This is a genomic window from Castellaniella defragrans (assembly GCF_014203015.1).
Taxonomy (GTDB): Bacteria; Pseudomonadota; Gammaproteobacteria; order Burkholderiales; family Burkholderiaceae_B; genus Castellaniella; species Castellaniella defragrans.
Genome location: NZ_JACHIB010000011.1, coordinates 53,868 through 111,538, shown reverse-complemented (window position 1 = coordinate 111,538; position 57,671 = coordinate 53,868). Strand labels below are relative to the sequence as shown.

Annotated in this window: 44 protein-coding genes (2 of these 44 cut by a window edge); 27 read left to right on the top strand and 17 right to left on the bottom strand. The window is 71.4% G+C overall.

The window, feature by feature from the left end; genetic code table 11:
• Positions 1 to 924 carry the 5' portion of a dTDP-glucose 4,6-dehydratase gene (gene rfbB / locus HNR28_RS10585; RefSeq protein WP_151024518.1) on the bottom strand. 162 nt of this gene lie to the left of the window's left edge, so only the first 924 of its 1,086 coding nucleotides appear in the window; the start codon lies at positions 922 to 924; the stop codon falls past the left edge of the window.
• A 198-nt stretch (positions 925 to 1,122) separates the two neighbouring features.
• On the opposite strand from rfbB, the gene HNR28_RS10580 reads away from it, so the two are divergent.
• Positions 1,123 to 2,316: an O-antigen ligase family protein gene (locus tag HNR28_RS10580; protein ID WP_170288456.1), complete on the top strand. Its 1,194-nt coding sequence runs from the start codon at positions 1,123 to 1,125 to the stop codon at positions 2,314 to 2,316.
• Here HNR28_RS10580 and wbaP read toward each other — a convergent pair.
• Complete coding sequence (gene wbaP / locus HNR28_RS10575) at positions 2,313 to 3,680, bottom strand: undecaprenyl-phosphate galactose phosphotransferase WbaP (protein ID WP_084330782.1); 1,368 nt, start codon at positions 3,678 to 3,680, stop codon at positions 2,313 to 2,315. The genes HNR28_RS10580 and wbaP overlap by 4 nt on opposite strands.
• Positions 3,681 to 3,929: 249 nt before the next feature.
• Between wbaP and HNR28_RS10570 the strand changes: the two genes are divergently transcribed.
• Positions 3,930 to 4,895 (top strand): glycosyltransferase family 2 protein, encoded by a 966-nt coding sequence (locus HNR28_RS10570; protein WP_151024516.1) that lies wholly within the window; start codon positions 3,930 to 3,932, stop codon positions 4,893 to 4,895.
• Here the strand turns inward: HNR28_RS10570 and galE are convergent.
• The 5 genes from galE to HNR28_RS10545 form a co-directional block, all read right to left on the bottom strand.
• Positions 4,859 to 5,875 carry a UDP-glucose 4-epimerase GalE gene (gene galE, locus HNR28_RS10565; RefSeq protein ID WP_151024515.1) on the bottom strand — a complete coding sequence of 339 codons (1,017 nt, stop codon included), beginning with the start codon at positions 5,873 to 5,875 and terminating at the stop codon, positions 4,859 to 4,861. The genes HNR28_RS10570 and galE overlap by 37 nt on opposite strands.
• Positions 5,876 to 6,040: 165 nt before the next feature.
• Positions 6,041 to 7,525 carry a nucleobase:cation symporter-2 family protein gene (locus HNR28_RS10560; RefSeq protein ID WP_151024514.1) on the bottom strand — a complete coding sequence of 495 codons (1,485 nt, stop codon included), beginning with the start codon at positions 7,523 to 7,525 and terminating at the stop codon, positions 6,041 to 6,043.
• Between the two features lie 476 nt (positions 7,526 to 8,001).
• Positions 8,002 to 9,588 (bottom strand): glucose-6-phosphate isomerase, encoded by a 1,587-nt coding sequence (gene pgi, locus HNR28_RS10555; protein WP_151024513.1) that lies wholly within the window; start codon positions 9,586 to 9,588, stop codon positions 8,002 to 8,004.
• 245 nt (positions 9,589 to 9,833) lie between these two features.
• The gene (locus HNR28_RS10550; RefSeq protein WP_043678823.1) at positions 9,834 to 11,030 is read right to left on the bottom strand and encodes an acetyl-CoA C-acyltransferase; all 1,197 of its coding nucleotides are present in this window, start codon (positions 11,028 to 11,030) and stop codon (positions 9,834 to 9,836) included.
• Between the two features lie 61 nt (positions 11,031 to 11,091).
• Positions 11,092 to 13,515: a 3-hydroxyacyl-CoA dehydrogenase/enoyl-CoA hydratase family protein gene (locus tag HNR28_RS10545; RefSeq protein ID WP_151024512.1), complete on the bottom strand. Its 2,424-nt coding sequence runs from the start codon at positions 13,513 to 13,515 to the stop codon at positions 11,092 to 11,094.
• A 186-nt stretch (positions 13,516 to 13,701) separates the two neighbouring features.
• Between HNR28_RS10545 and HNR28_RS10540 the strand changes: the two genes are divergently transcribed.
• Positions 13,702 to 14,457, top strand: coding sequence for a hypothetical protein (locus tag HNR28_RS10540; RefSeq protein ID WP_043678829.1), 756 nt, complete (start codon positions 13,702 to 13,704; stop codon positions 14,455 to 14,457).
• Between the two features lie 3 nt (positions 14,458 to 14,460).
• Here the strand turns inward: HNR28_RS10540 and HNR28_RS10535 are convergent, their stop codons facing one another.
• From HNR28_RS10535 to HNR28_RS10490, 10 genes are all read right to left on the bottom strand, one after another.
• The gene (locus HNR28_RS10535) at positions 14,461 to 14,787 is read right to left on the bottom strand and encodes a type II toxin-antitoxin system PemK/MazF family toxin (protein ID WP_043678832.1); all 327 of its coding nucleotides are present in this window, start codon (positions 14,785 to 14,787) and stop codon (positions 14,461 to 14,463) included.
• Positions 14,774 to 15,028, bottom strand: a complete 255-nt coding sequence (locus tag HNR28_RS10530; RefSeq protein ID WP_242404235.1) for an addiction module antitoxin — start codon at positions 15,026 to 15,028, stop codon at positions 14,774 to 14,776. Before HNR28_RS10530 ends, HNR28_RS10535 begins: the two co-directional genes overlap by 14 nt.
• Positions 15,029 to 15,286: 258 nt before the next feature.
• A complete protein-coding gene (locus tag HNR28_RS10525) occupies positions 15,287 to 17,575 on the bottom strand; it encodes a TonB-dependent siderophore receptor (RefSeq protein WP_151024511.1) in 2,289 nt (762 codons plus the stop codon).
• A 219-nt stretch (positions 17,576 to 17,794) separates the two neighbouring features.
• Positions 17,795 to 19,864, bottom strand: a complete 2,070-nt coding sequence (locus HNR28_RS10520; RefSeq protein ID WP_151024510.1) for an ABC transporter permease — start codon at positions 19,862 to 19,864, stop codon at positions 17,795 to 17,797.
• Positions 19,861 to 21,075, bottom strand: coding sequence for an efflux RND transporter periplasmic adaptor subunit (locus tag HNR28_RS10515; protein WP_322789935.1), 1,215 nt, complete (start codon positions 21,073 to 21,075; stop codon positions 19,861 to 19,863). Before HNR28_RS10515 ends, HNR28_RS10520 begins: the two co-directional genes overlap by 4 nt.
• A gap of 14 nt (positions 21,076 to 21,089) precedes the next feature.
• Positions 21,090 to 22,232 carry a YncE family protein gene (locus tag HNR28_RS10510; RefSeq protein WP_151025485.1) on the bottom strand — a complete coding sequence of 381 codons (1,143 nt, stop codon included), beginning with the start codon at positions 22,230 to 22,232 and terminating at the stop codon, positions 21,090 to 21,092.
• A 42-nt stretch (positions 22,233 to 22,274) separates the two neighbouring features.
• A complete protein-coding gene (locus HNR28_RS10505) occupies positions 22,275 to 24,710 on the bottom strand; it encodes a TonB-dependent siderophore receptor (protein ID WP_151025484.1) in 2,436 nt (811 codons plus the stop codon).
• Positions 24,711 to 24,846: 136 nt separating this feature from the next.
• On the bottom strand, positions 24,847 to 25,689 hold the full coding sequence (locus HNR28_RS10500) for a FecR family protein (RefSeq protein ID WP_151025483.1): 843 nt from the start codon (positions 25,687 to 25,689) through the stop codon (positions 24,847 to 24,849).
• Positions 25,690 to 25,703: 14 nt separating this feature from the next.
• On the bottom strand, positions 25,704 to 26,213 hold the full coding sequence (locus HNR28_RS10495) for an RNA polymerase sigma factor (RefSeq protein ID WP_043678842.1): 510 nt from the start codon (positions 26,211 to 26,213) through the stop codon (positions 25,704 to 25,706).
• A gap of 81 nt (positions 26,214 to 26,294) precedes the next feature.
• The gene (locus HNR28_RS10490; protein ID WP_184142852.1) at positions 26,295 to 27,170 is read right to left on the bottom strand and encodes an alpha/beta hydrolase-fold protein; all 876 of its coding nucleotides are present in this window, start codon (positions 27,168 to 27,170) and stop codon (positions 26,295 to 26,297) included.
• 124 nt (positions 27,171 to 27,294) lie between these two features.
• Here HNR28_RS10490 and HNR28_RS10485 point away from each other — a divergent pair, with 124 nt between their 5' ends.
• From HNR28_RS10485 to hisD, 24 genes are all read left to right on the top strand, one after another.
• Positions 27,295 to 28,350: a FecCD family ABC transporter permease gene (locus HNR28_RS10485; protein ID WP_043678845.1), complete on the top strand. Its 1,056-nt coding sequence runs from the start codon at positions 27,295 to 27,297 to the stop codon at positions 28,348 to 28,350.
• A 16-nt stretch (positions 28,351 to 28,366) separates the two neighbouring features.
• The gene (locus HNR28_RS10480; protein ID WP_151025588.1) at positions 28,367 to 29,152 is read left to right on the top strand and encodes an ABC transporter ATP-binding protein; all 786 of its coding nucleotides are present in this window, start codon (positions 28,367 to 28,369) and stop codon (positions 29,150 to 29,152) included.
• 16 nt (positions 29,153 to 29,168) lie between these two features.
• Complete coding sequence (locus HNR28_RS10475; RefSeq protein ID WP_151025589.1) at positions 29,169 to 30,317, top strand: ABC transporter substrate-binding protein; 1,149 nt, start codon at positions 29,169 to 29,171, stop codon at positions 30,315 to 30,317.
• Positions 30,314 to 31,267, top strand: a complete 954-nt coding sequence (locus HNR28_RS10470) for an alpha/beta hydrolase (RefSeq protein WP_184142849.1) — start codon at positions 30,314 to 30,316, stop codon at positions 31,265 to 31,267. Before HNR28_RS10475 ends, HNR28_RS10470 begins: the two co-directional genes overlap by 4 nt.
• A gap of 37 nt (positions 31,268 to 31,304) precedes the next feature.
• On the top strand, positions 31,305 to 32,228 hold the full coding sequence (locus HNR28_RS10465) for a 4'-phosphopantetheinyl transferase family protein (protein WP_184142846.1): 924 nt from the start codon (positions 31,305 to 31,307) through the stop codon (positions 32,226 to 32,228).
• A 249-nt stretch (positions 32,229 to 32,477) separates the two neighbouring features.
• Positions 32,478 to 34,268 (top strand): (2,3-dihydroxybenzoyl)adenylate synthase, encoded by a 1,791-nt coding sequence (locus HNR28_RS10460; RefSeq protein WP_221291661.1) that lies wholly within the window; start codon positions 32,478 to 32,480, stop codon positions 34,266 to 34,268.
• A 46-nt stretch (positions 34,269 to 34,314) separates the two neighbouring features.
• Entirely contained in the window at positions 34,315 to 34,557 is a 243-nt protein-coding gene (locus tag HNR28_RS10455) for a phosphopantetheine-binding protein (protein WP_043678849.1), read from the top strand.
• A complete protein-coding gene (locus HNR28_RS10450; protein WP_184142843.1) occupies positions 34,554 to 38,594 on the top strand; it encodes a non-ribosomal peptide synthetase in 4,041 nt (1,346 codons plus the stop codon). The genes HNR28_RS10455 and HNR28_RS10450 overlap by 4 nt, the downstream gene beginning before the upstream one ends.
• A 41-nt stretch (positions 38,595 to 38,635) precedes the next feature.
• On the top strand, positions 38,636 to 39,760 hold the full coding sequence (locus tag HNR28_RS10445) for a YncE family protein (RefSeq protein ID WP_151025584.1): 1,125 nt from the start codon (positions 38,636 to 38,638) through the stop codon (positions 39,758 to 39,760).
• Positions 39,761 to 39,770: 10 nt separating this feature from the next.
• Positions 39,771 to 40,970, top strand: a complete 1,200-nt coding sequence (locus tag HNR28_RS10440; protein ID WP_184142840.1) for an isochorismate synthase — start codon at positions 39,771 to 39,773, stop codon at positions 40,968 to 40,970.
• 19 nt (positions 40,971 to 40,989) lie between these two features.
• Complete coding sequence (locus HNR28_RS10435; protein WP_151024744.1) at positions 40,990 to 41,646, top strand: isochorismatase family protein; 657 nt, start codon at positions 40,990 to 40,992, stop codon at positions 41,644 to 41,646.
• Positions 41,647 to 41,965: 319 nt separating this feature from the next.
• Entirely contained in the window at positions 41,966 to 46,705 is a 4,740-nt protein-coding gene (locus HNR28_RS10430) for a glutamate synthase-related protein (RefSeq protein WP_151024745.1), read from the top strand.
• Between the two features lie 14 nt (positions 46,706 to 46,719).
• Positions 46,720 to 48,183 (top strand): glutamate synthase subunit beta, encoded by a 1,464-nt coding sequence (locus tag HNR28_RS10425; RefSeq protein ID WP_043678861.1) that lies wholly within the window; start codon positions 46,720 to 46,722, stop codon positions 48,181 to 48,183.
• Positions 48,184 to 48,348: 165 nt separating this feature from the next.
• Positions 48,349 to 49,170, top strand: a complete 822-nt coding sequence (locus tag HNR28_RS10420; protein ID WP_043678864.1) for an ABC transporter ATP-binding protein — start codon at positions 48,349 to 48,351, stop codon at positions 49,168 to 49,170.
• Complete coding sequence (gene mlaE / locus HNR28_RS10415) at positions 49,167 to 49,955, top strand: lipid asymmetry maintenance ABC transporter permease subunit MlaE (protein ID WP_043678867.1); 789 nt, start codon at positions 49,167 to 49,169, stop codon at positions 49,953 to 49,955. The genes HNR28_RS10420 and mlaE overlap by 4 nt, the downstream gene beginning before the upstream one ends.
• Positions 49,956 to 49,994: 39 nt before the next feature.
• A complete protein-coding gene (mlaD, locus tag HNR28_RS10410) occupies positions 49,995 to 50,522 on the top strand; it encodes an outer membrane lipid asymmetry maintenance protein MlaD (protein WP_151024746.1) in 528 nt (175 codons plus the stop codon).
• Between the two features lie 157 nt (positions 50,523 to 50,679).
• Complete coding sequence (locus HNR28_RS10405; protein WP_151024747.1) at positions 50,680 to 51,519, top strand: MlaA family lipoprotein; 840 nt, start codon at positions 50,680 to 50,682, stop codon at positions 51,517 to 51,519.
• Positions 51,520 to 51,598: 79 nt separating this feature from the next.
• Complete coding sequence (locus tag HNR28_RS10400; RefSeq protein WP_151024748.1) at positions 51,599 to 52,246, top strand: MlaC/ttg2D family ABC transporter substrate-binding protein; 648 nt, start codon at positions 51,599 to 51,601, stop codon at positions 52,244 to 52,246.
• Between the two features lie 253 nt (positions 52,247 to 52,499).
• On the top strand, positions 52,500 to 53,291 hold the full coding sequence (locus tag HNR28_RS10395; RefSeq protein WP_043678873.1) for an ABC transporter ATP-binding protein: 792 nt from the start codon (positions 52,500 to 52,502) through the stop codon (positions 53,289 to 53,291).
• A 29-nt stretch (positions 53,292 to 53,320) separates the two neighbouring features.
• A complete protein-coding gene (locus HNR28_RS10390) occupies positions 53,321 to 54,079 on the top strand; it encodes an ABC transporter permease (protein ID WP_052356006.1) in 759 nt (252 codons plus the stop codon).
• A 3-nt stretch (positions 54,080 to 54,082) separates the two neighbouring features.
• Positions 54,083 to 54,334 (top strand): BolA family protein, encoded by a 252-nt coding sequence (locus HNR28_RS10385; protein WP_043678875.1) that lies wholly within the window; start codon positions 54,083 to 54,085, stop codon positions 54,332 to 54,334.
• The gene (gene murA / locus HNR28_RS10380) at positions 54,327 to 55,580 is read left to right on the top strand and encodes a UDP-N-acetylglucosamine 1-carboxyvinyltransferase (protein ID WP_043678877.1); all 1,254 of its coding nucleotides are present in this window, start codon (positions 54,327 to 54,329) and stop codon (positions 55,578 to 55,580) included. Before HNR28_RS10385 ends, murA begins: the two co-directional genes overlap by 8 nt.
• 30 nt (positions 55,581 to 55,610) lie before the next feature.
• On the top strand, positions 55,611 to 56,276 hold the full coding sequence (gene hisG / locus HNR28_RS10375) for an ATP phosphoribosyltransferase (protein WP_151024749.1): 666 nt from the start codon (positions 55,611 to 55,613) through the stop codon (positions 56,274 to 56,276).
• A 163-nt stretch (positions 56,277 to 56,439) separates the two neighbouring features.
• Positions 56,440 to 57,671 carry the 5' portion of a histidinol dehydrogenase gene (gene hisD / locus HNR28_RS10370; protein ID WP_151024750.1) on the top strand. It continues 76 nt past the right edge of the window, so only the first 1,232 of its 1,308 coding nucleotides appear in the window; its start codon is at positions 56,440 to 56,442; the stop codon falls past the right edge of the window.

The window sequence follows — 57,671 nt, the reverse complement described above, 5'->3', positions numbered from 1 at the left end:
TTCGCGCTGGATCTTGCGGGCGTCGATGGCGTAGCGGCGGTCATGCCCCGGGCGGTCGGCGACGTAGGTGATCTGATCGGCATAGCCGCCGCCCGAGGCGCGCGGCCGCAGCTCGTCGAGCAGGCCGCAGATGGTGGCGACGATCCGGAGATTGCTCATTTCGTTCCAGCCGCCGATGTTGTAGGTCTCGCCCGGGGTGCCGGCCTCCAGCACCCGCTCGATCGCCTGGCAGTGGTCGCCCACGTACAGCCAGTCGCGCACCTGCAGGCCGTCGCCGTAGATCGGCAGGGGCTTGCCCGCCAGGGCGTTGACGATGACCAGGGGGATGAGCTTTTCGGGGAACTGGTAGGGGCCGTAGTTGTTGCTGCAGTTGGTGGTGAGCACCGGCAGGCCGTAGGTGTGGTGCCAGGCGCGCACCAGGTGGTCGCTGGCCGCCTTGCTGGCGGAATACGGGCTGTTGGGCAGGTGGGGATTGGTCTCGGCGAAGGGAGGATCCTCGGGCGCGAGGGTGCCGTAGACTTCGTCGGTGCTGACGTGCAGGAAGCGGAAATCGGCCTTCTGCCGGGCGTCCAGTCCGTCCCAGTGGGCGCGGGCGGCTTCGAGCAGGCGGAAGGTGCCCACGATGTTGGTCTGGATGAAGTCTTCCGGGCCGTGGATGGAACGATCGACGTGGCTTTCGGCGGCGAAATGGATCACGGCGCGCGGCCGGTACTGGGCGAACAGCCGATCCAGCAAGGGGCGGTCGCACAGGTCGCCATGCACGAAGACGTGGCCGGGATCGCCCTGCAGCGAGGCGAGGTTGTCGAGATTGCCGGCGTAGGTGAGGTTGTCGAGATTGACCACGGTTTCGGAGGAACGCGCCAGCCGGTCGAGGACGAAATTGCTTCCGATGAAACCGGCGCCGCCGGTGACGAGTACAGTCATGATTCCATTCCGTGTGAAGTCTGCCGGCCGATTTTACCCTGTCCGCCCCGGCGCCCAGCGGGGCAACCGCCTACAATACCAGCGTCGCCAGCGGCCCGGATGCCCATGCCCCAATCCCCTCAGCCTTCCCTCCCGATCCCGACGCCCTCCCGTCCCCAGGTCCTCGCGGAGGCGGGAATATTCCTCTCTTTCGCGGCCATGTTCGCCCTGCCTTCGGGGTATTCCTACGGCGCCGCGCTGCTGCTGCTGGCCAGCCTGATCTGGCTGGCGCGGCGTCCGCCCCTTGCCGCGCTGCAGCGCCCGGACCGCCGGCTGATCGCCGTCCTGCTGGCCTATTTCCTGGTGCCCTCGGCCATGACGCTGGCGCTGGGCAATTCGCCCTCCGAGCTCGACCAGTACGTGCGCGCGCTGCTGGCCATCCCGGTGCTGCTGCTCCTGCTGCATACGCCCGTGCGCCTGGCCGTCCTGTGGACGGCCATCGTCATCGGCGTGGCGCTGTCGGCGCCGCTGGCCTGGTGGCAGGTGCACGTCGAGCACCTGGAGCGCGCCGCGGGGTTCCTGAACATCATCCACTTCAGCAACTTCAGCCTGGTGTTCACGATGTACTGCGCCGCGGGGCTGTGCTGGGCGGGCACCCAGGGCTCCCGGGCGAACCCGTGGCGGGCGGCTTTCCTGCTGGGCGCGGCCTGCGGGCTCTACAGCGCGATCGTCGGCGGCAGCCGCGGCAGCTGGGTGGCCATGCCCCCGACGCTGCTGCTCTTTCTCTTCACCTTCACGACCCGGAACAACTGGGCGCGTCTGGCGGCGGCCTGTACCCTGTGCGCGCTGCTGCTGGCGGGGCTGTTCGCCTGGCCCGGCAGCCCGCTGCAGCAGCGCTACGAACGGGCCGTGGAAGACATCACCCTGTACCAGAGCGAACAGACCGACACCTCGATCGGCGCGCGCTTCGAGATGTGGCGCGGCGCCTTGGGCAATCTGCAGCGGCGCCCCGTCGCGGGCTGGAACCTGCAGGCCTACACCGAGGCCCTGCGCGGACAAGTGGCCGAAGGCCGCGTGACCCCCGTGGTCCTGCAGTACAGCAACAACCTGCACAACAACTACCTGCAGGCCTGGGTCTTCACGGGGCTGCCGGGCCTGCTGGCCCTGCTGGCGCTGTACGGCCTGCCGCTGTGGCATTTCGGCCGGCGGCTGCGGGCGCCCGACACGACGGCGCGCACGCTGGCCTTCTGCGGCGCCGGCACGGTGCTGTCCTACGCCTGCTTCAGCATGTCTCAAGTGATGCTGCACCGAAACAATGGCATCATGTTCTATCTGTTGGCGGTGGTCGCGCTGTGGGCCCTGATGCGCCAGGCCGAAGACCGCGAGGCGCCGCGGCCCGCACGGCCCGCCTAGTACGCGCCGTCGCGCCGGAACACCACGGCCACGGTCTTGACCAGGATCACCAGGTCGTGCCACAGCGACCAGTTGCGCGCGTACCAGGCATCGAAATAGACCCGGGTGTCGTAGTCCACGTCGCTGCGGCCGCTGACCTGCCACAGGCCGGTGATGCCGGGCTTGGCCATCAGGTAATAGGCGACGTTCTTGCCGTAGAAGGCCAGTTCTTCCTCGACGACGGGCCGGGGGCCCACCAGGCTCATCTCGCCTCGCAGGACGTTCCAGAGCTGCGGCAGTTCGTCCAGGCTGGTGCGCCGGAGAAAGCGCCCCAGCGGCGTGATCCGGGGATCGTTCTTGAGCTTGAAGGACGCCTCCCATTCGGCGCGCGCCTCCGGGTCGCGGGCCAGCAGGTCGGCCAGCACCTGGTCGGCCTGCGGCACCATGGAGCGGAATTTCAGGCACAGGAACGGGCGACCGCCCTGCCCTATCCGCCGGTGGCCGTAGATGGGCTCCCCGCCATCCTGGCGGATCTTCCACCAGAGCACGGCCAGCAGCGGCGACAGCACCACCAGCAGCGCCGCGGCCCCCGCCACGTCGAAGGCGCGCTTGATGATGCGCGACCAGCGCTTCTGCAGGTTTTCGCGGATCTGCAGGATCATGAGGTCGTGGCTGAAGATGAACGACACGTCGGTGCTGTTGAGCGGCACCCCGCGGATGGACGGGATCACCGAGACCGCCCTGCAGCCGCGCACCGCCATCTCGCGCAGCCAGTCGTCGCGCAGGTCTTCCTCGCCATATTCCATGGCGATCACGTACTGGGTGTCGTCCGGATCGGTCAGTTCCCAGAGCTGCTCGGGCCGGTGCAGCACGGGCACGCCTTCGACCGGCGAGGGCCGCGTCCCCAGGGGGCACTGGAAATACTGCACGTCGAAGCCCATGCCGCGGTCGGACACCAGGGCCCCGTAGGCCTCGGCGGCGTTGCTGCCGGTGCCGATGATGACGCACTGCTTCTGCCAGAGCTTGAGCTTGAGCAGCGCCGCCTTGATGGCCAGGCGTTCGAGCACGAGCGACAGGAAGATGAAGCCCCAGCTCAGCACCCAGAAATAGCGCGAGATGGGCCATTTCAGGAACGCCATGATGACCAGCTGACCCAGGGCGCCGACCAGCAGCGCCATGCAGACGTCGCGCGCCACCGACCAGATGGGCTTGCGGTAGGTGTAGTGCCCGCGCCAGGCCCAGAACCACAGCAGGGTCGCCGCGCCCAGCACCATGTAGGTCAGGACGAAGGCGCCCACGTCGGCGACGAGGACGTAGACGGACACCCCGCCGGTGACGACGTAGAGGCACACCGCGGCCAGGAGCGGTCCCAGGAGGAAGGCCATGCCGTCCGCCGCCACACGAATCAGCCGGATCAGATGGCGTATCGCCACCGCCCGGACCTTTGCCGATAATTGCTTGTTCTGAGTCACGGATCCCGCAGCCGTCGGTGAAAGTCGCGCTGTGCGCTCCAGCGCGATATTACATCAGGCCATCGGCGCGGCGGTTTTTGTAAAATACGGTCATCCCCAACCGGCCGGCCGGCCCGGCGCGCGCATGCAGGCGTCCCGCTCCGCACAGCCCGCGCTTCCCCCATGACCCAGACAGACGACGTGAGCGCCCCACCCGCCACCCGGGTGATCGTGCCGACCTACAACGGCGGCAGCACCTGGAACCGCTGCGCGGAGGCCCTGGCCCGGGCCGTGGCGGGCCGCCCGCACCTGTCGGTCCTGGTGGTCGATTCGTCCTCGCACGACGGTACGGCGGAAACAGCCCGGCGGCACGGCTTCGACGTCATCACCATCGATCCCGCGGACTTCAACCACGGCGGCACGCGCAATCTGGCCGCCGGCGCCGCGCAGGCGGAATTCCTGGTCTTCCTGACCCAGGACGCCATCGTCCAGGGGCCGGAATCCATCACGGAGCTGCTGGCGGCCTTCCGCGACCCGAAGGTGGCGGCGGCCTACGGACGCCAGCTGCCGCACCCGGATGCCAACCCCGTCGCGGCGCACGCGCGGTACGCGAACTACGGCACCGCAGGGCACGTGTGCGGGCTGGACGACATTCCCCGCTGCGGCCTGAAGGCGGCCTTCCTGTCCAATTCCTTCGCCGCCTACCGGACGGCGGCGTTCCGCCAGCTGGGCGGCTTTCCGGACCAGACCATCCTGGGCGAGGACATGTATTTCGCCGCGCGCGCGATCCTGGAGGGCTTCCTGATCGCCTACGTCCCGTCCGCCTGCGTGTGGCATTCGCACAATTATTCGGTGGCCGAGGAATTCCGCCGCTATTTCGACATCGGCGTGTTCCAGTCCGAAGAATCCTGGATCGGCGAGCGCTACGGCGGCGCGGGCGGCGAGGGCCTGAAGTTCCTCAAGTCCGAGTTCTCCCATCTGGCCCGGCACGCGCCGCTGTGGCTGCCGCGCGCCTGGCTGGGCGACCTGGCGAAGATCCTGGGCTACCGGCTGGGCAAGCAGCACCGCCGCCTGCCGCCCGGCCTGCTGCGGGCGTGCTCGATGCACCGGCGCTACTGGGAGGAAGGCGCGGCCCCCAGGCCGCGCTGATACCGCCAGGTGCTCAGGCACATGTCCTCCAGCGTGCGGGCGGCCGTCCAGCGCAGGTCCCGGCCGGCCTTGGCGGGGTCGGCGTAGCAGGCCGCGACGTCGCCCGGCCGGCGCGCCTGGATCCGGTAAGGCACCGCGCGACCCGAGGCCCGCTCGAAGGCGCGCACGATCTCCAGCACGCTGTGGCCGCGCCCGGTGCCCAGGTTGAAGGCATGCCAGCCGGCATGGCCGGCCAGGAAGCCCAGGGCGGCGGCGTGGCCCTCGGCCAGGTCCACGACGTGGATGTAGTCGCGCACGCCGGTGCCGTCGGGCGTGGGGTAGTCGCCGCCGAACACGTTCAGCTCGGTGCGCAGGCCGGCGGCGACCTGGGCGACGTAGGGCATGAGGTTGTTCGGCACGCCGCGGGGGTTCTCGCCGATCAGGCCGCTGTCGTGCGCGCCCACGGGGTTGAAGTAGCGCAGACAGGCCACGCGCCAGGACGGGTCCGAGGCGGCCAGGTCGGCCAGGATTTCCTCGACGTGCAGCTTGCTGCGGCCGTAGGGATTGGTGGCGCCCGTGGGGTGGCTTTCGTCCAAGGGCAGGCGGCGCGGCTCGCCGTAGACGGTGGCGCTGCTGCTGAAGACCAGGGTGCGCACGCCGCCGTCGCGCATCGCCCGCAGCAGGCAGAGCGCGCCCTGGACGTTGCTGGAGAAGTACGCCAGGGGCTGCTCGACGGATTCGCTCACGGACTTCAGGCCGGCGAAATGGATCACGGCCTCGATGGCATGGTCGCGCAGCGTCCGGTCCAGCAGGGGGCCGTCGCGCACGTCGCCCTGGACGAAGGCCGGCGGCGCGCCCAGGATGCGGCCCAGCTGGCCGACGACCGCCGCGTCGCTGTTGCTCAGGTTGTCGAACAGCACGACGCGGTGGCCCTGCTGCGCCAGGACGGCCGCGGCGTGGCTGCCGATGTAGCCCGTGCCGCCGGTGAGAAGGATGTTCATGCGCGCGGAGAGTCGATGAGGGGGATGTGGAATGGTACATCGGGCGCCCTCCGCGGAAGGCGCCCGATGCGACGGGCCGAGGGTCCCGCTGGCCGTGGCCGCCGGCCGCCAGTCGCCGGCTGCGGCGGTGGCCGAGGGTCCCCGCGGGCCCGGAGGTGGCCGGGATCAGGCTTCCGCGTGCTTGGCGGCTTCCACGGCGGCATCGGTGTCGTGCGGAGCGCCGTTGAAGAACAGGTTCAGCAGCACGGCCGACAGGGAGGTGAGCAGGATGCCCGATTCGATCAGCGGGTGGATGGCGTGCGGCATCCACTGGCGGAAGTTCGGCGCGACCACGGGGATCATGCCCATGCCGATGGAGATGGCGACGATCATGGCGTTGTTGCGGTTCTTGACGAAGTCCACGCCGCCCAGGATGCGGATGCCGGTGGCGGTGACCATGCCGAACATCACGAGGCCGGCGCCGCCCAGCACGACGGTGGGCAGGGACTCGACCAGCGCCGCCAGCTTGGGCAGCAGGCCCAGGACCAGCAGGATCACGCCGCTGGCCACGCAGACGTAGCGGCTGCGCACTCCCGTGACGGCGACCAGGCCGACGTTCTGCGAGAAGCTGGAATACGGGAAGGTATTGAAGATGCCGCCGATCAGGGTGCCCAGACCGTCGGTGCGCAGGCCGCGCGCCAGGTCTTTCTGGCCGATCTTCTTGCCGGTCATGTCCGCCAGGGCCAGGAACATGCCGGTGGATTCGATCAGGATCACGATCATGACCAGCACCATGGTCAGGATCATCCAGAAGTCGAACTTGGGCATGCCGAAATGGAAGGGCAGGACGATGTCCACCCATTCGGCCTTGCCGACCTTGTCGAAGGTCATGATGCCCAGGGCGGCCGTGATGACGGCGCCGATCACGATGCCCAGCAGCACGGCGATGTTGGCGAGGAAACCCTTGCAGAACTTGGCGATCACCAGGATCGACACCAGCACGATGGCGGCGATGCCCACGCCGGTCGGGTCGGCGTACTTGGGGTTGGGCACCGTGGGCATGATGGCCAGGCCCCGCGGCACGGCCGGCAGGGGCGAGCCCGGCGCGCCCGCCGCCGCCTGGATGTCCTTGAGCCAGCTGACGTAGTTGGGATCGACCAGGGACGGCGCGGTGGGGCCGACGGGGTTGCCGAAGATCCAGTTGATGCCCACGCGCATCAGGGTGATGCCGATGATGGCGATGATGGTGCCGGTCACGACCGGCGGGAAGAAGCGCAGCAGCCGGCTGATCCAGGGGGCGATGAGGATGGTGACGATCCCGGCCGCGATGATGGTGCCGAACAGCAGCTGCGCGCCCTCGTGCCCCGGCGTGGACTGGGCAATGTGGATCATGGGCCCGACGGGCGCGAAGCTGACGCCCATGATGACGGGCAGCTTGATGCCGAACCACTGGGTGGCGCCCAGGGACTGGATGATGGTGGCGATGCCGCAGGCGAACAGGTCGGCGGCGATCAGCAGGGACACTTCATGCGAATCCAGGCCCAGCGCCCGGCCGATGATCAGCGGGACGGCCACGGCGCCGGCATACATCACCAGCACGTGCTGCAGCCCGAGGGCCGTCAGCTGGCCCAACGGCAGGATCTCGTCCACCGGGGCGACGGTTTTGCTCATGTCTTGTCTCCAAGGAGCGGGGCGCGCCCGGAACCGGGGCGTCCCTCATGTCCGAAGTCGGAAATAGGAAGTCTGGAAAGCGCCTTTCCGGCGTCTTGCGGCCACTCTACCGGAGGCCCCTCCGGGCAGCCATGCGCAAAGCACGATAAGGTCTTTTCGGCCCGGCGCATAATCCCGGGTAAACCCTGGGGGTTTTCCGGGAAACGGCACGGGCTGGAGAGGTGGGGCAGGGAAATTCCCTATGCCGCGGCATCCCTCCACCTCCCGGCCTGCAGGCCGGTCGGATTCACTGGGCACACAGCAGTCCGTAGAGGACTGCTGCGTGTCCCAGTTCATCCACCTCGCCGCTTGCAAGCGGCTCGGATTCGGCCGGCACGGTGCATCTTCAGCCGCAGCATCCCTCCACCTCCCGGCCTGCAGGCCGGTCGGATTCGGCCGGCACAGGACAGTCCGCAGGGACTGTCCTGTGTCCGGCCTCATCCCCTCAGGCGGTTGATCCAGTGGCGGGTGGAGGCGTCGTGGCTGGCGGCGGGCGTGTCCCGGGCGGCGGCCGCGGCGGGGTCCAGTTCGGCGATGATGCCGCGCGCCAGGACCTTGCCGTATTCCACGCCCCACTGGTCGAAGGGGTCGATCCCCCAGATCACGCCCTGGGTGAAGACGCGGTGCTCGTACAGGGCCAGCAGGGCGCCCAGGGAATACGGCGAGAGGCGCGGCAGGACGATCAGGTGATTGGGGCGGCCGCCGGGATGGACGCGGTGCGGGGCGAGCCAGTCGGCGCGTTCGGGATCCATGTTCTCGGCCACGCATTCGGCGCGCGCCTGGGCCAGGGTCTTGCCGCGCATCAGGGCCTCGCGCTGGGCCAGGCAGTTGGCCAGCAGCTGGCGGTGGTGCGCCGGCCAGTGGTGGTCGGCCTCGCGGCACAGGATGAAGTCCACCGGCGCGCCGTCGCTGCCCTGGTGCATCCACTGGAAGAAGGTGTGCTGGGCGTCGGTGCCCGGCATGCCCCACACGGCGGGGCCGGTGGGCACGCCCACGGGCTGGCCCGAGACGTCCACCGACTTGCCCAGGGATTCCATGTCCAGCTGCTGGATGTAGGGCACCAGGTTCGCCAGGCGCGAATCGTAGGGCGCGATGTTCAGCGAACCGTGGCCCAGCACGCTGCGGTTGGCGACGCCGGCCAGCGCCATGCGCACCGGGGCGTTGGCCGCCAGGGGCGCCTGGGCGAAATGCGCGTCCATGGCGGCGGCGCCCGCGCGCAGGCCTTCCAGCACGTCCACGCCCACGGCCAGCGCGGTGCTCAGGCTGACCGCGGACCAGAGCGAGAAGCGCCCGCCCACCCAGTCCCACAGCTGGAAGATCTGGCTCTCGGGCACGCCCCAGGCGCGCGCGCGGTCGGGCCGGGCGGTGACCGCGGCCAGGTGCGAGGCCGGGTCCAGCCCGGCGGCGGCCAGCCATTCGCGGGCGCGCGCGCCGTTTTCCAGAGGCTCGGCCGTGGTGAAGGACTTGGAAACCAGCACGACCAGGGTCTCGCGCGGGTCCAGCCCCGCCAGCCCGCCCTCGATCGCATGGCCGTCGATGTTGGCGACGAAGCGCACCTCGCGCCAGGTGCCGGCGTAGCCGAAGGCCGACACCGCCAGGCGCACGCCCCAGTCCGAGCCGCCGATGCCCACGTGCACGACGTGGCGCCAGCGCCGCCCGGCATCGGCGCGCCGCACCCAGGCGTCCATGCGCTCGCGTTCGGCCAGCACCCTGGGCGGCGCGTCCGGCGCGCGCAGCATGGTGTGCCAGGCCGCGCGGTCTTCCGTGACGTTGACGACCTCGCCCGCCAGCAGGCGCGCGCGCTGGGCCTCGAAGTCCCGCGCCCGCAGCAGCGCCTCGCCCGCCGCCATGAGCGCCGGCGAATGGCGCTGGCCGCTGGAATCGAGCGCCAGGCCGGGCGCCTCGATGAGGTCCAGCGCATCGGACTGCGGCGCACAGGTCCGCGCCTCCCGCGCGAAGCGTTCCCATTCGGGAAGCTCGGTGAGGGGAACGAACGTATCGGCGGATGCGGAGCGATCGGGCATGGCAGCGAAAGGGATGTCGGCGAAATCGCCGCTCATTATGTCATGCCGTGAAGAACGAACGCCCCGGCCCTTCCGCCTCGTGGGCGGGGAGCCGGGGCGTTCACACCGCCGGGTCTGCGATTCGGATGGGGGTGGTGCGGGGTGGCGCATGAAGCGCCCGGGCCCGAAGGCCTGGGCGCCGGAACCTCAACCGGGATTTCAACCAGGATTTCAACCGGAACTTCGATACGGGCGCATCGGGCTCGTCAGCAGCGCTCGAAGATCCCCGCGGCGCCCATGCCCGTGCCGACGCACATGGTGACCATGCCGTACTGCAGCTGGCGGCGGCGCAGGGCGTGGACGGTGGTGGCGGAGCGGATCGCGCCGGTGGCGCCCAGCGGGTGGCCCAGGGCGATGGCGCCGCCCAGGGGGTTGACGACGTCCTCGTTCAGGCCCAGGTCGCGGATGACGGCCAGGGACTGCGCGGCGAAGGCTTCGTTCAGCTCGATCCAGCCCATCTGGTCCAGCGTCAGGCCGGCCTTCTTCAGGGCGGCCGGGATGGCTTCCTTCGGGCCGATGCCCATGATCTCGGGCGGCACGCCGCGCACGGCGAAGGACACGAAGCGCGCCAGCGGGGTCAGGTTGTGCTCCTTGAGGGCGCGCTCGGACACGACCAGCAGGGCGCCGGCGCCGTCGGAGGTCTGCGAGCTGTTGCCGGCGGTGACGCTGCCCCTGGCGGCGAACACCGGGCGCAGGCGGGCCAGGGCCTCCAGGCTGGTGTCGGCGCGCGGGCCTTCGTCCAGGGTCACGGTGCGGCGGGTCTCGCGCACTTCGCCGGTCGCCAGGTCGGGGACGCGGCGCACGATTTCCACCGGCAGCATCTCGTCGGCGAACTCGCCGGACTGCTGGGCGGCCAGGGCGCGCTGGTGCGAGCGCAGGGCGAAGGCGTCCTGGTCCTCGCGGGAAATCTTCCAGCGCTGGGCAACCTGCTCGGCGGTGGAGCCCATGCCATAGGCGATGCCGATGTTCTCTTCCTTCAGGTAGACATCGGGGCTGAAGGAGGTGTTGATCCCCATGGTGGGCACCAGGCTCATGGACTCGGTGCCGCAGGCCAGCATGACGTCGGCCTCGCCCACACGGATGCGGTCGGCCGCCATGGCCACCGCGGTCAGGCCGGAAGCGCAGAAGCGGTTGACGGTGACGCCGCCGACCGATTGCGGCAGGCCGGCCAGCAGCGCGCCGACGCGCGCGACGTTCAGGCCCTGCGGGCCTTCGGGGATGGCGCAGCCGACGATGGCGTCCTCGATCGCGGCGGGATCCAGATTGGGCGCCTGGGCCATCACGCCCTGGATGGCCTTGGCCAGCAGCTCGTCGGGCCGGGTGTGGGAATACATGCCGCGCGGGGCCTTGCCGATGGGCGTGCGCGTCGCGGCGACGATGTAGGCTTGTTGAAGGGCAGTCATTGAAAGTCTCCTTGTTCGGGGTTCCGGGCCGCCGGGCGGCCCGGGCATCGTCTGCGACGCGTCAGTTGCGGACGGGCTTGCCGGTTTGCAGGAGACCGGCAATGCGCTCTTGTGTCTTGGGATTGGCGAGCAGGCCGAGGAAGGCCTTGCGTTCCAGCCGCAGCATCCAGGCCTCGTCGACCAGGCTGCCCGGATCGACGTCGCCGCCGCAGATGGCCGTGGCGACCTGCTCGGCGATGTGGAAGTCGTAGTCCGAGATGTAGCCGCCCACGCGCATGTTCACCAGCTGCGCCTTCAGGGTGGCGATGGCGTCGCGGCCGGCCACGGGGAAGCGCGCGGCCAGCGGCGGGCGCCAGCCCTGTTCGGCCAGGTTGGCGGCCTCGCGCACGGCCACGTAGAGCAGCTCGTGGCGGTTCATGACGATGGGGTCGGAATCGCGCAGGAAGCCGATCTGGCGGGCTTCCAGGGCGGACTTGGACACGCGCGCGGTGGCCACGGCGAGGACGAAGTCCTTGACGTAGGCGAGCAGCGGGGCGTCGGGAGCGGACTGGGCCTGAATCTCGGCCGCGCGGCGGGCGCTGAAGGTGATGCCGCCGGCGCCCGGCACCAGGCCGATGCCGACTTCCACCAGGCCGATGTAGCTTTCCAGGTGGGCGACGCGGCGGGCGCAGTGCACGGACAGTTCGCAGCCGCCGCCCAGGGCCAGGCCGGCCACGGCCGCGACCACGGGCACCTGGGCGTAGCGCAGGCGCATGACCATGTCCTGCATTTCCTTCTGGATCGGCTCGACGGCCTTGACGCCGCCGGACATGAAGGCGGGCAGCATGGCCTTCAGGTCGGCGCCGGCGGAGAAGGGATCGTCCAGCTGGGCGACGACCAGGGCCTTGTAGCCCTGCTCGGCCAGGTCCACGGCGTGGACCACGCCGCGCACCACGTCCGGGCTGAGCGTGTGCATCTTGGTCTTGAACGACACCAGCAGCACGTCCTGGGGATGCGGGGCGGGCAGCGTCCAGCACAGCACGGCGTCGTCCTCGTGCACGACGTGCGGCACCAGGGACGGGCCTTCGCCGACCAGGCGCGGGGCGCCGATCTGGCGCTGGTAGACGGGCAGCGCGCTGCGCGGCACGTAGGCGTTGGTCGCCGGGCTGTAGGAGCCTTCCGGCGTGTGCACGGCCTGCTTGTCCCAGACGGGACCGCTGGTGACCCAGGCGGGCAGCGGCGCGTCCGACAGGGCCTTGCCGGCGGCGATGTCCTCGTTGATCCACTCGGCGACCTGGCGCCAGCCGGCGGCCTGCCAGATCTCGAAGGGGCCGAAGCTGTGGCCGAAGCCCCACTTCATGGCCTGGTCCAGTTCGCGCGCGCTGTCGGCGATGTCGCCCAGGTGCACGGCGCTGTAGTGGAAGGTGTCGCGCAGCACGGCCCAGACGAACTGCGCCTGGGGATGCGTGGAATCGTGCAGCGCCTGCAGGCGCTTGGCGGGATCGCGTTCCTTCAGGATGTCCTTGACCTCGTCGTCGGCCTTCTCGCCGGAGGGCACGTACTGGCCGGCCTGCGGGTCCAGGCGCAGGATCTGCTTGCCTTCCTTCTTGAAGAAGCCGGCCTTGGCCTTCTGGCCCAGGGCGCCCTTCTCGATCAGGGCGGCCAGCACGGGCGGCACGCCGAAATGCGCGCGGAAGGGATCGTCGGGCAGCTGGTTCTTCATCGTGTCGATGACGTGCGCCAGCGTGTCCAGGCCGACCACGTCGGCGGTGCGGTAGGTGCCGGACTTGGCGCGGCCCAGGCGCGTACCGGTGAGGTCGTCCACCAGCTCGTAGGGCAGGCCGAAGGCCTGGGTGTGATGGAAGACCGACAGGATGCCGAACACGCCGATGCGGTTGCCGATGAAGTTCGGCGTGTCCTTGGCGCGCACCACGCCCTTGCCCAGCTGCGACACCAGGAAGGTTTCCAGGTGGTCGAGCAGGGCCGGCTCGGTGGCGGCGGTGGGGATCAGCTCGACCAGCGGCATGTAGCGCGGCGGGTTGAAGAAGTGCACGCCGCAGAAGCGGTGGCGCAGGGTTTCGGGCAGCGCCTCGGACAGGGACGTGATGGACAGGCCCGAGGTGTTGCTGGCGACGATGGCGTGCGGGTTCAGGGCCGGCGCGAGCTTGTGGTAGAGGTCGCGCTTCCAGTCCAGGCGCTCGGCGATGGCCTCGATGACGACGTCGCAGTCGGCCAGCAGGGCCAGGTCCTCGTCGTAGTTGGCCGGCGTGATCAGGTCGGCCAGGGCGTCGACGCCCAGGGGCGCGGGGTTGAGCTTCTTCAGCTGGGCGATGGCGCGCTGGACGATGCCGTTCTTGCCTCCCTGGCCGTCATCCTTGGCCAGGTCGAACAGCACCACCGGCACGCCGGCGTTGACGCAGTGGGCGGCGATCTGCGCGCCCATGACCCCGGCGCCGCACACCGCCACGCGGCGGATGAACAGGGGGGCGGACTGGCTGGTTTGCATGATATTGTGTCCTCGCTGGTTTTAATGGGCCGGCCTTGGGGTCTGGATGCGCGCCGGACGGATTCACCCGGTTCCTGCGCGCCGCGGGCGGACTGCTTCAGAGCCTTCCCGGGCCGATTTTTTGATTGTCGCTGATTTGCGATGAAAATTCAAACAATCGTTTGAATTTAAAGATGTCCCCGCACCATGGCTCGATTGCCCCGCCTCTACGCTCCCCGCATCCCTCAGTTGATCCAGGCCCGCTTCGCTCACCCGCTGGCGCCGGCCGACGCGCCCGCCCCGGCGGCGGCGCTGGACCGCATCCGCGACTGGCTGGCGGAGGAGGCCGGACGCGCGGCGGCGGGCGAGGCCGGCGCGGTGGCCCTGCATGCCTGGATCGTCCTGCCGGACCGGATCGCGCTGCTGGCCACGCCGGGGGACAAGGCGGCGCTGTCGCGCCTGATGCAGGCGCTGGGACGGCGCATGGGCTCGGGGCTGCTGCGCACGCGCGTGTACGCCGGACGCTACCGCAACGCCCTGCTGGAGCCGGGACGCTGGGTGCTGCCGGCCATGATCTGGCTGGAGTCGCTGGCGGCCTCGACCGGCCACGTCGGCGCGGCGACGCAGTGGCCCTGGTCGTCGGCGGCGGAACACGCCGGGCTGGGCGGCGCGGGCGTGGGAGGCGCCGCGGGCACCGGCGGCATGGCGGGGGCGCCCGCCTGGCGTCCGCTGCTGACGGACCATCCCGACTACTGGCGCGAAGGCGACACGCCCTTCGCCCGCCAGGCGGCCTGGCGCAACCGGCTGGCCGCCGGCCTGGGGGAATCACAAAGCCGGCAGATCGAGGCGGCGCTGGCGGGCCAGTGGGCGCTGGGGGAAAGGATATTCCTGGCGCACCTGGGGCGCCTGGCGTCCCGCCGGGTCAGCCCGGCGCCGCGCGGACGGCCGCGGAAGACGGTTTAGGGGTCAAAGCGGCAAGGCCAGATGCACCTTGATCGCGTCTTCAAGCGCCAGCAAGTCCGATTTGCTCAGACTGCCGACCTGCTTCTTGAGCCGCGATTTGTCCGCCGCCATGATCTGGTCGACCATGGCCTTGCTGGCCTGTCCATCCACTGTCACCAAGGCTTCGCCTGGATACTGGCGAGCCACATTGCTGGTCAGCGGCACGACGACCACCCGGACCAGGTGCCGGTTGGCTGCATCATTGCTGACAATGACCGCAGGCCGGGTCTTGCGAATTTCGCTACCTACGGCGGGATCGAATTCGACCCACCAGACCTCACCGCGTCGCATGAGGGGCCTTGGTCTCTGAAAGGCGCGGCTGATCGTCCGCCAGATCGCCAGCCAGGCCATTGCACCATGCCTGAGCCTCTTGTTCCCGCGACTCGTCCGCCGCCATCGCCTGATAGCCGCTATCCAGTGAATCACCCAGGACGTGCGGCCTGAGAAGATCTTCGATGAATTGACTCATATGGCGCCTCCCGACAGTCCGGTACAGTCCTTCATAAACCGCTTCGTCCAGCGTGATCGTCATCCGCTTATGCATGATGCACCTCCTAATACGTTATACGTATAACGTATCACAGGACACGCAGATGGATCCACAAAACACGCCTCAAAGACGCACAATACCGGCTTCACCACACACGATCCACTGCCGGATGGACATTTTCGACCCTCCGACTCCGCATCTCCTGTTGCCACCACCGATCAAAGCCATCCGGACATGGTAAAAATCCCGCGCCCCCTGGGAAAGGGAACGCGGGACTGATTGGTCGCAGCGACGGATCGGTCAGAACGAGCTGGTCACTTCCATGAAGAAGACGCGGCCGGGCTGGTTGTAGGTGTAGGCGCCGGCGCCGTAGATGTAGTTGGCGTTGTCCATGTTGACGCCGATCGCGTTGCCGCGGCGGAAGATGCGCTTGTCGAACAGGTTGTCCACGCCCGCCGTGACGCGCAGGTGCTTGTTGACCTTGTACTGCGTGCTCAGGCCGAACAGGGCGTAGGGCGGGATCTTGTCGGTGGCGCTGCCCGTCAGCGGCTGGCCGTAGTAGTCGTACTTCGGGCCTTCCTGCTCGCCGTAGACGGTGGCCTTGGCGCGCAGGGACCAGGCCGGCGTCACGGACCAGTCCAGGGTGCTGTTGATCGTGTATTCGGGAATGGTGGACAGGTGTTCGCCGGTCTCCTTGTTCTTGGACTCGATCATGTAGGTGAAGTTGGTCGACCACAGCCAGTCCCGGGCGAAGGGCCAGGTCAGGTTGCCTTCGATGCCCTGCACGACGGCACGGGGCACGTTCTCCCACTGGAAGATGTTCTGCCTGAGCCTGGTGCTGCCCACGAACGACCCGATGGGGGTGCGCCCCGCCTCGATCTTGTCGCGGTAGTCGTTGTGGAAGTAGGTCAGGCTGGCGCCCAGGCCGTCCGGGCTGCGGAATTCGATCCCCAGTTCCTTGTTGATGCTGGTTTCCGCCTTCAGGTCGGAATTTCCCAGCAGGAAGCAGCCGTCCGTGCCGCCCGGCGAGTTGCCCCAGCAGCCGTTGCCGGCGCTGTAGAGCAGGTAGCCGGAATTGCTCTGGTAGAGATTGGGCGCCTTGTAGGCGCGGGCGATGCCGGCCTTCACCGTCCATTGGTCGTTGACCATGTAGGACAGGTTCAGCGACGGGCTCCAGTTGTTGCCCTGGAGGCTGTGATGGTCGAAGCGCAGGCCGGGCGTCACGGTCCAGCGCTCGCCGATGTACAGGTTGTCCTCGGCGAACACCGAATAGATGTTGGCGTGCATCTTGGGCTGGTAGGCGAAGGGCACCACGGGCATCTTGGCGCTGGGGGCGTTGCGCGAGGACAGATCGGAGGCATAGTCCTCCAGGTCCTGGCGCACCCATTCCAGGCCGAAGGTGCCCATCTGGTCGATGCCGCCCCAGTTCAGGCGCCGGCTCAGCTCGGTGTGGGCGGTCAGCGTGCGCAGATTGATGTCGCCGTAGCCGCCGTCCTTCACCGCCGCGTTGGTCGGATCGTTGAAGGCGCCCTCGGTGCCGCCGGCCAGGCCTTCCAGCAGGCGGGAGTTGCGCGTGTGCTCGTACTGCAGGTAGCTCAGGGTGTGGGTGTCGGCGTTCCAGTCGCCCGTGTGGGTGATGGAATAGGCCTGGCGGTAGACGCGGTTGGTCTCGCCGCCCAGCTCGCGCTTGACCATCGCATTGGTGTTGGTGTTCTGCGTGTCGCCGACGTAGACGTTGCCCTGGCGCCCGTAACCGGCGCCGAACTCGATCTTGTGGCCGGCGGCCGGCTGCCAGCTCAGCACGCCGTTCAGGTCGCGGTTCTTGAAGCCTTCGCGGCCGGCGGGGAAGGTGCCCTTGTTGCCGCCGCCGCGCGGCGAGGCGTGCTCCTCGTTGATGTCGTACGCGTCGCCCTGGAAGTTCGCCGCGCTGCCCCACAGGCGGAAACCCAGGCTGTCGGAGATCGGGCCCGACAGGCTGAAGGTGGAGCGGGCGGTGGCGCCCTCGTCGCTGTGCGCCGGCGCGTTGCCGTAGACCGACACGGAGCCGCTCAGCGTGTCCGAGACGGGCTTGGTGATGATGTTCACCACGCCGCCGGCGGCGCCGTTGCCGTAGCGCGCGGCGGCGGGGCCGCGCAGGACCTCGATGCGCTCGATCTGCTCGGGCGGGATCCAGTTGGTGTCGCCGCGCGTGTCGCGTTCGCCGCGCCAGCCGAAGCGCACCGAGCCGCGCGAGGACACGGGCTTGCCGTCGATCAGGATCAGGGTGTTTTCCGGCCCCATGCCGCGGATGTCGATCTGGCGGTTGTTGCCGCGCTGGCCGCTGGAGGAATTGCCGGTCAGGTTCACGCCCGGCATGGTGCGGATGATCTCCGACACGTCGGTGGCGGGCGGGGACTTCTGGATGTCCTCGGACGTGATGGTGGACGCGCCCGGCGTCTGTTTCAGTTCCTGTTCGGCTTTGACGACGACGCGGTCGAGCTGGGCGACGCCCTCGGACGACTGCGCGCCGGCCGGGGCGGCGGCCAGGCCCAGCGCGATGAGCAGGCCGAGCGGCGGCAGGGCGCGGCCCTGAACCTTGGAGGCGGACATAGGGATTCCTTGGATTGCTGCAATGTGTCAAAAATCCCTGTGAATATAAACGATAACCGTTCCTATTTACAAATTGGAAGGTCCGGAAATGTGCGAATCCCGTCGCCATGTTGCAACGGAAGCGGCCGTCCCAGCGCGATGCCGCGCCCTCCCTCCGGCACGCGGCGGACAGGCGGACGAGGGGCGACGGGGGCGGAGAAGCCGGACCGGGGCTGCGTCCTATCCACCCGAGAGCGCGGCCACCGGATCGAGGCGGGCCGCCGCGCGGGCCGGCATCAGGCCGGAGGCCAGGCCGGTGGCGACGGCGCAGCCGAAGGCGCCGAGGAGGGCGGTCAGGGAGAACACCAGCTCGACGCCCGCCGCCAGCAGGGCCAGACCGATGCCCAGGCCCAGCGCCACGCCGGCCGCGCCGCCGCACAGGGACACCAGCGCGGCCTCGGTGAGGAACTGGCGCCGGATGTCGCGCTGGCGCGCCCCGACCGCCATGCGGATGCCGATCTCGCGCGTGCGTTCGCGCACCGTCATCAGCATGACGTTCATGACGCCGATGCCGCCGACCAGCAGGGACACGGCGGCGATCAGGCCCAGCATCAGGGTCATGGCATTGCGCGATTCGGCGGCGGCCTGCAGCTTGGCCGCCGCATTGCTGATGCCGAAGCTCTCGCGGCCGTGGCGCATGCGCAGCAGGTCGCGCATGGCCGCCTCGGCCGCGACCGCGTGCTGCGGCGAGCGCGCCTCGACGACGGCGTACTCGGGCTCGGCGATGGCGGTGAAGACGCGCGCGCGCCCCGTGTCGAAGGGAATGAAGGCCTGGTCGTCGTAGCTCGCCGATCCCGATTCGGCGCCCTTGGCGCGCATGACGCCGATCACCTCGAAGGGCGTGGTGTCGATCAGCACGAGCTGGCCGATGGGGTCGGCCACGTCGGGCAGCAGCCGTTCCCGCAGGCGGCTGCCCAGCACCACCACGGGCGCCAGTTCACGGTTCTCGGCGGCGATGTGGAAGCGCCCCTGGGCGACCGGCCAGCGATGGATGGCCGGCAGGTCGGCCGTGCTGGCGACGACGTAGGCGGGCCGCGCGTGCGCGCCGTGGCGCAGCATGACCGGATTGCCGATGACCGGCATGACGCGCGCGATCCCGGGCAGTTCGGCGACCGCCGCCAGATCGTCCAGAGTGACGACGCCCTCCACGCCGCCCTCGGGCGCGACGCCACCGCTGACGTACAGGATGGCGGCGCCCAGGGCGCCCATCTGGCGCACCACCTCCTCCTTGGCGCCGCGGCCGATGGCGAGCATGACGATGACCGAGGCGACGCCGGCGACGATGCCCAGCAGGGTCAGGGCGGTGCGCACGCGGTTGAGCGCCATCGACCGCCAGGCGGCGCGCCAGGCCTCGGCCAGGGCGGAGGCTGCGGGGGCGTGGCCGGGGCGGAGCCGCCCGTCCTTCCCGCCCCTGCCCCCTGTGTCCACGGGGCGCGTCCCGGCGCGGGGATAAGGGCCGGCGTCCGCCGCCACCGAGGCCGGCGAGGACACGCGCGCGGGAGCCGATGCGGACGCCACCTCCGGCGCGGCTTCCGGCGCGGCTTCCGGCACGGCGGCTCCTGCGGCGGGCCGGTCGGCGACCACGCGCCCGTCGCGGATCTCGATGACGCGCCGGGCGCGGGCGGCCACCTGCGGATCGTGGGTGATGAGGATGAGGGTGTGGCCCCGGGCGGACAGCTCGTCGAACAGGGCCATGACCTCGGCGCCGCTGTGCGTGTCCAGGGCGCCCGTGGGCTCGTCGGCCAGGATGACGCGCCCGCCGTTGGCCAGGGCGCGCGCGATCGACACGCGCTGCTGCTGGCCGCCGGAGAGCTGGGCCGGCCGGTGCGCCAGCCGCCCGCCCATGCCCAGGCGCTCCAGCAGCGCGGCCGCCCGCCGTTCGCGGTCCGCGCGCGCCTCGCCGGCGTAGAGGGCCGGCAGCGCGGCGTTTTCCAGCGCGCTGTCGGTCGGAATCAGGTGGTAGCCCTGGAACACGAAGCCGAAGGCCTCGCGCCGCAGCCGCGCGCGTTCGTCGGGCGGCAGGGCCGCGACGTCGCGGCCCTCGAAGCGGTAGGTGCCGCTGTCGGGCCGGTCCAGGCAGCCCAGGATGTGCATCAGCGTGGATTTCCCCGAGCCGGAGGCGCCGACGATGGCGACGTATTCGCCTTCCCGGATGGACAGGGACACGTCGCTCAGCGCCCGGGCGGGCGGCGCGCCGGCGGCGGCGCCGTAGGACCGGCCGATGCCGTCGAGCTGGATCAGGACGCTCACAGCACGAAGCGGGGCATGCCGTCCTGCGCGGCGCGATCGCCCAGGATCAGCAGTTCGCCCTCGGCCAGGCCCTCCAGGACTTCGGCCGCGCGGCGGTCGCGCGCGCCGATCCGGACGATCCGCTGGACCGCGCGGCCGTCCTCCAGGACGCGGACCCGGTAGGTGCGCGCGGCGTCGGCGTCCCGGTCCATGCCGGCGCCCGCGCCGTCGCCCGCCGGACGCAGCGCCGCCAGGGGCACCCGCACGGCGTCCTCGACCTGGCGCGTGACGAAGGCCACCTGCGCGCTCATCCGGGGCAGCAGGGCGCGGTCGGGATTGGGCACGTCGAACAGCACGGTGTAGAACACGGCCTTGGCGCCGGCGGCCGGCTGCGCGGCGCCGCCGCCCATGGACTCCGCCGGCTCGGGCTGCGGCATGGGCAGCACCTGGCGCACCGTGCCGCGCCACTGGCGCCCGTCCTGGGCCAGCGTGGTGAAGACGGCCTCCATGCCCACGCGCAGGCGCGCGACGTCGGCTTCCGACACCTGCGTCCACACGGTCATGGCCGACAGGTCCGCGATGCGCAGCAGGTTGGGCGTCTGGTAGGTGGCGTTCAGGGTCTGGCCGGGCCGCGCCTCCAGCGCGACGACGGTGCCGGCGATGGGCGCATAGATCCGGCTGTAACCCAGCAGCGCCTCGTCGCCCTGCAGGGAGGCCCGGGTGCGGCGGATGTCGGCCTCGATGCGCCGCACGGTCGCCTCGGCGGCCAGCAGGGCGGCACGCGCGGCGTCGGCCTGCTGGGCGGGCGTGGCGCCGGCCCGCAGCAGGCGGCGGTGGCGCCCGGCGTCCGCCCGCGCCAGGACGGCGGCGGCATGGGCCTCGTCCAGCTGGGCGCGCAAGGCATCCAGCGAGGCGCGGCCCGCGTCCACGGTCGCCTGCTGCACGGACGCGTCGATCTCCACCAGCAGCTGTCCCGGACTGACCGTGTCGCCCGGCTGGACGTGGATCTTCTGGATCTGCCCGGACACCTGCGCGCCCACGTCCACGTAGTGCCGCGGCCGCAGGGTGCCCAGGGCGTGGACAGTGGCGCGCACCGGGCCGCGCTCGACCAGCGCCACCTCGTAGGCGGGCGAGGCCGGCCGCCCGGCCCAGACGGCCGTGGCGGCCGCCGCCAGGGCCAGCAGGATCCAGCCGGCGCGCGCGCGCCAGCGGCGGGCTGCGCCGGACGCCACGGCCGCCTCGCGCCTCATCCGCGCAGGTCGATGCGCACGACGCTTTCCAGGCCGTCGGCCCGATGGGCGGGGTGCTTGTCGTCGTGCGGCCCCTTGATCGTGGCGAACAGCACCTGGCCGTCGGCCGACAGGGCCAGGCTGTTCGGATGGACCGGCAGGTCGTGGCGCGCCTTCACGGCATAGGTCGTGCCATCGATCACGGTGATCGCGCCCGTGCCCATGGGATGTTCGCGCGAGGCGCCCCGGTTGCTCACGTAGATCTCGTCGCGGACCGGGTTGTAGAGCACGTCCAGCGCGCTCTCGCCCACGGGGACGGCCGCCAGGACGCGGCCGGCCGCGGTGTCGAGGACGACCAGGCGGCCGCTGTTGGCGTCGGCGCCGAACAGGCGCGCGCCGGTGCCGTCCAGCGCGACGTTCACCAGGAAGGGTTCGGCGCCGTCCAGCGCGAAGCGGCGCAGGATCTTGCCGCTGTCCGGGTCGATGACGCTCACGCCGTAGTCGCCGCCCTGGCCGACGTACAGGCGGTTCGCGGCGGGGTCGTAGGCCGCGCCGGCGGGCCATTTGCGCAGGCCGGACAGGGTGTGCAGAAGGGCGCCGCGCTTCAGGTCCACGATCCAGACCTTGCCCGCCGTGTCGGGATTGGTGACGAACATGCGGCCGCGCGCCTCGTCCAGCACGATCTGGCGGACGTGCTCGAAGCCGCCCTTGGCCTTGGCCTGGCCAAGCCGGTAATTCGCCGCCTGCCCGGCCTTCAGGTCGATGGCCTGCACGCTGCCGTTCAGGGTGTTGCCGGCGTACAGCGTGTCCGTGCGCGCGTCGTAGGCCAGCCCGTAGGGCTTGCGCTCGGTCCGGATAACGGCCTTGGTTTCCAGGGTGTCGGGATCCAGGCGGTAGATCGCGCCGCCCTCGTCGGCCTTGAAGCTCGCGCCCGCGGAGGCCACGAACACGTCGCCGTCGGCCACCACCAGCTCGTAGAGCCCGGGGGCGAGGTTGCGGCGCAGCACGGCCTGCCGCGCCGGGGCCTGGGCGGCCTCCGCGCCCGGGCCGGGTTTGCCGGACTGGACGCCGGGGGCGGCGCAGGCGGCCAGCGCCGCGCACAGGACGAGCATGCCCAGGCGGGCCGGCCGGCGATGGAAGGGGATGGATCGGGTCTGCATGATGCGGATTCCTTTCATGAAGCGGGTCGATGGTCCGGCGCGTCAGAAACGCATGTCCAGGCCGAGCCGGAACGAGCGCGGCGCGCCGTAGTAGGTCGAGCCCGGATCCGGGTGGTAGTACTTGTCGAACACGTTGTAGACGTTCAGGCGGGCGGAAACATCGCGGCTGATCTGGTAGCGCGCCATCAGGTCCACCACGGCGTAGGCGTCCTGCTCGACGTCCTTGCCGGAAACCTCGGTGTGGGCGCGGCTCTGCCAGCGCACGCCGCCGCCCACCGTCAGGCCCTGGCCGATGCCGGGCCAGCGGTAGCTGGTGAACAGCTTCACCGTGTTCTGCGGCACGTTGGTGTTCAGCGTGACGCCGTCGCGGTCCTGCGACAGGGCGCGGGTGAAGCCGGCGGCCACCTGCCAGTTCGGCAGCACCTCGCCGGACGCCTCCAGGTCGATGCCGCGGGTGGTGGTGCCGGAGACGGCCTCGTAGGCCTGGCCGCCGGTGGGCGTCATGACGCCCGGCAGAGCCACGGCGAAATTGTCCTGCCGCACGCGGAACAGGGCCGCCGACACGTTCAGCCCGCCGTCCAGCAGCTCGCCCTTGGCACCGACTTCGTAGCTGCGGCCCAGCAGCGGGGCGAGGTAGTCGCCCTGGGCATCCTGGTTGTTCTGCGGCTTGAAGATGTCGGTATAGCTGGCATAGACGGACCACTCGTCGCTCAGGTCGTAGACGATGCCGGCGTAGGGCGTGAACTGGTCGGATTCGTGGCGGTCCAGGTGCGTCCGGCGGCCGTCGTAGTAATACGTGTCCTTGATGTTCTCCCAGCTGGTGACGCGGCCGCCGATGATCAGCGACAGGCGGTCGGTGGGCTTGAAGCGTGCCGTGGCGTAAGCGCTGGTCAGATTCTCGCGGTTGACGGAATCCCCAATCGCGGGATTGAAGGGTTCGGCCGGCGTCTGGCCGTTCCAGGTGTAGATGTTGTCGATCGCCGGCATGAACCAGCCCGCGCCGCCCGGCGACTGATACGGTGACGATTCGTCGCGCATGCGGGACACCGTGGCGCCGACCACCAGCTCGTGCTCCCGGCCCAGCAGGGAAAAGGGGCCCGTGGCATACACGTCCAGGGAATTCTGGACCGGCTTGCCCGCCCAGCGGCCCACGTGGATTTTGGTCCCCGCGCCTGTGGCGCGCTCGACGCTGCCGCTCGTGGCGTATCCGGACGCGGTCAATTCGTCGTAGCGGTAGGAACTGCGTTCCAGCGTGCCCTTGACCTTCCAGCCACCGTCGAAGCGATGCTCCAGCGAGGCGAACCAGGTCTGGGTATGGCGCCGGGAATAGGCCCAACTGGCGGCGGCGGATTTGGAACGGTCCCAGTCCACGCGCCCGCCGTCGGTATAGAACATCGGCAGCCCGAGCCGCGCATGGCCGGTGGCGTCCTGGTTCTGGTACAGGAAACCCAGGGTGGCCAGGGTGTTGGGAGTCAGGTCGGCCTCGACGATGCCGTACAGGGTCTTGCCGCGTTCCTCCAGCCGCTCCACCCAGGAACCGTTCTTCTGCCAGGCGGCGACCAGCCGGCCGCGCACGGTGCCCGCCTCGTTCAGGGGCGTGGACACGTCCGCCTCGGTGCGGTACAGGTCCCAGGAGCCGGTCTCGACACTGGCGCGCGCCTGGAATTCGCGCGTGGGGCGCTTGCGGATCAGGTTGATCGTCGCGCCGGGCGCGCCCACGCCGCTCATCAGGCCGTTGGCGCCGCGGATCACCTCGACGCGGTCATAGGGCGCCATGTCGGCGGTCTGGAAAATGCCGCTGTAGCCGCTGTTGACCAGGTTGACCCCATCGATCTGATAATTCTGCACCTCGAAGCCGCGGGCGTAGATCGGGCTGGAATCCCCGCCCCGGTTGCCGCCGGATTTCATCACCAGGCCCGGCGTGTTGTCCACCACGTCGGCCAGTTGCGTCAGGCCCTGGTCGTCCATGCGCTGGCGCGTGATCACGCTGACCGACTGCGGCGTCTCGCGCACGGACAGGTTCAGGCGCGTGGAGGTGTTGCTGGCGCGCGCGGCATAGGACTGGGTGCCTTCCGTGACCGGGTCCAGCGCGCCGCGCACGACCACCGGCTGCAGCACCCGCGCGTCGCCGCCCGCGTCCTCGCCGCGGCGCACGACCGTATAGCGGTTCGGCCCGCTCATCCGGGCTTCCAGGCCGGAGCCCTGCAGCAGGCGCTCCAGCGCCTCGGGGGCGGAATAGCTGCCCCGCAGGGCCGGCGCCCGGCGCCCTTCGGCCAGCGCGGTCGGGAAGATCACCTGCAGGCCGGTGCGCGCGGCCAGCGCGTTGAGGGCCTGGTCCAGCGGCTGGGCCGGCAGGTCCAGGCTCATCACGGCGGCCTGGGCCCGGACCGGGGCCGGGCCGCAGGCCAGGCCGCCCGCGGCCAAGGCGGCGGACAGCACCGCCACGGCGCCACGCCGGGCTTTCCTGGATGTCTCCATCGTCTTCACTCCCTGTTTCAATAATGAGATTGAGAATTGATCAAATCAGGAGTGATGACGATCCGGTCTCGCCCGACCTGGACGTGCGGTTACCAATATTTACGATTTCAGCGGATTTCCAGCGGGATTGACGGGCTCAGCGGGCGGATACCAGGACGAGACCGTCCGGGCGGCGCTCCACCCGCAGGGGCAGGATGGCGGGCAGGCTGTCGATGAGCGCTTCGACGTCGCGGATGCGGTATTCGCCCGACAGGCGCGGCTCGGGCCCGGGCACGGGACCGCCGGCCCAGCGGACGGGCGCGGCGCGGTAGTGGCCGAGCAGCGCCAGCACCTCGGACAGGGGCGTGCCGTCGAACCGCAGCCGGCCCTCGCGCCAGGCGGTCTCGCGCTCCAGGGCGGCGACGCTGGCGGGCAGCGGGCGCAGCGTGCCGAGGTCCAGCGCCTGCCCGGCGCCCAGCTCCGCCCGGCCGGACGGCCCCGAGACTTCCACCCGGCCTTCCAGCACGGCCACCTGGGCGCCGTCGCCCTCGCGCCGCACGCGGAAGACCGTGCCGATGTCGCGGATGACGGTGTCGCCCACGTGGACGCGCAGCGGGCGCCAGTCCGCGGCCACGTCCAGCACGGCCTGGCCGGCGTTCAGGCGCAGGTCGCGCGACCGCAGCCGCAGCTGCATCGTCAGGGACGAGCGGCTGTCGAGCGCGACCACCGTGCCGGCGTGCGCCGTCCAGGCGCGGGGCGCGCCCGCCGCCACGACCACGGTGCGCTCCTTGAGCACCGGATTCCAGGCCCACAGGCCCGCGCACAGCGCCACGCAGACCGCCGCCGCGCCCCGGCGGCGCCGCAGCCGGCGCTGCGCCGACTGCGCCTTGGCCTCGCGCAGGATGTCCTCGCGCGAGGGCAGGCGGGCCCGCAGGGCGTCCTCGAACGGCACGAAGGGGTCGGCGTCCGCCTGGGGCGGGCGTGCGGGCGCCGGGGGCATCCGCCGGCCGGGCATCAGGGCACCCACCGCTCGCGGATGCGCCGGATCGCCTGCGCGTAGTGCTTGGCGACGGCGTTGAGGGACAGCCCCAGCTCGCCGGCGATCGCCGTCTGGGGCATGTCGTAGAGGCGGTGCAGGATGAAGACCTGGCGCGCCCGGTCGGGCAGGGCGAGGATCACGGCGGCGAGTTCCTCCGTGGCCTGCATGCCGCGCAGATACGTGGCGGCATCCTCGTGCTCGGCCTGGACCATGCGGCCGGCCAGCGTCTCGGCGAGGCGGGCGCGCACGGCGTCGCCGCGGCGCCGGTCGATCGCGCGATTGCGCAGCACGCGGCGCAGGAAGGCCAGCGGCTGGCGCACGCCGGCGGGCTCGGGCCGGTCCAGCAGGTCGACGCAGACCTCGTGCACCACGTCGCGCGCGAAATCGGCGTCGCCGAAGCGGCGGCCGACGTAGCCGACCAGGTCGTCGTAATGATGGGTCAGGCTGGCGACCAGGCCGCCCGTCCCCGGCTCTGTGGATTCCATGAACTGCCGGTCCCTCGGATACCCGGCGCAAGCCTCCCGTATCCCTGTGAACGCAAATGAGAATTAATATTTATACCTTAACTATAGCATCCGCAGCAGCCAGCGCCAGCCCGGCATCAAGGCGTCGAGCGGCGCGGTCCGGTGGGTGCGTCCCGGCAGCACGGCGCCCTCCAGCCGCAGGCCGGGGCACAGGGCCAGTTCCCCGGCCAGCTCGCGCATGCCGTCCACCATGGCGCGCGACCGGCGCATGGCCAGGCGGCGGGCGCGCTCCTCCTCGGCGAGGCCGGGGCCGCATTCCTCGGGCGCCAGGCCCTGCTCGTATTCCCCCACGGTCAGCCGCACGCCCAGCGCCGGCACGCCGCGCGCGCACAGCCAGGGCCGGCGGCGGCGCAGCAGCCGGCCGGCGTAGCGGCCGCCCCACCAGACGGAGGGGCTGGACAGCACGTAGCCGTCGAAGGCATGCGGCCGGTGGGTCAGCACGTACAGGGCGAACAGGGCGCCCAGGGAATGGCCGCACAGGACCTGGCGGCGCGGGTCCAGGCGCCATTCGCCGCCGACCCGGCCGCGCACGCGGTCCAGGACGCGCAGCCAGCGGGCGGCGCCCGCGCGCGCGCCGGGCAGGGCGAGAGCGCCGGCGGCCGCCGCTCCGGTCCCGACTCCGGCCCCAGCGCCAGTCCCGGCCGCGCCGGGACCCGGTTCCGCCGGCCGCCCCGCCCGGCGCGCACCCCAGCCGGCCGGCACGTAGTCCCAGCGGCGGTCTTCGGGCACGCCCGGCCCCAGGCCCACCAGCAGGCCGGGCAGGCCCGCCGGATCGGCGCGCATGGACTCGAACTGCTTGAGATCGAGCACGTAGGCCACGGGCCAGCCGTCCGCGGGCATGAGGCCGGACGGCAGGGCGGTCCGCACGGCGCAGGTGCGGCCGTCTTCCAGGGGCAGATCGAAGGCGGGCGAAGTCATGTTCCACTATACTGGCGGGGCCGTAAACGGTTCTCATTCTATACAGTCCCTATACGCTCATTCATCCGCCCACTCCGGTCCCGCACCTGCCGTCCCGCACGGCGGACTGCCGCCCCTCTTTCGCATGGACGCCTCACTGACGACTTCCGCTCCGGTTCTGACCGACTACCGGCGCATGCTGCGCCGCCGCTGGCTGATGGTCGCGCTGCTGTCGGTCGTCATCCTGGCCTCGATCCTGGCGGACTTCATGCTGGGCCCGTCGGGCCTGGGCTGGGCGGAGCTGAGCCATGCGCTGTTCCACCCCGATCTGGCCGACCCGACCACCCGCGTCATCGTCTGGGACATCCGCCTGCCCTACGCCCTGATGGCGGTGGCGGTAGGCCTGGCCCTGGGCCTGGCGGGCGGCGAGATGCAGACCATCCTGAACAATCCGCTGGCCAGCCCCTTCACGCTGGGACTCTCGTCGGCGGCGGCGTTCGGGGCGTCGCTGGCCATCGTGCTGGGCCTGTCGCTGCCGGGCGTGCCGCAGTCCTGGACCATCGCCGCCAACGCCTTCGTCTTCGCGCTCGTCTCGGCGCTGCTGCTGGACGCGGTGGCGCGCTGGGGCTCGATGAGCACGTCCGGGCTGGTGCTGTTCGGCATCGCGCTGGTGTTCTCCTTCAACGCGGCGGTGTCGCTGGTGCAGTTCGTGGCCAGCGCCGAGGCGCTGCAGGGCCTGGTGTTCTGGACCATGGGCAGCCTGGCGCGTTCCTCCTGGCCGAAGGTCGGCATCCTGCTGCTGGTCTTCGCCGCGCTGCTGCCGCTGTCGCTGCGCGACACCTGGAAGCTGACGGCGCTGCGCCTGGGCGAGGACCGCGCCGCGAGCTTCGGCATCGACGTGCCGCGCCTGCGGCTGACGGCGCTGGTGCGCATCAGCGTGCTGGCCGCGCTGGCCGTGTCCTTCGTCGGCACCATCGGCTTCATCGGGCTGATCGCGCCGCACATCGCGCGCCGCCTGTTCGGCGAGGACCACCGCTTCTACCTGCCGGGCAGCGCCCTGGTGGGCGGGACGATCCTGTCGCTCGCCTCGATCGCCTCCAAGAACATCGTGCCCGGCATCATCGTGCCGGTGGGCATCGTCACCTCGCTGGTCGGGGTGCCGTTCTTCCTGGCGGTGGTGCTGCGCCGCCAAATGAAATAGCCATGCCGAAATAGCCATGCTGCAGATCCAGGACCTGTCGGTCGCCTACGGCCGCCGCGCCATCATCCGCGACCTGACCGCCGGGCCGCTGCTGCCCGGCCGGGTGGTGTCCCTGCTGGGCCCCAACGGCAGCGGCAAGTCCACGCTGCTGAAGGCCCTCGCCGGCCTGCTCAAGGTCGAGCGCGGCCAGGTGCTGCTCGACGGCCAGGACCTGACGAAGCTGTCGTTCGAGCGCCGCGCGCAGCGCGTGGTCTACCTGCCGCAGTCCCTGCCGGCGGCCGTGCACCTGCGGGTCTTCGAGTCCGTGATGGTGGCCGCGCGCGCCTCGGAGCTGGATCCGCGCGCGCAGGACGCGAGCCCGCAGCGCATCCTGGACGTGCTCGGACGCCTGGGCATCGAACACCTGGCCATGCATTACCTGGACCAGCTCTCCGGCGGCCAGAAGCAGCTGGTGGGCCTGGCCCAGGCGCTGATCCGCACGCCGCGCCTGCTGCTGCTGGACGAGCCGCTGTCGGCCCTGGACCTGAACTACCAGTGCCACGTGATGGACCTGCTGGCCCAGGAAACCCGCGAGCACGGCCTGACCACGCTGATCGTGCTGCACGACCTGAACATCGCCCTGCAGCGCAGCGACGAGGCCCTGCTGATCCGCGCGGGCGAGCTGGTCGGCCACGGCCGGCCGGACGAGGTCGTCACGGCCCGGTCCCTGGCCGACGTCTACCAGGTCGAGGCCCGGGTGGAAACCTGCTCGCGCGGGCTGTCCCATGTGCTGATCGACGGGCTGTGCGCCCCCGCCTCCTGACTGCGATAATCCCCCCATGTCCGCACTCCTGAAATTCCTGCGCGCCCTGCCGCTGGTCCTGGCCTGCCTGGCCGGCGCGGCGACGGCCGCCCCCATCCAGGTCACCGACGTCCTGGGCCGCCAGGTCGCGCTGCCCGGGCCCGCGCACCGGGTCGTGCTGGCGCAGGCGCGGCATTTCCAGGTGCTGTCCCTGCTGGCGCCGGATCCGGCCGCCCTGCTGGCCGGCTGGTCCGACGAGTTCCGGACCTCGTTCGCGCCGGACTACGAAGTCGCCCTGAAACGCTTCCCCGCCCTGGCGCAGGTGCCGGTCGTGGGGCGCCACACGCCGGACTCGTTCTCGGTGGAGCGCACGCTGGCCCTGCGTCCCGACCTGGTGGTGATGACCGCCACCTTCGCCGGCCTGGCGCCCGGCCAGCCGGCCAGCGAATCGCCGCTGATCGGCCGGCTGGAGGCCGCCGGGGTGCCGGTGATCGTGATCGACTTCTTCATCCGGCCGATGGAAAACACCGTGCCCAGCCTGCGCGCCCTGGGGCGCGCCATCGGCCAGGCGGACCGCACCGAGGCCTTCATCGCCTTCTACCAGCAGCACATGCGCACCGTCGCCGAACGGCTGGCCGACCTGCCCGCGGACCGGCGTCCGCCGGTTTTCGTCCATGCCCACGCGGGCAGCACCGACTGCTGCAATTCGCCGGGCACGGGCACCTTCAACGAAATGATCGCCTACGCGGGCGGCCACAACATCGGCGCCGACGTCCTGAAAAGCGCCACGGGCAAGCTGAACTTTGAATACATCAACGCGCGCGCCCCCCAGGTCTACGTCGCCACCGGCACCGGCTCGCGCAAGGGCACGGGTCTGGCGATCGGCGCCGGGGTGTCCGAGGCCGACGCCCGCGCCAGCCTGGCGCGCCTGATCGAATCCAACCGCCTGGGCGCCCTGCCGGCGGTGCGCTCGGGCAACAGCCACGGCATCTGGCACGCCTTCAACGATTCGCCGCTGCACGTGGTCTTCATCGAGGCCCTGGCCCACTGGATCCATCCGGACCGCTTCGCCGACGTGGATCCCGCCGGGACGCTGCGCGAGATCAACGAACGGTTCCTGGCCGTCCCCCTGGAAGGCACCTACCTGGTGGACCTGAAACCCGGGGCCGGGCCCGGCGCCCGATGAGCCTGCGGGCCACCGTGCTGGCGGCCGGTGCGCCCGGCGCGCGCCGCCTGCGCCTGCACGTTCCCGCCGGCGCACCGCCCCCGCGCGGCTGGCCGCTGCTGGTCCTGCTGGACGGCGACTGGGTGTGGCCGCTGGATCCGCCCACCGGCCACGAATCGGCCTGCGCGGTGCTGATCCCGGGCCACGGCGGCATGCACGGCCCCGTGCTGCCGCGGCTGTCCAGGCAGGGCGGGCCGGCCCAGGCCGGCCTCCAGGCGCAGGCCCTGGCGCGGCGCGCGCTGGACTTCACGCCGCCCGCGCCGGACGGCGGCCGCTGGCCCGATCCGCGCCGGCCCGAATGGCAGTGCGGCGGCGCGGATGCGTTCCTGGATGCGCTGCTGGGGCCGATGCTGGACTGGGCGGGCGCCCAGGCGCCCCTCGATCCCCGCCGCCTGTGCCTGTACGGCCATTCCTACGGCGGCCTGTGCGCGCTCTACGCGCTGGTGCGGCACCCCGGCCGGTTCGCCCACACGATCTGCGCCAGCCCCTCGCTCTGGTGGCGCGACGGACGGATCGAGGCCCTGCTGGACGGGCTGCCCCGCAGCCTGCCGGCCGATCCCGCCCAGGCGCCCGGGGGTCCGGCCAGCCCGGGCGATGCCGTTTCTCCGGCGCCCGGCGGTCCGGACGGGGCCGGCCCATCCACGCCCCGCCCGCATCCGGCGGCGCCCCGGGTGCGGCTGACCCTCATGGCCGGCACGGACGAGCGCTGGTATCCCCGGCCCCTCGATCCCACGCGCCCGCGCCGTCCGGCCGACGGCATCCCGACCCTGCCGCGGCTGGAGGCCCTGCTGGACCGCCTGGCCGGCATCCCCTGGCTGGACTGTGCGCTGGAGCGCCTGGACGGCACCCACCACGGCGACGCGCTGCGCGCCAGCGCGCGGCGGGCGATGGCGCTCGCCGCCACGACGTGACGCGCGCCGGACGACGCCGCCTGCCGCCCGGCCCACCATGCACGCCCCGGACGCCCGCGCCCCGTACCGGCTGATCCTGTCCCGGGGACTGCCGGACGCCGCGGGAGCCGCGCGCCTGCGCCTGGACCTGCCCGAGGACGAATGGCGCCGGATCGCCCGCCTGCGGCGCGCCGACGACCGCCTGCGCAGCCTGGTCGGCCGCGCGCTGGCGCGCCGCCTGCTGGGCCGGCGCCTGGGCCTGGCGCCCGCGGACGTCCCGCTGGGTGCGGGGCCGCACGGCAAGCCGATGCTGGTGGCGGCCGCCTGGCATTTCAACATCGCGCACAGCGGCGACCTCGTCCTGGTCGGAGTCGGCCCCGGACCGCTGGGCGTGGACGTGGAGCATTGCCCCGATCAAGTGGACGCGGCGCTGTGGCGGCTGGTCACCGGCGGTCCGCTCCCGGCGGCGAGTCATCCGGCGCTGGACCCTCCAGCGCGGGACCATCCGGCGGCGGGCCGATCCGGCGCCGCGCCCGATCCCCGGGCCTTCTGCGCCCAGTGGGTCCGCCGCGAGGCCATCCTCAAGGCCTGCGGCCTGGGGCTGTCGGTCGAGCCCGGGGCGCTGCGGCTGGCGGACGCCGGCGGATCCGACGCACCGGCCGAACCGGTCAAACCAGGCGAGTCCCGCGAACCCGGCCAATCCGCCGGACCGGGCGGACCCGGCGAAACGGCGGGCTGGACGCCGGTCTCAGGCCTGCCCGAAGCCGAAGGCCTGTGGGTGCGGCTGCTGTGGTCGGAACCCGGCCATTGCGCCGCGCTGTGCCTGCCCGGAGGGGCGCCGGGCCCGGACACCGCCTCGTGCGCCGGCGGGCGGCCGGCCCCCGGCGCGCCGCCTCCGGACGCCTGGACCCTGAGGACGCTGGCGCTGGCCGACTGGATCGGCGCACCGGACGATGGCTGGAACGACGACCGGGACGGATGAACGGCATCGCCGCACAGGACGGAATGCGGGACGGGACGCGCGATGGCGGAACACGTCCGCCGAAGCGGACGAGCCACCCGGACCGGCAGGCAGCTCGGACAGCTGGCCGCAGGCCGACTGCAACCCGACCGCAACCCGACTGAAAACTGGCCGCAAGCTGACTGCAAGCTGAATCCAAGGGCTGGATTCCCTCTTTCCATAGACTATAATCATTCTCATTATCATGCTCAGATCATTGACGCCTGAACCATGACGATGGCCTCCATCTCCCCCGCTTCCGATTCCGCCCCGCGCGCCGCCGACGCATCCGGCGAACCGTCCCGGCCCGTCCAGGTCTGGCCCGACGCGTTCGCCGCCCGCTACCGGGCGGCCGGCTACTGGCGCAACGAGACCTTCGGCGCCTGGCTGCGGGAACGCGCCACGGCCCATCCCGACCGTCTGGCCGTGATCGGCGGCGAGCAGCGCTGGACCTACGCCGAACTGGACCGCCGCGCCAGCGCCCTGGCGGCCGGATTCCTGGGCGCGGGCCTGCAGCAAGGCGACCGCGTGCTGGTGCACCTGCCCAACGTCCCCGACTTCATCGCCGTGGTGATGGGCCTGTTCCGCGCCGGCCTGATCCCGGTCTACGCCCTGCCCGCGCACCGCATCACCGAGATCGAGCACTTCGCCCGGGGCTCGGGCGCGCGCGCCTACGTGGCCGCCGCCGCGCACGCCGGCTTCGACTACACGGAACTGGCGCGCGAACTCCAGGCCCGCCAGCCGCGCGTCGAGCACGTCTGGATCGCCGCCCCCGCCGCAACGGCGCCCGCGGCAGCCACTGCCACGGCAACCCCGGCGGCCGCGGCGAGCCCGGCGGTCGCCGCGCAGGGCGCAGCCGCCGCCTTCCCGCGCCTGGACGCGCTCTACGCCGCCGACGGCGCCGCCGTCCCGGCCAGCGTCTCGCAGGGCCAGGACGTGGCCTTCCTGCAGATCTCGGGCGGCAGCACGGGGCTGTCCAAGCTGATCCCGCGCACGCACGACGACTACATCTACACCCTGCGCGAATCCGCCCGCATCTGCGGGCTGGACGCGGACAGCGTGTTCCTGGGCGCGCTGCCGATCGCGCACAACTTCCCCATGAGCTCGCCCGGCTTCCTGGGCACGCTGTACGCGGGCGGCCGCGTGGTGCTCTGCCCCTCGCCCGATCCGGAGTCGGCCTTCGCCCTGGTCGAGCGCGAGCGCGTCACGGTCACCAGCCTGGTGCCGCCGCTGCTGCTGCAATGGCTGGACCGCGCGCCCGCCTCGGGGCGCGACCTGTCCAGCCTGCGCGCCATCCAGGTGGGCGGCGCCAAGCTGTCGGCCGAGATCGCCCGCCGCGTGCGCCCGACGCTGGGCGCCACGCTGCAGCAGGTCTTCGGCATGGCGGAAGGGCTGGTGAACTACACCCGCCTGGACGACCCGGACGAGCTCGTCATCCACACCCAGGGCCGCCCCATCAGCCCGGACGACGAGATCCTGATCCTCGACGACGAGGGCCGGCCGGTCGCGCCGGGCCAGGCGGGCCACCTGCTCACGCGCGGCCCCTACACGATCCGCGCCTACCACGACAATCCCTCGGCCAACGCGCGCTCCTTCACCGAGGACGGCTACTACCGCACCGGCGACGTGGTGCGCATGACGCCCGAGGGCTACCTGGAAGTCCAGGGCCGCGCGGGCGACCACATCAACCGCGCCGGGGAAAAGATCTCCGCCGAGGAGATCGAGGACCACCTGCTGTCGCACCCGCAGGTCTTCGACGCCGCCGTGGTCTCCGTGCCGGACGAATACCTGGGCGAGCGCAGCTGCGCCTTCGTCATCCCCAAGGGCGAACGCCCGCGCCCGGCGGACCTGAAGCGCTGGATCCGCGCGCGCGGCATCGCCGACTTCAAGGTCCCCGACCAGATCGTGTTCGTGGACCGGTTCGCCTCCACCGCCGCCCTGAAGATCAGCCGCAAGGCCCTGCGCGCCCAGCTGCGCGCTCAACTGCTGGAACAGGAAAGCCAGGAACGCGCCGCGCAGTGAGCCGCACGGCGCCGCCCCTTCATCGATACGGATCACCCTCACCGACATGACCGCCCTCAGCCTCGAATCCATGCGCGCCGACATCGCCCGCATGCTGCACGAATCGCCTTCCGACATCCTCGACGACGACAACCTGATGGACCTGGGCCTGGATTCCATGCGCCTCATGAAGCTCGCCGCGCAATGGCGCGAGGCGGGCGCGGAGCTGGAATTCGCCGACCTGGCCGCCGACGCCACCCTGGCGCACTGGTGGGCGATCGTGGCCCGCGGCCTGGCGCGCGAGGCATGAGCGATCCGATCCCCGCCCGGCCGGCGTCCGGCGCAGCCACGGCCGCGCCGGACGCCGCCGCGGCCTGGGCGCCGCTGACCGAAGCCCAGGAAGGCCTGTGGTACGCCCAGCGCCTGGACCCGGCCAACCCGATTTTCAATCCGGCGCACTGCACCACGCTGCGCAGCCCGCTGGACGTGCCGCGCTTCGAGCGGGCCGTGAACCAGGCGCTGGCCGAGGCCGAGTCCCTGTCCCTGCGCTTCGAGGACCGCCCCGACGGCCCGGCGCAATGCATCGACCCCGTGCGCGCGCCGCGCCTGGAGATCCGCGACCTGCGCCACCTGCCCGAAACCGAGGCGCACGCCCAGGCGGACACCTGGATCCGGGGCGACCTGCGCCGCCCCGTCGATCCCCTGCGCGATCCCCTCGCGTGCCAGGTCCTGTTCCTGTGCGGCCCGGCGCTGGCGCTGTGGTACCAGCGCGTGCACCACCTGGCCGCCGACGGCTACGGCATGGCCCTGATCGAGGGCCGCGCCATCCGCCTGTACCGGGCGCTGGGCGAAGGCGCCGCCGAGCGCGAACCGCCGCTGGCGCCGCTGGCGCCGGTCTGGGACGAGGACCGCGCCTGGCGCGCCGACCCGAAGCGCGCGCAGGCCCGGGAATTCTGGCTGGCGCACTGCGCGGGCCACGTGCCCGCCGCCAGCCTGGCCGCGGCATCGGCCCTCAGCGCCCACGACTGCCTGCGCCTGGAGCACGAGGCGCCCGCCGCGCTGGCGGATGCGCTGCGCGCCCTGGAAGCGGCCGCCGAAGTCAGCTGGCCCGACATCCTCACCGCCCTGGGTGCCGCCTACGTGGCGCGCCACCTGGGGCCGTCCGGATGCGTATCGGGCGTGCCGGCCATGGGCCGCCTGGGCAGCAGGAGCGCCCGGGCCGTGGCGACCGTGATGAACGTGCTGCCCTGGGTCTGGACGCCGGACGAGGACGCTCCGCTGGCCGAGACGGTACGGGACGCCGCCCGGTCGCTGCGCGGCCTGCGGCGCCACAGCCGCTACCGCGCCGAGCACCTGCGCCGCGACCTGGCGCTGCCGGGCGGCCTGCCGCGCCTGCACGGCCCGATCCTGAACGTCCTGCCCTTCGACGCACCCTACGCGGCCGCCGGCCTGGATGCCGCGCAAGCCGTGCTGTGCACCGGGCCGGTCGAGGACCTGACCCTCGGATTCCGGGCGGCGCCCGACGGCGGCGGCCTGCGCATCGAGATCGAGGCCAATCCCAAGCTGTACGCCCCGGAGCAGGTCCGGGCCCACCTGAGGCGCCTGACGGCCTTCCTCGAAGCCGCCCTGGCCGCGCCCCGCCTGGCGGACGTGCCCACCCTGACGGCGGACGAGCACGAGCGCTGGGCGCTGGCTCCCAACCGCACCGCCCACCCGGTGCCCGCCGGCACGCTCTGGTCGCGCATCCACGAACGGCTGCGCGCCGAGCCCGGCCGCGTCGGCCTGGAGGACGACGCCGGCAGCTGGACCTACGCCGACATCGACGCCTGGACGGCGCGCGCCGCGCGCCGCCTGCGCGCCCTGGGCGCCGGCCCGGGCGTGCTGACGGCCGTGGCCCTGCCGCGCTCGGCGCGGCGCGTGCTGTGCCTGCTGGCGATCCTGCGCAGCGGCGCGGCCTATCTGCCGCTGGACCCGCGCCAGCCGGCCGCGCGCCTGCGCGGCATCCTGGACGACGCCCGCGCGCGCGTCCTGATCGGCCCCGCCGCGCTGTGCGCGGGGCTGGACACCCGGCCGCTGGCGGCGGAGGCGCTGGGCGCGGCCGACGAGCCGGACGGCCCGGGCGCAGCGGACGCCCCGGCCGATCCCGGGCCCGCCGCCGGCCGCGACACGGACGAAGGCCCGGCCGCCGGCCCCGAGGACCCGGCCTACGTCATCTACACCTCCGGCTCCACCGGCGCGCCCAAGGGCGTGATCGTGCCCCACGCGGCCATCGTCAACCGGCTGGAATGGATGCGCGCGCACTACGCCATCGGGCCGGACGACCGCATCCTGCAGAAGACCCCGGCGACCTTCGACGTATCCGTCTGGGAGCTGTTCCTGCCCTTCCTGAGCGGCGCCTGCCTGGTGGCCGCCCCGCCCGACGCGCACCGCGACCCGGCCTGGCTGTGCCGCCTGGTGCGCGAACGGCGCATCACCGTGCTGCATTTCGTGCCGTCCATGCTGGCGGCCGTGCTGGACGAGCCCGCCGCCCGGGGCCTGCAGGCCCGCCTGGTGTTCTGCAGCGGCGAGGCCCTGCCCGCCGCCCTGCGCGACCGCTTCCACCGCACCATCCGGGCGGAGCTGCACAATCTGTACGGCCCGACCGAGGCCGCCGTGGACGTGTCCTACTGGCCGGCCGGCGCCCAGGACGACAGCCAGCCCATCCCGATCGGCTGGCCGGTCTGGAACACCCGGCTGCACGTGCTGGACGAGCGCCTGCGGCCCGTGCCGCCCGGCACGCCCGGCCAGCTGTACCTGGGCGGCCGCCAGCTGGCGACCGGCTACCTGGGACGGCCCGACCTGACGGCCGAACGCTTCGTCCCGGCCCCGCCCGGCCTGCCCGACGACCGGCTGTACGCCACCGGCGACCTGGCCACGCGGCGCGAGGACGGCGCCGTGGTCTACCTGGGGCGCCTGGACCATCAGGTCAAGCTGCGCGGCCAGCGCATCGAACTGGGCGAGATCGAGGCCGTGCTGGCCGCCCACCCGGACGTCGCCCAGGCGGCCGTCCTGGCGCGCGAGGACCGGCCCGGCCAGACGCTGCTGGCGGCCTACGTGGTGCCCGAGGCCGGCCGCGCCTTCGACCGCGACGCCCTGGCCGCCCACATGGCCGATCGCCTGCCGGACTACATGGTGCCGGCCGCCTGGGTGCCGCTGGCGGCGCTGCCGGTCACGGCCAACGGCAAGCTCGACCGCAAGGCGCTGCCCGTCCCCGAACGGTCGGGCCAGGGCGCGGCGCGGCCGCCGCGCACCGCCACCGAGCGCCGGGTGGCCGAGGCCTTCCGCGCCGTGCTGGCGCTGCCCGGACTGCCGGGCGCGGACGACGACTTCTTCGCGCTGGGCGGACATTCGCTGCTGGCGGCGCGCCTGGCCCTGGCGCTGCGCGACGGCCACGACCTGTCGCTGGGCACGGTCTTCCAGTACCCCACGGTGGCGCGCCTGGCCGCCCACCTGGACGACGCGGCCGGACGCGCGGCGGGCGCCGCGCAGGCCGGCTTCGGCCCCGTCGTCACCCTGCGCGAGGCCGCGGGCCGCCCGGCGCTGTTCTGCATCCATCCGGCCGGCGGCCTGTCCTGGTGCTACGGCGCCCTGGCCCGCGCCCTGCCCGCGCCGCGCACGGTGCACGGCCTGCAGGCGCCCGCCCTGGCGCTGGACGGCCAGCCGCCCGCCGACAGCCTGGCCGCCCTGGCGCGCACCTACGCCGAGCGCGTGCTGTCGCTCCAGGCCGAAGGCCCCTACCACCTCGCGGGCTGGTCCGTGGGCGGCATCCTGGCGCAGGCCGTGGCCGTCGAACTGCAGGCGCGCGGCCAGGCCGTCGGGGTCGTCGCCCTGCTGGACGCCTACCCCTGCGAAGCCTGGCGCGAGCGCCCGGAGCCCGCCCCCGAGGACCTGTACAAGGCGCTGCTGCACATCGCCGGCGCCGATCCGCACGCCCTGTCGCCGGAGCGCCTGAGCCGGCGCGGCGTCGTCGATTTCCTGCGCGCCCAGGGCCACCCGCTGGGCGCGCTGTCCGACGCGCGGCTGGACGCGGTCTTCGAGACCGTCGGCCACACCAACCGCCTGGTGCGCCGCCATCGGCACGCGCGCTACGAGGGCGCGGCGCTGCACTTCCAGGCCGCGCTGGACCACGCCGATTCGGGCCTGGACCCGCGCATGTGGGAGCCGCACGTCGGCACGCTGATCCGCCATGCGGTGGACAGCACCCACGCCGGGCTGCCGGGCGCCGCCGCGACGGCCGTCATCGCCCCCCTCCTGGATGCGTGCCTGCGCACGGCCGACCAGGGGGCGCCGGTCGGCGCAACCGCCTGAATCTTCCATTTCCGCCCCTTTCGATCGCACGAGGAACCCGCATGAACCCGTCCCCCTTCTCCCACCCGGCGCTGCGGCGCGGCGTCCGCGTCCTGCTCGCCGGCACCGCGCTGGCCCTGGCCGCCGGCTGCGCGGCCACCGGTCCGGCCGCGCCGCATGCCGCGATGGTTCCCTCGGCGGCCGTGCCGACCTGGTCCGTCACGGCCCGGTCGGCCGACCTGCCCCCGGGCGTCTACCAGAGCGCCTACAGCGCGCGCACCCAGCGGCTGTATGCGACCTCGGCCGTCGGCCGCCCGCCGGTGAAGGAATCGCGCCTGCTCGCCATCGATCCGGTCAGCCTGCGCGTGGTCGCCTCCGTCGTCCCCGCCCTGCAGGACGGCCGCACGGACGGCCAGGTGCAGGCCGTCTACGGCCTGACGGTGGACGACGTCCGCAGCCAGATCTGGACCACGAACACCCGCAGCGGCTCGGTCGCCGTCTACCGGCAGGCGGACCTGTCCCTGGTCAAGCAGTTCCCCGACGACGCCACGCCGCACGCGCGCGACGTGCTGGTCGACGACGCGCACCACCGCGCCTACGTCTCCTCGCCCGCCTCCAACCTGATCCACGTGTTCGACAGCGCCACGCTGCAGCCGCTGCCGGGCATCACGCTCACCGGCGCCGGCGAAGCGCCCAAGCCCATGAGCCTGGCGCTGGACGCCGGGCACCAGCGCCTGTACGCCGTCAGCCTGAACACGGCCGAGGTCTTCGCCATCGACACGGCCACGGGCCGCCAGGCCGCGCGCTACGCCGTGCCCGGCGTCCAGGGCGCCTCGGGCATCGCGGTCGACAGCCAGACGCAGCGCATCTACGTGGCGGCCCAGAAATCCGGCGACCTGACGGTGCTGGACGCCCGCGACGGCCGGGTCCTGCAGCACCTGGCGACCGGCTCCGGCGCCCTGAACGTCGCCTTCGATCCGGTCCACCGCCTGGCCTACGTCGCCAACCGCGGCGCGGGCACCGTCACCGTCGTGGACGAGCACGGCACCATCCAGGCCCAGGTGAACACCGGCTCCGCGCCGAACCACATCGCGCTGGACCCGCAGGGCACCGCCTGGGTGACGGTGAAGAAGAGCAAGGACGACCCGCGCGGCGATCGCCTCGTGCGCATCGAAGCCCGCCGCTGAGCCGCGGATCATGGACATGCTCGCCCGCACGCCCGCCGATCCGCGCACCGGCGCCCTGGCCGGCTTCCGGCCGGGCGACAGCCTGTTCACCACGCACGACCGGGGGTTTTTCGCCCGCGGCTGCCTGCTGCAGGCCGCCCCGCGCGAGGACGTGGCCGGCTGCGGCGCCCGCCTGCTCGCGCAGGCGGCCGAACTGCGCGCCGCGGCGGGTGCGCCCGCGCCGGACGCCGCCGAGGACGGCGCGCGTCCCCTGCTGCTGGGCCTGCTGCCTTACGATCCGGCCGGCCCGGCGCCGGCCCGGCTGCGCGTGCCGCGGACGCTGCGGCGCATCGCCGCGCCGGACGGGCCGCCGGCCGCGCGGCGCGGCGCCATCCGCGGGCGCCGCGAACACCCCGACCAGGCCGGCTACGAGCGCGGCGTGCGCGCGGCGCTGGAACGCCTGGGCCGGGGCGACGGCCTGCGCAAGCTGGTGCTGTCCCGCACCCTGGAGCTGGAACTGGACCGGCCCCTGGACCTGCCCGAGGTCCTGGCGCGGCTGTGGCGGGCCAGCCCGCACGGCCACACCTACGCGCTGCCCGTGTCGGAGAACGGGCAGGATTATTTCCTCGGCGCCAGCCCGGAACTGCTGGTGCGCCGGGACGGCCGCCGGGTGCGCGTACATCCCCTGGCGGGCACGGCCGCGCGCCATCCCGACGCCGCCGAGGACGCCCGCATCGCCCGGGCGCTGCTGGACTCGCCCAAGGACCGGCTGGAGCACGCCGTCGTGGTCGAGGCCATCGAGGCCGCGCTGCGGCCGCTGTGCCGCACGCTGGACGTGCCCGCGCAGCCGGGCCTGACCTCGACCGCGCGGCTCTGGCACCTGGGCACCCCGATCGAAGGCGAACTGGCCGATCCCGCCATCAGCGCCCTGGACCTGGCCATCGCCCTGCATCCCACCCCGGCCGTCTGCGGCCTGCCCACGGCGGACGCCCGGCGCGCCATCGCCGCGCTGGAACCCTTCGAGCGCGGCTACTTCGCCGGCGCCGTCGGCTGGTGCGACGCCGCCGGCGACGGCGCCTGGGCGGTCGCCATCCGCTGCGCCCATGCCAGCGGGCGCCGGCTCACCCTGTCGGCCGGCGCGGGCATCGTCCCCGGCTCGGTCCCCGAACTCGAATATCTCGAAACCGGCAACAAGCTGCGCACCGTCCTGGACGCACTGGGGCTCCTTTGAACTCCCCGAGCTTGGCTTCATGACCATCCCCTCCCTGCCTTCCTACGCCATGCCCCGCGCCCCCGTGCGCAACCGCGTGGACTGGCGCCCCGAGGCGCGCCGCGCCGCCCTGCTGATCCACGACATGCAGGACTATTTCCTGAGCAAGTACGACGTGACGCAGGCGCCGATCCCCGACCTGATCACCGCCATCGTCCACCTGCGCGACCGCTGCCGCGACCTCGGCATCCCGGTGTTCTACACCGCCCAGCCGCCGGTGCAGCCCGAGGCCGACCGCGCGCTGCTGAACGACTTCTGGGGGCCGGGCCTGACCGCGCCGGAACACCAGGCGGGCGCGCGCATCGTCGCGGCCCTGAGCCCGCGCCCGGGGGACACCGTGCTGACCAAGTGGCGCTACAGCGCCTTCCAGCGCTCCGACCTGCGGGACCGCCTGCGCGCGCTGGGCCGCGACCAGCTCATCATCACCGGCGTCTACGCCCACATCGGCTGCCTGGCCACCGCGCTGGAAGCCTTCATGCAGGACGTCCAGCCGTTCCTGGCAATCGACGCCTGCGCCGACTTCAGCGCGGAAGACCACCAGATGGCCGTCACCCACGTCGCGCGCCGCTGCGGCGTGAGCCTGACCCTGGACCAGATCCTCGACGCCCTGGCGCAGGGCGCGCCGCGGGACAGGTAAAACCGCAATTCGCCAGGCACAGGCCAGTCCGCCGGGACTGGCCTGTGTCCGGTCTCATCCCCCAAGGGGGCGGCCCGACGGCAAAAAAATCCTCGGCCTTTCCATCGGGATTTTCCCTGAAGCTGAAAAACAGCTGTCGAGGACAATGTCTATATTTCATGTGATTTGATATGTCCCTATATATTAGGCATCCAATGAGCCCTATTCATAAATAGGGACACATCAACAAAAAATCCTATTGTCACCAAGGACTTGGGGCGGTAATTTCCTCCTTCCGCCGTTCGGAACGGCGTCCGTATTCCGCCTCGCGAGTCCTGCCATGACCCACCCCGCCTCCTGTCCCCCCGGCCTGCCGGCCGCCCAGGGTCTATACCGCCCCGAACAAGAACACGACGCCTGCGGCGTCGGCTTCGTCGCCCACATCAAGGGCCACAAGAGCCACTCCGTCATCCAGCAGGCCCTCAAGATCCTGGAAAACCTGGACCACCGGGGCGCCGTCGGCGCCGACGAACTGATGGGCGACGGCGCGGGCATCCTGATCCAGATCCCCGACCAGCTCTACCGCGAGGAAATGGCCGCGCAGGGCGTGACCCTGCCGCCGCCCGACGACTACGGCGTCGCCATGGTCTTCCTGCCCAAGGAAACCGCCTCGCGCCTGGCCTGCGAACGCGAGCTGGAGCGCGCCGTGCGCGACGAGGGCCAGGTGGTGCTCGGCTGGCGCGACGTGCCCGTCGACCGCGACATGAGGATGTCGCCCGCCGTGCGGGCCTGCGAACCCGTCATCCGCCAGCTCTTCATCGGCCGCGGGCACGACATCATGGTGCCCGACGCGCTGGAGCGCAAACTCTACGTCATCCGCAAGACCGCCAGCCACGCCATCCAGCGCATGCAGCTCGCGCACGGCCAGGAATACTTCGTGCCCTCGATCTCGGTGCGCACCGTGGTCTACAAGGGCCTGCTGCTGGCCAACCAGGTCGGCCTGTACTACCGCGACCTGGGCGACACGCGCGCCGTCTCGGCCCTGGCGCTGGTGCACCAGCGCTTCTCCACCAACACCTTCCCCGCCTGGCCGCTCGCGCACCCCTACCGCATGATCGCCCACAACGGCGAGATCAACACCGTCAAGGGCAACTTCAACTGGCTGCGCGCCCGCGAAGGCGCCATGCGCTCGGCCGTGCTGGGCGAGGACCTGAGCAAGCTCTACCCCATCGTCTACGAAGGCCAGTCCGACACCGCCACCTTCGACAACTGCCTGGAACTGCTGGTCATGTCGGGCTATTCCCTGGCCCACGCCATGATGATCATGATCCCGGAGGCCTGGGAGCAGCACGCCGACATGGACGAGTCGCGGCGCGCCTTCTACGAATACCACGCCGCCCTGATGGAGCCCTGGGACGGCCCGGCCGCCGTGGCCTTCACCGACGGGCGCCAGATCGGCGCCACGCTGGACCGCAACGGCCTGCGCCCGGCGCGCTACCTGATCACCGACGACAACATGGTGATCCTGGCCTCCGAGGCCGGCACGCTGCCGATCCCGGAACACCGCATCGTCAAGAAATGGCGCCTGCAGCCCGGCCGCATGCTGCTGATCGACCTGCAGCAGGGCCGCATCATCGAGGACGGGGAGATCAAGTCGCAGCTGGCCAACGCGCATCCCTACCCGCAGTGGATCGAGCGCCTGCGCCTGAAGCTCGACGCCCTGCCGCCCCTGAAGGCCGACGACCTGCCCGAGCCGTCCGCCAGCCTGCTGGACCGCCAGCAGGCCTTCGGCTGGACCCAGGAGGACTTCAAGTTCATCCTGGAGCCGATGGCGAAGAACGGCGAGGAGGCCATCGGCTCCATGGGCAACGACGCGCCGCTGACCGTGCTGTCGGACCGCCCCAAGCCCTTCTACAACTATTTCCGCCAGATGTTCGCCCAGGTGACCAACCCGCCGATCGACCCGATCCGCGAGCAGATGGTCATGTCGCTGGTGTCCTTCATCGGCCCCAAGCCCAACCTGCTGGACATCAACAACGTCAATCCGCCGCTGCGCCTGGAAATCAGCCAGCCGGTGCTGGACCGGGCCGCCATGGCCCAGCTGCGCCACATCAGCCGCCAGACGGGCGACAAGTTCCGCTGCTGCGAGCTGGACATCGTCTACCCGGTGGCCTGGGGCCCCGAGGGCATCGAGGCCTGCCTGGCCTCGCTGTGCGCCACCGCCGCCGACGCGGTGCTGAGCGGCGACAACATCCTGCTGCTCAGCGACCGCCGCGTGGACGCCGAGCACGTCGCGATCCCCGCACTGCTGGCCACCTCGGCCATCCACCAGCACCTGATCCGCGCCGGCCTGCGCACCCGCACCGGCCTGATCGTGGAGACCGGCTCGGCGCGCGAGACGCACCATTTCGCGCTGCTGGGCGGCTACGGCGCCGAGGCCGTGCACCCCTGGCTGGCGCTGGAGACCCTCGCCGCGGGCGTGGGCCCCCATGCCGAGCCCGGTTCCCCGACGGCGCTCACCGATCCCGCCAAGGCCACCGAGAACTACATCAAGGCGATCGGCAAGGGGCTGAAGAAGGTCATGTCCAAGATGGGCATCTCGACCTACATGTCCTACACCGGCGCGCAGATCTTCGAGGCGGTGGGCCTGCACAGCAGCCTGGTGAAGAAATACTTCACCGGCACGCCCAGCAACATCGAGGGCATCGACATCTTCCAGGTGGCCGAGGAAGCCCTGCGCACCCACCAGGCGGCCTTCAGCGCCGATCCGGTGCTGGCCAACGCGCTGGACGAGGGCGGCGACTACGCCTTCCGCATCCGCGGCGAACAGCACCTGTGGACGCCGGACTCGATCGCCAAGCTGCAGCACGCCACGCGCGCCAACAATTATTCGACCTTCAAGGAATACGCCCAGCTCATCAACGACCAGTCGCGCCGCCACATGACGCTGCGCGGCCTGTTCGAGTTCCGCGTCGATCCGGCCAAGGCCATCCCGCTGTCGGAAGTCGAGCCCGCCAAGGAAATCGTCAAGCGCTTCGCCACCGGCGCCATGTCGCTGGGCTCGATTTCCACCGAGGCGCACGCCACCCTGGCCGTGGCCATGAACCGCATCGGCGGCAAGTCCAACACCGGCGAGGGCGGCGAGGACGCGCTGCGCTACCGCGCCGAGATGCGCGCGGGCAAGCCGACGGTGAGGAAGGGCGACACCATCGCCTCCGTCCTGGGGCCGGACCGCATCGTCGCCGACATCCCGCTGGCCGCGGGCGACTCGCTGCGCTCGCGCATCAAGCAGGTGGCCTCGGGGCGCTTCGGCGTCACCGCTGAATACCTGTGCAGCGCCGACCAGATCCAGATCAAGATGGCCCAGGGCGCCAAGCCCGGCGAGGGCGGCCAGCTCCCGGGCCACAAGGTCACGGACTACATCGCGCAGCTGCGCTATTCGGTGCCGGGCGTGGGCCTGATCTCGCCCCCGCCGCACCACGACATCTATTCGATCGAGGATCTGGCCCAGCTGATCCACGACCTGAAGAACGTCAACGAGCGCGCCTCGATCTCGGTGAAGCTGGTGGCGGAAGTGGGCGTGGGCACGGTGGCCACCGGCGTGGCCAAGGCCAAGGCCGATCACGTGGTCATCGCCGGCCACGACGGCGGCACGGGCGCCTCGCCCGTGTCCTCGATCAAGCACGCCGGCATCCCCTGGGAGCTGGGCCTGGCCGAGACGCAGCAGACCCTGGTGCTGAACCGCTTGCGCAGCCGCATCCGCGTGCAGGCCGACGGCCAGATGAAGACCGGCCGCGACGTGGCCATCGCCGCCATGCTGGGGGCCGACGAGGTCGGCTTCGCCACGGCGCCGCTGATCGTCGAAGGCTGCGTCATGATGCGCAAGTGCCACCTGAACACCTGCCCGACGGGAGTCGCCACCCAGGATCCGGAACTGCGCAAGAAGTTCAGCGGCAAGCCCGAATACGTCGTCAATTATTTCTTCTTCGTGGCCGAGGAAGTGCGCGAGATCATGGCGCAGCTGGGCATCCGCACCTTCGACGAGCTGATCGGCCGCGCCGACCTGCTCGACATGCGCAAGGGCATCGAGCACTGGAAGGCGCGCGGGCTGGACTTCGGCCGCATCTTCCACCAGGTGCCCACCGAGGACCCGGTGCACCACACGGACGCCCAGGACCACGGCCTGGCGCACGCGCTGGACCACCAGCTGATCGAGCGCAGCAAGGCGGCGCTGGAACGCGGGGAAAAGGTCTCCTTCATCACCCCGGTGCGCAACCGCAACCGCACCATCGGCGCGATGCTGTCGGGCGAGGTGGCGCGCCGCTACGGCCACGAAGGCCTGCCCGACGACACCATCCACATCCAGTGCAACGGCGCGGCCGGCCAGAGCTTCGGCGCCTTCCTGGCCCACGGCGTGACCCTGGACCTGGTGGGCGAGGCCAACGACTACGTCGGCAAGGGCCTGTCGGGCGGCCGCCTGATCCTGCGCTCGCCCAACGACTTCCGCGGCTTCGGCCCGGACCACATCATCGCCGGCAACACGGTGCTGTACGGCGCCACCGGCGGCGAGGCCTATTTCAACGGCGTGGCCGGCGAGCGCTTCGCGGTGCGCAATTCGGGCGCCGCGGCCGTGGTGGAAGGCACGGGCGACCACGGCTGCGAATACATGACGGGCGGCACCGTGGTGGTGCTGGGCGAGACGGGCCGCAACTTCGCGGCCGGCATGTCCGGCGGCATCGCCTACGTCTGGGATCCGGAGCAGGTCTTCGCGCGCCGCTGCAACACCGGCATGGTGCGCCTGGACCCGATGGAGACCGACGAGGCCCAGCGGCAGGCCGGCGAGCCGCAGTTCTGGCACAGCCTGGAGCGCAGCGGCGCGCGCGAGACCGACGAGGCGATCGTGCGCCGCCTGGTGGAAAACCATTTCCGCCACACCGGCAGCTTCCGCGCCCGGGAAATCCTGGATGACTGGAACCAGGCGCGCCGCGCCTTCGTCAAGGTCACTCCGATCGAATACCGCCGCGCCCTGGGCGAACTGTGGCAGGCGGCCCAGACCCAGACCCAGGCCCAGGCCGCCTGAAGGAACATCGCATCATGGGAAAAATCACTGGTTTCATGGAATTCGCGCGGGTCAAGCCGGCCTACGAGGCACCGGAATCCCGCCTGCGCCACTGGAAGGAATTCGTCTCGCCGCTGACCGAGGAGCAGGCCCGCATCCAGGGCGCGCGCTGCATGGACTGCGGAGTGCCGTTCTGCACCCACGGCTGCCCGGTCAACAACATCATTCCGGACTGGAACGACCTGGTCTACCGCCAGGACTGGAAGCGCGCGCTCGACGTGCTGCTGTCGACCAACAACTTCCCGGAGTTCACCGGCCGCATCTGCCCCGCGCCCTGCGAGGCGGCCTGTACGCTGAACCTGAACGACACGGCGGTCGGCATCAAGTCGATCGAGCACACCATCATCGAACGCGGCTGGCAGGAAGGCTGGGTGGTGCCGCAGCCGCCCGCCCGCAAGACCGGCAAGCGCGTCGCCATCGTGGGCTCGGGGCCGGCCGGCCTGGCCTGCGCGCAGCAGCTGGCGCGCGCCGGGCACAGCGTGTCGGTCTATGAAAAGAGCAACCGCATCGGCGGGCTGCTGCGCTACGGGATCCCGGACTTCAAGCTGGAAAAGTCGCACATCGACCGGCGCCTGGCGCAGATGGAGGCCGAAGGGGTGGAGTTCCTTCCCTCGACCTACGTGGGCCGCCCGGAACACGCGGAAGACGGCCTGACGGTAGTGACGCCCGAGGAACTGCTGGCGCAGCACGACGCGGTGGTGCTGGCGGGCGGCTCGGAGCAGCCGCGCGACCTGCCGGTGCCGGGCCGCGAGCTGCGCGGCGTGCATTTCGCCATGGATTTCCTGCGCCAGCAGAACAAGATCAACCACGGCGACCGCATCGCCAAGCCGATCAATGCCAAGGGCAAGCACGTGGTGGTGATCGGCGGCGGTGACACGGGGTCGGACTGCGTGGGGACGAGCAACCGCCAGGGCGCGGCCTCGGTGACGCAATTCGAGCTGATGTTCCGCCCGCCGGAGGAAGAGGACAAGCTGCTGACCTGGCCCTACTGGCCGATCCGCCTGCGCACCTCGTCCTCGCACGAGGAAGGCTGCCAGCGCGACTGGGCGGTGGGCACCCAGGCCTTCGAGGGCAAGGGCGGCAAGGTGGAAAAGCTGGTCGCGACGCGCCTGGAGTGGCTGAAGGACAAGGCCACGGGCCAGATGAAGATGCGCGAGGTGAAGGATTCGCGCTTCGAGATCCAGGCCGACCTGGTGCTGCTGGCGATGGGCTTCGTGTCGCCGGTGCGCTCGGTGCTGGACGCGTTCGGGGTGGACGCGGACGGGCGCGGCAATGCGCGGGCGAACACGGACGACTACTGCAGCTCCCGGGCGAAGGTGTTCGCCGCCGGGGACATGCGGCGCGGGCAGTCGCTGGTGGTGTGGGCGATCCGCGAAGGGCGGCAGTGCGCGCGCTCGGTAGACGAGTACCTGATGGGGGCGTCGGTCCTGCCGCGTTGAGGCGCCGCCCCCGCCGGGACGGACCCGCGAAGGGCGGACCCGCGGGGCGCGGGCGTGCCGTGACGGACTTGCGGAGGGACGGACGAACCTGCCGGGACGCCGGGAGATGTGCGCGGCGGCAAGCCGGGTACAATCCATACGACAGACAGGCGTCCGCCCCTTCCCATGACCGACACCCCCTCCGATCCCCTTGTCACCTTCGATGACGTCTCGCTCGGCTACGGCGAGTTCACCGTGCTGCGCGGCATCGACCTGCGGGCCATGCGGGGCCAGGTGGTGGCCATGATGGGCGGCTCGGGCTCGGGCAAGACCACGCTGCTGCGGGCCATGACCGGCCAGCTGCGGGCGCAGGCCGGGCGGATCCGCGTGTTCGGCCAGGACATGGCCAGCCTGGAAGGCGAGCCGCTGCGCGCCGTGCGCCAGCGCATGGGCGTGCTGTTCCAGAGCGGCGCCCTGTTCACCGACCTGAACGTCTTCGAGAACGTGGCCTTCCCGCTGCGCGAGCACACCCGCATCTCCGAGCAGCAGATCCTGGAACGGGTGCTGGACAAGCTCCAGGCCGTCGGCCTGCGGCACGCCGCGCATCTGCGGATCTCGGAAATCTCCGGCGGCATGGCGCGGCGCGTGGCCCTGGCGCGCGCCATCGTGCTGGAACCCGAACTCATCCTCTACGACGAGCCCTTCGCCGGGCTGGATCCGATTTCCCTGGGGATCACGGCGCAGCTGATCCGCAGCCTGACGGACCAGCTCGACTGCGCCTCGATCCTGATCACGCACGACGTCGCCAAATCCTTCGCGATCGTGGACCGGGTCTACCTCATCGGCCAGGGCCGGCTGATCGCCCAGGGCACGCCGGCGGAACTGTCGGCCTCGCAGGACGAATACCTGCAGCAGTTCCTGGAAGGCCGGCCCGACGGCCCGATCGGCTTCCACTATCCCCTGACGCCGGCCTTTGAACGCTGGTTCGCCGCCCGGAGGGGTTCATGAGCGTTCTCGCAAGCCGCATCGCCGCGCTGGGGCATGGCTTCATGACCATGATCACCGGCCTGGGCGCCTTCGCCCGCCTGTTCGCGGCCATCCTGGCGCGCAGCGGCGTGGTGCTGCGCCGCCCGCGCCTGACCGCCCAGCAGGTCCATTTCATCGGCAACCATTCCCTGCTGATCATCGGCGTCTCGGGCCTGTTCGTGGGCTTCGTGCTCGGCCTGCAGGGCTACTACACGCTGAACCGCTACGGCTCGGAAGAAGCCCTGGGCCTGCTGGTGGCCCTGTCGCTGACGCGCGAACTGGGGCCGGTGGTCACGGCGCTGCTGTTCGCCGGGCGGGCCGGCACGTCGCTGACGGCCGAGATCGGCCTGATGAAGGCCGGCGAGCAGATCGCCGCCATGGAAGTCATGGCCGTGGACCCGATCCGCCGGGTCCTGGCGCCGCGCTTCTGGGGCGGGGTGATCGCCATGCCGGTCCTGGCGGCGGTCTTTTCCATGGTCGGCATCCTGGGCGGCTGGTTCGTGGGCGTGATGCTGATCGGCATCGATCCGGGCGCCTTCTGGTCGCAGATGCAGGACGGGGTGGACGTCATCGACGACGTGCTCAACGGCGTCATCAAGAGCCTGGTCTTCGGCGTCGTCGTGACCCTGATCGCCCTCTACCAGGGCTGGACGGCGCGCGCCACCCCCGAAGGCGTCTCGCGCGCCACCACCCGTACCGTGGTCAGCGGCGCGCTGGCGGTGCTGGGGCTGGATTTCCTGCTGACGGCGCTGATGTTCGCCCACTAGAACCCGTTGTTCGCCAACCGAAACCTGCGGAACGAATTCATGACACGCGAAAAAACCGATTTCTGGGTAGGCCTGTTCATCCTGCTGGGCCTGGTCGCCCTGGCGTTCCTGGCGCTGCGCGCCGGCAACATGAGCTCCTTTTCCTTCGCCCCCACCTACCAGGTGCACGCCCATTTCGACAACGTCGGCGGGCTGAAGGTCCGCGCGCCGGTGAAGAGCAGCGGCGTGGTGGTCGGGCGGGTCGCGCAGATCGGCTTCGACAACCAGCGCTTCCAGGCCACGGTCACGCTGTCGCTGGAACAGCCCTACGCCTTCCCCAAGGACTCCTCGGCCTCGATCCTGACCTCGGGCCTGCTGGGCGAGCAGTACATCGGCCTGACCCCGGGGGGCGACGACCAGAACCTGGCCGACGGCGGCACGATCGAATTCACCCAGTCCGCGGTGGTGCTGGAGGACCTGATCAGCAAGTTCCTGTACAGCTCGGCCGAAAAGGAAGGCTCGGCGGCGAAAGGCCCGGCGGCCGGCCCGGACGCCGCAGGCGCGGCCGCGCCCGCCCCCGCCCGTTGACCGGCTTCCTTTACACTTACAATACGCATTTACACACCCTACGCGGCATCCGTACGCGGCGCTTTCGCACCGTACCGTTGCGCATCCGTTCCGCATCACGCCGAAAAACCCCGCGGCACGTCCACGCCGCCCCGATCCCGATTCCACGAGACACGACATGAACCCCTCCGCCCCGACGCCGGCCGCGCCCCACTTCCGCCGTCCGACGGCCCGCGCGGGTCTGGCCCTGGCGGCGGCCGCCCTGATGGCCGGCTGCGCCCAGGTGCCCAATCCCTCGCCCAACGACCCCTGGGAATCCTACAACCGCGGCATGTACCGCTTCAACGACACCGTGGACCGCGCCGTGCTCAAGCCCATCGCCACGGGCTACGAGACCGTCACCCCGCGGCCGGTGCGCACCTGCATCCACAACATCTTCGGCAACCTGGCCGACGTGTGGTCGGGCGTCAACAGCCTGCTGCAGGGGCGCGGCCGCGATTTCGTGGACACGTTCGGCCGGGTGCTGTTCAATTCCACCGCGGGCCTGGGCGGCTGCATCGACGTCGCTTCGATGCACGGAGCGCGCAGGATCCCCAACGACCTCGGCATGACGCTGGGCGTCTGGGGCCTGGGCCAGGGGCCGTACTTCGTGATGCCTTTCCTCGGCCCCAGCACGGTGCGCGACAGCGCGGCCTTCGCCGCGTCCCTGGCTTCGCCGGTCTCGCCCACCAGCGCGGTGTTCGCCATCGACAACGTGCCGGTGCGCAATTCGCTGCTGGGCCTGTACATCGTGGACACGCGCGCCAGCCTGCTGGAAGCCGACCGCCTGGTGGACCAGATCGCGCTCGACAAGTACAGCTTCATCCGCGACGCCTACCTGCAGCGCCGCAAGGCCATGCTGGACAGCCGCCAGCAGGGCAGCCGCGCCTCCACCGAGGAGTCCCTGGAACACGTGCCGGCACCCGCCGACCAGGGCCTGCCGGTCTACGAGGATCCGGACGCAACACCCGCGCAATGAAACCGCTCGCCCGGGGCCGCGTCCGGCCCGGGCACCGAACCGTCCGCCCCGCCCGGGCGGACGCCACACGGAGACGACGATGAATTTTCCTTCTTTCCTGCACGTCCTGCGCCGGGCGGGCGGCCTGTGCCTGCTGGGCGCCGCGCTGGTCCTGTCCGCCGCATCCGCCGGCGCGGCCGAGCGCATCCCCGACCCCAAGGCCGCGCCGAACGACTTCCTCGAAGCCGTGGCGAACAACATGCTGGACGCGGTGAAGGCCGACCCGCAGGCGCTGCGCGGCGAGCCGACCCACATCGCGGCCCTGGTGCGCCGCTACGCGCTGCCGTACGTGGACATGAACAAGACCACCCGCCTGGCGGCCGGACGCTACTGGCGCCAGGCCTCGGCGGCCCAGCAGCAGTCGCTGGTGCAGGCGTTCACGGGAACGCTGATCCGCACCTACAGCGGGGCGTTCACGCGGGTGACCGCGGGCACGACGATCTCGGTGCTGCCGTTCCGCGGCGACCCGAAGGCCGACGACGCGGTGGTGCGCACGACGATCTCACAGCCGAACAGCCCGGCGATCGGGGTGGACTACCGGCTGGAACGCACGGACGCGGGCTGGAAGGTCTACGACCTGAACGTCGAAGGCATCTGGCTGATCCAGAACTACCGCAACCAGTTCGCCGCCGAAATCGGCAGCAACGGGATCGACGGGCTGATCAAGGCGCTGAACGCGAAGCAGTGACGCGGCTCTCCTCCCCTCCCGCCCCCCTCCGCGAACTGCAAATCCGGTCCCGGGAGCGGCGTGGGAGGCGGGGCAAGCGCGTGAGGCGCCGGCGGCTTCCGAAGGGAAAGTGGGGGAATTCGGCGGGCACTGTCTGAGGCCGCAGGCCGAGTTTGCCCGCCGCCCACCCGGACGAGGAAGGGCCGGGCAGTCCTATCCCCCCGACCGCTTATAATGTCCGATGGCGCCCACTTCAGTGGCGCATCGCCCGCTCATGCCCGCTCTCGATCTGCAACACGTCTCCAAAATCTACGCCCCGCGCCAGCGATCCTGGCGCGACCGCCTGAGCGGCCGCCCCGCGCCCGAGGGCTTCCAGGCCCTGCGCGACGTCAGCCTGACGGTCGAGCACGGCGAATTCTTCGGCCTGCTGGGCCCCAACGGCGCAGGCAAGACCTCGCTGATCTCCATCCTGGCCGGGCTGTCCCGCGCCACCGAGGGCAGCGCGCGGGTCTGCGGCTACGACGTGGTGAGCGACTTCCGCCGCGCGCGCCAGTCGCTGGGCGTCGTGCCCCAGGAAATCGTCTACGACCCCTTCTTCACCGTGCGCGAGACGCTGCGGCTGCAGTCGGGGTATTTCGGCCTGCGCGACAACGACGACTGGATCGACGAGATCCTGGACAACCTGGGGCTGCTGGACAAGGCCGAGGCCAACATGCGCGAGCTCTCGGGCGGGATGAAGCGCCGCGTGCTGGTGGCGCAGGCCCTGGTGCACCGCCCGCCCGTGATCATCCTGGACGAGCCCACCGCCGGGGTGGACGTGGACCTGCGGCGCACGCTGTGGGACTTCATCACGCGCCTGAACCAGGCCGGCCACACGATCCTGCTCACCACCCACTACCTGGAAGAAGCCGAATCCCTGTGCGGGCGCGTGGCGATGCTGAAATCCGGCCAGATCGTGGCGCTGGACACCACTCAGGCCCTGATGGCGCGGGTCGGCGGCGCCGACCTGGAAGACGCCTTCGTGCGCATCATGCACGACGATTCCGTGCTGGAGGCCGAGCTGTGATCCGCCCCGTCTCCCAGGCCCGCCCCGAGATGGGCTCGGGCTTCCCGACCCTGCTGCACAAGGAGCTGATGCGCTTCTGGAAGGTCGGCCTGCAGACCATCGCCGCCCCGGTGGTGACGGCGCTGCTGTACCTGCTGATCTTCTCCCACGTGCTGGAGGACCGCGTGCAGGTGTACGGCACGATCTCCTACACCGCCTTCCTCATCCCCGGGCTGATGATGATGAGCATGCTGCAGAACAGCTTCGCCAATCCGTCCTCGTCCCTGATCCAGAGCCGCATCACCGGCAACCTGATCTTCGTGCTGCTGCCGCCCTTCTCCCACCGCCAGATCTTCGCCGCCTACATCCTGGCGGCGGTGGCGCGCGGCCTGTCCGTGGGCGCCTGTGTCTGGCTGGTGGCGCTGTTCTTCGTGCGCCTGCCGGTCGCGGCGCCGCTGTGGCTGCTGGCCTTCGCGGTGCTGTCCTGCTGGATCCTGGGCGTGCTGGGGCTGGTCGCGGGCCTCTGGTCGGAAAAATTCGACCAGCTGGCGGCCTTCCAGAACTTCCTGATCGTGCCCGCCACCTTCCTGTCGGGCGTGTTCTACTCGATCCACAGCCTGCCGCCCTTCTGGCAGGCCGTCTCGCGCTGGAATCCGGTGTTCTACATGATCGACGGCTTCCGCTACGGATTCTTCGCGGCGTCCGACGTTTCCCCCTGGCGCGGCCTGGCCATCGTGCTGGCCGTCGCCGTGGCCCTGAGCCTGTTCGCCCTGCGCCTGCTGGCGCGCGGCTACAAACTACGGAGCTGACCCATGTCTCCCACCCCCGACCACGTCCGCCAGTACATCGCCGACAACCTCCCCTGCGAGCACCTCGAAGTCTACGGCGACGGCGCCCACTTCGAGGCCCTGATCGTCAGCCCCGTCTTCGAGGGCAAGCGCACGCTGGCGCGCCACCAGGCGGTCTACCAGGCGCTGGGCGAACGCATGCGCGCGGAAATCCACGCCCTGTCGATGCGCACCCTCACGCCCGCCGAATACGAGGCCGCCAAGAGCAATGGATAAGCTGCTGATCCAGGGCGGCCGCCCGCTGCGGGGCGAAGTCTCCATCTCGGGCGCCAAGAACGCCGCCCTGCCGATCCTCTGCGCATCGCTGCTGACCGCCGAGCCGCTGGAACTGGACAACGTCCCGGTGCTGCGCGACATCGGCACCACCCTGACCCTGCTGCAGCGCATGGGCGTGCGCGCGGAGCGCGGCGACGAGACCCGCGTCACCCTCCAGGCCGACCAGGTGTCCAGCCAGGAGGCCCCCTACGAGCTGGTCAAGACCATGCGGGCGTCCATCCTGGTGCTGGGGCCGCTGGTGGCGCGCTTCGGCCGCGCGCGGGTCAGCCTGCCGGGCGGCTGCGCCATCGGCCAGCGGCCGGTGGACCAGCACATCAAGGGCCTGGCCGCCATGGGCGCGCGCATCCGCATCGAGCACGGCTTCGTCGTGGCCGAGGCCGAACGCCTGCGCGGCGCCAGCATCCTGACCGACATGGTCACCGTGACGGGCACGGAAAACCTGCTGATGGCCGCCGCCCTGGCCGAAGGCCGCACCGTGCTGGAAAACGCCGCCTGCGAGCCGGAAGTCGTCGATCTGGCGAAAGTCCTGATCGCCATGGGCGCGCACATCGAGGGCCACGGCACCGACCGCATCGTCATCGAAGGCGTGGAACGCCTGCACGGCGCCGTCCACCGCATCGTGCCCGACCGCATCGAGGCCGGCACCTTCCTGTGCGCCGTGGCGGCCACGGGCGGCGACATCACCCTGCGCCACGCGGCGCCCGAGACGCTGGGCGCGGTGCTGGACAAGCTGCGCGACGCCGGACTGGAACTCACCACCGGGCCGGACTGGATCCGCGCCCGCATGGCCGGCCGGCCGCGCGCGACGGGCTTCCGCACCAGCGAATACCCGGGCTTCCCGACCGACATGCAGGCCCAGCTGATGGCCCTGAACACCCTGGCCGAAGGCACCGCCGTCATCACCGAGAACATCTTCGAGAACCGCTACATGCACGTGCAGGAGCTGGGCCGCATGGGCGCGGACATCGAGATCGACGGCCACACCGCCGTGGTCCAGGGCGTCGAGCAGCTGCTCGGGGCCACCGTCATGGCCACCGACCTGCGCGCCTCGGCCAGCCTGGTGATCGCCGGCCTGGCCGCGCGGGGCCAGACGACGGTGGAACGCATCTACCACCTGGACCGCGGCTACGAGCGCATGGAACGCAAGCTCCAGGCGCTGGGCGCGGACATCCAGCGCATCCAATAAGCACCCAATCAATTAGGCGACAGGCTCCACATGGCCCTTCCCCCCCTCACCCTGGCCCTGTCCAAAGGCCGCATCTTTGAAGAGACCCTGCCGCTGCTGGCCGCCGCCGGCGTGGGCGTGCCGGAAAACCCGGAATCCTCGCGCAAGCTGATCCTGCCCACCGACTCGGACGCGCTGCGCATCATCATCGTGCGCGCCTCGGACGTGCCCACCTACGTCCAGTACGGCGCGGCCGACTTCGGCATCGCCGGCAAGGACGTGCTGCACGAGCACATGGCGCAGCACCCCGGCGGGCTGTACCAGCCCATCGACCTGAACATCGCCCGCTGCCGCCTGTGCGTGGCCGCGCCCGAAGGCTTCGACTACCAGGCCGCCGTGCGCCAGGGCTCGCGCCTGCGCATCGCCACCAAGTACGTGCGCGCCGCGCGCGAGCACTTCGCCGCCAAGGGCGTGCACGTGGACATCATCAAGCTCTACGGCTCGATGGAGCTGGCTCCGCTGGTGGGCCTGGCCGACGCCATCGTGGACCTGGTGTCCTCGGGCGGCACGCTGCGCGCCAACCGCCTGGTCGAGGTCGAGGAAATCCGCCAGATCTCCTCGCGCCTGATCGTCAACCAGGCCGCGCTCAAGATGAAGGGCGAGCGCCTGCAGCCCTTCCTGGACGCCTTCGGCCGGGCCTCGGCCGCGATGGCCTGAAGGCCGCCGGGGCCCGCGCCACCGCCGCCCGCGGCCGCCGCCCGCTCGGACGGCGGGAATTCCGGCTAAGATAGACCCGTCGCGGCCGCCGCGAACGGCCCGCGCGCGGCGCGGCCGCGCGCCGCCCCGCTTTCCGCCCCCCGATTCCGACCCGATTTCCATCATGTCCCTGATTCACCGCCTGGATGCCCGTTCCCCCGAGTTCGACGCGGCCCTGACCCGGCTGCTGGCCTACGACGCGTCCCAGGACGAGGCCATCGAGACCGCCGTGCGCGACATCCTGCACGACGTGCGCACGCGCGGCGACGCGGCCATCCTGGACTACACGGCGCGCTTCGACCACGTCCGGGCCGATCGCCTGGAGGCGCTGGAAATCCCCCGCGCCGACTGGCAGGCGGCCCTGGACGGCCTGCCCGCCGACCAGCGCGCGGCGCTGGAAGCCGCCGCCGACCGCGTGCGCCGCTACCACGAGCACCAGCGCGCCGAGACCTGGACCTACACCGAACCCGACGGCACGGTGCTGGGCCAGCAGGTCACCCCGCTGGACCGCGTCGGCCTGTACGTGCCGGGCGGCAAGGCCGCCTACCCGTCCTCGGTGCTGATGAACGCCATCCCGGCCAAGGTCGCCGGCGTGCCCGAACTCATCATGGTCACGCCCACGCCCGGCGGCGCGCGCAACCCCATGGTGCTGGCCGCCGCCGCCCTGGGCGGGGCGGACCGCGTGTTCGCCATCGGCGGGGCCCAGGCCGTGGGCGGCCTGGCCTACGGCACGCGCACGCTGCCCGCCGTGGACAAGATCGTCGGGCCGGGCAACGCCTACGTCGCGGCGGCCAAGCGCCGCGTGTTCGGCACGGTGGGCATCGACATGATCGCCGGCCCCTCCGAAATCCTGATCGTGGCCGACGGCTCCACGCCGGCCGAATGGCTCGCCATCGACCTGTTCTCCCAGGCCGAGCACGACGAACTGGCCCAGGCCATCCTGCTGTGCCCGGACGGCGGCTACCTGGACGCCGTCCAGGCCGCCATCGAACGCCTGCTGCCGGCCCAGCCGCGCGCCGACATCCTGCGCGTCAGCCTGGCCAACCGCGGCGCCCTGATCCGCACCGGCAGCCTCGAACAGGCCTGTGACATCGTCAACCGCATCGCGCCGGAACACCTGGAGCTCTCCGTGCGCGATCCGCAGGCCCTGCTGCCCCTGGTGCGCCACGCCGGCGCGATCTTCCTCGGGGCCTACAGCTCCGAATCCCTGGGCGACTACTGCGCCGGGCCGAACCACGTCCTGCCCACCGCGCGCACCGCGCGCTTCTCCTCGCCGCTGGGCGTGTATGATTTCCAGAAGCGCAGCAGCCTGATCCAGGTCTCGCAGGCCGGCGCCCAGACCCTGGGCCGCATCGC

Bases quoted from the DNA above. Each gene is read 5' to 3' on its own strand.
- HNR28_RS10580 (WP_170288456.1), top strand. From the start codon at position 1,123: ATGTTCGCCCTGCCTTCGGGGTATTCCTACGGCGCCGCGCTGCTGCTG.
- wbaP (WP_084330782.1), bottom strand. From the start codon at position 3,680: ATGGCCTTCCTCCTGGGACCGCTCCTGGCCGCGGTGTGCCTCTACGTC.
- HNR28_RS10570 (WP_151024516.1), top strand. From the start codon at position 3,930: ATGACCCAGACAGACGACGTGAGCGCCCCACCCGCCACCCGGGTGATC.
- galE (WP_151024515.1), bottom strand. From the start codon at position 5,875: ATGAACATCCTTCTCACCGGCGGCACGGGCTACATCGGCAGCCACGCC.
- HNR28_RS10560 (WP_151024514.1), bottom strand. From the start codon at position 7,525: ATGAGCAAAACCGTCGCCCCGGTGGACGAGATCCTGCCGTTGGGCCAG.
- pgi (WP_151024513.1), bottom strand. From the start codon at position 9,588: ATGCCCGATCGCTCCGCATCCGCCGATACGTTCGTTCCCCTCACCGAG.
- HNR28_RS10550 (WP_043678823.1), bottom strand. From the start codon at position 11,030: ATGACTGCCCTTCAACAAGCCTACATCGTCGCCGCGACGCGCACGCCC.
- HNR28_RS10545 (WP_151024512.1), bottom strand. From the start codon at position 13,515: ATGCAAACCAGCCAGTCCGCCCCCCTGTTCATCCGCCGCGTGGCGGTG.
- HNR28_RS10540 (WP_043678829.1), top strand. From the start codon at position 13,702: ATGGCTCGATTGCCCCGCCTCTACGCTCCCCGCATCCCTCAGTTGATC.
- HNR28_RS10535 (WP_043678832.1), bottom strand. From the start codon at position 14,787: ATGCGACGCGGTGAGGTCTGGTGGGTCGAATTCGATCCCGCCGTAGGT.
- HNR28_RS10530 (WP_242404235.1), bottom strand. From the start codon at position 15,028: ATGACGATCACGCTGGACGAAGCGGTTTATGAAGGACTGTACCGGACT.
- HNR28_RS10525 (WP_151024511.1), bottom strand. From the start codon at position 17,575: ATGTCCGCCTCCAAGGTTCAGGGCCGCGCCCTGCCGCCGCTCGGCCTG.
- HNR28_RS10510 (WP_151025485.1), bottom strand. From the start codon at position 22,232: ATGCAGACCCGATCCATCCCCTTCCATCGCCGGCCGGCCCGCCTGGGC.
- HNR28_RS10505 (WP_151025484.1), bottom strand. From the start codon at position 24,710: ATGGAGACATCCAGGAAAGCCCGGCGTGGCGCCGTGGCGGTGCTGTCC.
- HNR28_RS10500 (WP_151025483.1), bottom strand. From the start codon at position 25,689: ATGCCCCCGGCGCCCGCACGCCCGCCCCAGGCGGACGCCGACCCCTTC.
- HNR28_RS10495 (WP_043678842.1), bottom strand. From the start codon at position 26,213: ATGGAATCCACAGAGCCGGGGACGGGCGGCCTGGTCGCCAGCCTGACC.
- HNR28_RS10490 (WP_184142852.1), bottom strand. From the start codon at position 27,170: ATGACTTCGCCCGCCTTCGATCTGCCCCTGGAAGACGGCCGCACCTGC.
- HNR28_RS10485 (WP_043678845.1), top strand. From the start codon at position 27,295: ATGGACGCCTCACTGACGACTTCCGCTCCGGTTCTGACCGACTACCGG.
- HNR28_RS10480 (WP_151025588.1), top strand. From the start codon at position 28,367: ATGCTGCAGATCCAGGACCTGTCGGTCGCCTACGGCCGCCGCGCCATC.
- HNR28_RS10475 (WP_151025589.1), top strand. From the start codon at position 29,169: ATGTCCGCACTCCTGAAATTCCTGCGCGCCCTGCCGCTGGTCCTGGCC.
- HNR28_RS10470 (WP_184142849.1), top strand. From the start codon at position 30,314: ATGAGCCTGCGGGCCACCGTGCTGGCGGCCGGTGCGCCCGGCGCGCGC.
- HNR28_RS10465 (WP_184142846.1), top strand. From the start codon at position 31,305: ATGCACGCCCCGGACGCCCGCGCCCCGTACCGGCTGATCCTGTCCCGG.
- HNR28_RS10460 (WP_221291661.1), top strand. From the start codon at position 32,478: ATGACGATGGCCTCCATCTCCCCCGCTTCCGATTCCGCCCCGCGCGCC.
- HNR28_RS10455 (WP_043678849.1), top strand. From the start codon at position 34,315: ATGACCGCCCTCAGCCTCGAATCCATGCGCGCCGACATCGCCCGCATG.
- HNR28_RS10450 (WP_184142843.1), top strand. From the start codon at position 34,554: ATGAGCGATCCGATCCCCGCCCGGCCGGCGTCCGGCGCAGCCACGGCC.
- HNR28_RS10445 (WP_151025584.1), top strand. From the start codon at position 38,636: ATGAACCCGTCCCCCTTCTCCCACCCGGCGCTGCGGCGCGGCGTCCGC.
- HNR28_RS10440 (WP_184142840.1), top strand. From the start codon at position 39,771: ATGGACATGCTCGCCCGCACGCCCGCCGATCCGCGCACCGGCGCCCTG.
- HNR28_RS10435 (WP_151024744.1), top strand. From the start codon at position 40,990: ATGACCATCCCCTCCCTGCCTTCCTACGCCATGCCCCGCGCCCCCGTG.
- HNR28_RS10430 (WP_151024745.1), top strand. From the start codon at position 41,966: ATGACCCACCCCGCCTCCTGTCCCCCCGGCCTGCCGGCCGCCCAGGGT.
- HNR28_RS10425 (WP_043678861.1), top strand. From the start codon at position 46,720: ATGGGAAAAATCACTGGTTTCATGGAATTCGCGCGGGTCAAGCCGGCC.
- HNR28_RS10420 (WP_043678864.1), top strand. From the start codon at position 48,349: ATGACCGACACCCCCTCCGATCCCCTTGTCACCTTCGATGACGTCTCG.
- mlaE (WP_043678867.1), top strand. From the start codon at position 49,167: ATGAGCGTTCTCGCAAGCCGCATCGCCGCGCTGGGGCATGGCTTCATG.
- mlaD (WP_151024746.1), top strand. From the start codon at position 49,995: ATGACACGCGAAAAAACCGATTTCTGGGTAGGCCTGTTCATCCTGCTG.
- HNR28_RS10405 (WP_151024747.1), top strand. From the start codon at position 50,680: ATGAACCCCTCCGCCCCGACGCCGGCCGCGCCCCACTTCCGCCGTCCG.
- HNR28_RS10400 (WP_151024748.1), top strand. From the start codon at position 51,599: ATGAATTTTCCTTCTTTCCTGCACGTCCTGCGCCGGGCGGGCGGCCTG.
- HNR28_RS10395 (WP_043678873.1), top strand. From the start codon at position 52,500: ATGCCCGCTCTCGATCTGCAACACGTCTCCAAAATCTACGCCCCGCGC.
- HNR28_RS10390 (WP_052356006.1), top strand. From the start codon at position 53,321: ATGGGCTCGGGCTTCCCGACCCTGCTGCACAAGGAGCTGATGCGCTTC.
- HNR28_RS10385 (WP_043678875.1), top strand. From the start codon at position 54,083: ATGTCTCCCACCCCCGACCACGTCCGCCAGTACATCGCCGACAACCTC.
- murA (WP_043678877.1), top strand. From the start codon at position 54,327: ATGGATAAGCTGCTGATCCAGGGCGGCCGCCCGCTGCGGGGCGAAGTC.
- hisG (WP_151024749.1), top strand. From the start codon at position 55,611: ATGGCCCTTCCCCCCCTCACCCTGGCCCTGTCCAAAGGCCGCATCTTT.